Raw genomic sequence first — 57,671 nt, 5'->3', positions numbered from 1 at the left:
TCTGCCTTCTGCTATATACTCCAGATAGCAAATTAACTGGACTAAAATACAGATATGCATAGGGTGATATTATGACAATTTTAACCCAAGAAGAAATTAGATTAGCAGAAGCCCTAACTCACAAAGCTCATTGGCGCAGATGGGGGCCATATTTAAGCGATCGCCAATGGGGAACGGTGCGCGAAGATTACAGTCACAACGGTACAGCCTGGGACTATTTTACCCACGATCAGGCTCGTTCTCGCGCCTACCGTTGGGGTGAAGATGGCATTGCTGGCATTTCTGATAATCATCAACGACTTTGTTTTGCGATCGCACTTTGGAATGGCGAAGATTCTATTCTCAAAGAAAGATTTTTTGGTCTAACTGGTAGCGAAGGAAATCATGGGGAAGATGTTAAAGAATATTATTTTTATCTAGACAATACTCCTACCCATTCTTATATGAAAGCGCTTTACAAATATCCCCATAAAGCCTTTCCTTACTCCCAATTGGTTGCAAAAAATCAACACAGAAATCGCCAAGAACCAGAATTTGAATTACTAGATACAGGTATATTTGATGAAAATCGTTACTTTGATGTCTTTATCGAATATGCCAAAAATGATCCTGAAGATATTCTCATCCAAATAAAAGTAATCAACCGAGGATCGGAAGCAAAAACCCTACACCTATTACCTACTCTCTGGTTTCGTAACACTTGGTGTTGGAATGGAGATACTAACAAACCGACTTTAAAACAAAGCGAATCTGGTAATGGCTTTAATTTAATTGAGGCGTTTCATCCAACTTTAGGTAAAAGATGGCTGTATTGTCAAGAAGCAAACGAAATTCTCTTTACAGAAAATGAAACAAATTATCAGCGATTGTTTGGCTATTCTAATTCGTCTGCCTATGTCAAAGATGGCATTAATGATTACATTGTTCAGGGTAAAAAAGAGGCAATAAACCCAAATAAAGTTGGTACTAAAGCATCTGTCGATTATTTGTTGACAGTTGGTGCAGGTGAAACTAAAATCGTTAAATTGCGATTGAGTGATGTACCTAATTTAGTTGAGCCATTTGGCAAAGAATTCCATATAATCTTTTGGGAACGACAACAGGAAGCAAATAAATTTTACCAGCGCGTTACACCATTTCCTCTCAGTGAAGATATGCGAAATGTGCAACGACAAGCATTTGCTGGAATGTTGTGGAGTAAACAATATTATCACTATGTTGTAGAGGATTGGTTGAAAGGCGATCGCAATACACCAGCACCACCTCCAGAACGCCAACAAGGGAGAAATCGGGAATGGTTTCATCTCTACAATAAAGATATTCTTTCTATGCCCGATAAGTGGGAATATCCTTGGTTTGCAGCTTGGGATTTGGCATTTCATACTATTCCTTTGGCAATGATTGACCCTGATTTTGCTAAGTATCAGTTGGATGTTTTAACACGGGAATGGTACATGCATCCTAACGGGCAAATTCCTGCTTATGAATGGGCTTTTGGTGATGTGAATCCACCTGTTCACGCTTGGGCAACTTGGCGAATTTACAAGATTGAGCAGAAGATTTACGGACGAACAGATAGACAGTTTTTAGAAAGGGTATTTCAGAAACTAATGCTCAATTTTACCTGGTGGGTAAATCGCAAAGATACTCAGGGTAATAACGTCTTTCAAGGTGGATTTCTCGGTTTAGATAATATTGGCGTATTTGACCGCAGTGCAGCTTTACCTACTGGCGGACATATTGACCAATCTGATGGTACCAGTTGGATGGGAATGTATTGTTTAAATATGTTAGCGATCGCTTTAGAATTAGCCAAGACTAATCCTGTTTACGAAGACATTGCTACCAAGTTCTTTGAGCATTTTCTTTACATTGCCGATGCTATGAATAACATCGGCGAAATAGAAGCCAGTTTGTGGAATGATTCCGATGGATTTTACTACGATGTGCTGCATTTACCTGAACGACAAATTACCTTAAAAGTCAGGTCAATGGTAGGTTTAATTCCTCTATTTGCCATTGAAACTATTGAACCAGAAACTTTAAAAGTGCTTCCTGGTTTTAAAAAGCGATTGGAATGGTTCATCCAAAACCGTCCTGACTTGCGGCAAAATGTGGCTTGTATGGAAACCAAAGGAGTGGGGGCGAGGAGATTACTGGCGATCGTTTCTAGAGATAAGCTCAGAAGTATTCTGCAAAAAATGCTGGATGAAAGCGAGTTTTTTGGCCCTTATGGCATTCGAGCACTTTCTCGATTTCATGCTGAAAATCCTTATATTTTTGATGTTAATGGTTCGCAATTTCGAGTCGATTATGAACCGGCTGAATCTAGTAGTGGTTTATTTGGTGGTAACTCTAACTGGCGCGGTCCCGTTTGGTTTCCGGTGAATTTCATCCTAATTGAATCTCTGCAAAAGTTTCATTATTATCTAGGAGACGATTTCAAAGTGGAATGTCCGACAGGTTCTGGTCAAATGATGACACTTTGGGAAATTGCATCAGAATTATCTCAACGATTAACCAGAATTTTCTTGCAAAATGACTCTGGTAAACGTCCTGTTTATGGTGGAATGCAAAAGTTTCAAAACGATCCACACTGGCAAAATCTAATTTTATTCTATGAGTATTTTCATGGTGATAACGGAGCCGGAATTGGCGCTAGTCATCAAACTGGCTGGACAGGTTTAGTTGCGAAATTAATCCAGCAATTTGGTGAATATGAAGCACAGCATCAAGAACTAGAAATAGAGAAGGATAAAATAAGGTAAAGACATCTAAACCCACTCCTATCTCATCCTCATTCAAAAGACTTGTTATTTGCCTTTATTCTTTCTGGTTAAATAGCAAGATTTCTTTTTAATATCTGCGTTCAATCAAGCTAGAAATATAAAAAATATAATTATAGCACAAGCCTTGGTGGTTAGGACATTAACAGATGATAAAACTTAGACACAACAAGACTTTTCACCCAATCCCCAGTCACCAGTCCCCAGTCCCTTGCTATAAATTTTGGCGTTGCATATTTGCGAGATGATTTTTCTAGTTTTGTGGGATGGCCCGAAAAGCCCGTCCTTAAAATACAAGGGACGGGCTTTTCCGCCCACCCTACAAGAATCATCCCTTGATTCAGCAACGCCAAATCCTTAAGGTAATTCTCACGCGAGACTCCTCACTAGATTTAGCAATTCTAGATTGGATGCTTCCAAGGTTGACGGGTTTGGAAATTTGTCGGCGTTTGCGAACAACAGATAGTACAGTACCAGTGATTTTGTTGACAGCAAAAGATGAAGTTAGCGATGCCTACGGCAAGCCGCAAAGCGTCTACGCGTCGCCGGATTACATGCAGGAGCCGATGATTATGTAGTTAAGCCCTTCAGCATTGAGGAACTATTAGCTAGAATTCGCGCTCATCTGCGGCGCACGCAAGAAACAGACGAAGATTTGTTGCAATTTGAAGATTTAAGCTGAAATAAGCGCACTCGTGAAGTATTTCGGGAAAAACGAAGCATTCAGTTAACAGCAAAAGAATTTGACTTATTAGAATATCTCCTTTCACATCCCCGTCAAGTATTTACTAGAGATCAAATTTTAGAGAAAGTTTGGAGTTACAATTTCATGGCTGATTCTAATATTATTGAAGTATATATTCGTTATTTGCGACTCAAGTTAGAAGAAAATAATGAAAGACGTTTGATTCATACAGTCCGTGGTGTAGGCTATGCACTACGGGAGTAATCGTAATGACTTGGTGATTTCAAGAAAAGCAACATATTCAAAATCAAAGAGAATTATGAAGAAAAAATGGGCTGTTAAACGACTGACAGTAAATCTCACAACCGAGGAAATGAAGAAACTTGAACAATACTGTACTCTTACAGGAAGACCAGCAACAGATGTAATTCGAGAATTACTCCGAAGTCTTGAGGTTGACAATGCTGAAAACTCTGAGATGGGAACAGCAGACTCAAAAATCACTGTTGGCAGTTCGTCAAAATCACACTAACTATCGACTCGAATATAGCGTTTCTTAATCAGAATCAGCTACAGCTTAACCTCACCCCCAACCTCTTGATAAAAAGAGGGGTTGGGGGTGAGGTTTTGATATGTACTTTATGCACCTGGGAACTTCTATATCCCGCCAAATTAAGGCCTTTACGCCTTTTGCCTTTCCTATGTTTTAACAAGCATCGATTATGGGCATCATAATCCCAGTCCGAATACATCAGCTAGCAGCCAGAAAACTATTTGGCAGCAAATTTTGCATTTACAAATATAGTATCAACCGATGGTATCTAGTTTTAGACCTTATCTCTTTGTTTCTCGATATAGTTTGTACGCTGTATTTCTTTTGGGATGCCTACAGATTCAATTGGGAGTAATCTGTAGCTTAGGTATTTGGATATTATCAGAAGCTAAATTACAAGCAGCCCAAGCACATCAGACCTGGAAATCACCTTTAGGATTGACTGAGCAAGTCACCACAGTAAATCCTGAGTCAGCAGAGCAATACTCAAAACCACTCCCCTATCGATTACAACTAACACCTATTTTGCTGGCGGCACCGGAAAACTTCAATCCTGATTTGCGATTACCACCATCGCTACCCGAAGCACCACAGCAGAATTCTAGTCCGCCACCACTACCCGAAGCACCACAGCAGAATTCTAGTCCGCCAACAACTGCCACCGAAGCAAAAACGCCGGATGCAGTTTTGGAAAGTATTGATACGGACTATCACTATGAGACAGACAACTTTGGCCAAACAAATTTTTTCCTCGAACCAACAGCTCAGTTTCGATTGAGAAATGGCAATAAAATATTTTTCAAGACAGGTTTTAACTTCTTTGAGCAACGCGGTGTTGAATCAATTACCAATTTTCCTTTGCAAGTTGGATGGCAAGGAAAAATTGGACAAGTGACTCTACTAACAGCAGCTGGAGTCGATGTGTTCAATCGTTTACCCACAGCTATCAATCTCAATGTTAAAGTGGATGCTCCCATTTCGCCGCCGCGAGTTTCGTCATCAGGTCGATTGCTATCGGTAGTAATAATATCAGGTAATTTAGAACAAGGGCCTTATAAATCTAATGCTCGAACTTTAGACAATCAAATTACTGCTTGGCGATTTGGGCCTGATTTATACTGGCAGATTGACCGTAATACCAGCTTATTTTCGTCATTGCGTTTGGGTAATTACAACGATGGTAATTCCGATGTGCAGTCCTTTAGTAGGTTAGAGCGCAAATTCGGACAATTTTCTTTGGCAGCTAACTTATTCACTTGGAGTTACGATCGCGATTTAGAACGCACAAGCGGTTATTTTTCTCCACCAGATTTTCTAGTTTACAACGGTGAGGTAGCTTGGGAGGGAAATATTGCACAATTCTTACGCTGTCGCCTTGCTGCCAACTTAGGACGGCAGCGACTTAAAGGAGAATTTGACAACGCCAATACCTATCAAACGCGCTGTACGGTAAAACTGTCGCCAAGTATAGAAGCAGACTTGGGCTATAGCTTTAGTAATGTCCGCAATCAAGAAACTGGTGGAAGCGCCTACGGTGGTAATTCCTTCACAGGACAGTTGCGGGTCAAGTTTTAACAAAAAAGAATTCAAAAGTCAGAATTCAGAATTCAGGAGCAAAGCCAAAGACGCTTTGCCAAGGCGTCAGAATTCAGAATGAATATAGAATCAAGCGCGCTATATATTTTTGATTTTTTGAAAATTATCAACTTTGACTATCAAAGGATTCTTAATTTTAACTTCTAAGTTCTAACTCCTGGATTCTGAATTCTGTTTTATAAATCCAAAATGGTATAAGGCTGGAGAATGAAAGCACCATTACCTGATAACGAAACACAGCGAATCGAATCTCTTTTGCAGTATAAAATACTCGACACTCCTTCGGAAGCAGCCTTTGACGACCTCACCCGTTTAGCCTCATATATTTGTGGAACTCCCATTGCCTTAATCAGCTTAATTGATACTAATCGTCAGTGGTTCAAGTCAAAAGTCGGTTTGGATACCCTACAAACACCCCGTGATTTGGCATTCTGCGCCCATGCTATTCTGCAACCTGAAGTTTTTGTTGTATCTGATGCAACAGTTGACGAAAGGTTTGCAACAAACCCCCTTGTCACCTCTGACCCGAATATTCGGTTTTATGCTGGAGTACCGCTAACTAACCCTGAAGGATATGCACTAGGAACACTTTGTGTAATCGATCGTGTACCAAGAAACCTCTCTCCAGAACAAGTTGAAGCATTACGAATTATTGGTCGCCAGGTAATTAAGCAACTAGAAATGCGCCGCAATTTAGCAAGTTTGGTATTGGCAAGTGATACACGCAAACAGTCCCAGAAGACACGCAAACAATTTTTTCAAAGGATAGCTGGAGGGTTTGGGTTAGCATCGGCAGTTTTAGTTTTGATTGGCGTGATTTCTTATCAAAACACATGTATATTGATTGATACGAATAAACAAGTACAAATAACTCAAGAGAAAATCAATCAACTAGAAGAATTACTGTCTGAGATGAAAGATGCTGAAACTGGACAACGCGGTTACATCCTCACTGGACAAGAAAGTTATCTAGAACCTTATCAAGCAGTAGTTGGAAACATCGATCGCAAAATTGTAAAACTGAAAGATTTAATTGCAGATCAACCTAACCAACAAAAGCAGTTCGCAACCCTTGAATCTCTGATAGCTGCAAAACTTGCCATACTCAAGCAGACTATATACCTACGTCAAAATCAGGGATTCGAGGCGGCGTTGCAGCTAATCCAGACAAATCAAGGAAAACATCTCATGGATGATATCCGCAAGATCGTCCATGAAATAGAAAATCAGGATAGAAGGTTGCTTCAACAGCAGTCACAAGCTGCAAAAGCCAGTGCTAACAACACGGTTTTGACACTGGCGATCGCGATTTGTTTAAGTTTTTTGATTCTGGCTATAGTCTACTACTTTATTTACCGTGAAGGAAAAGAGCGGAAATTAACAGAAGAAACACTGAATCAAGAACGCAACTTTATCTCAACAGTCCTGAATACAACCAGTGCTTTGGTAATAGTTCTTGACACAAAAGGGCAAATCGTTCGCTTCAATCAAGCTTGCGAACAAATTACTGGTTACTCATTTGATGAGGTGAAAGGAAGGCATTTCTGGAACCTGTTTCTACTTCCTGAACAGGTAGAGCCGATTAAAGCAGTTTTTGAGCAGTTGCGATCTGGTGAAGCGCCCATAGAATACGAAAACTATTGGGTAACTAAGGATGGCAGCCGGCGGCTCATTTCTTGGACTAACACTACCTTGAAAGACTATGAGGGGCACGTTGAATACATTGTTGCTACAGGTATTGACATCAGCGATGTCTTTGAAGAACTTCGCTTACGCCAACGAACTGAACAGCATCTCAAAGCAGAGTATGTTACAACCCGGATCTTAGCAGAGTCAACCACAATCAACGAAGCCATGCCCCAAATCTTGCAAGGAATTTGCGAAAGTTTGGGATGGGATTTTAGTGAATTTTGGATGGTAGATGGGCGAGCAAATCTACTGTCTTTGCTAAATTCATGGTATAAAATCTCCTTTGAGATGCAAGAGTTTGACATCCTCAGTCGGCAGATTACATTTGCACCAGGAATTGGGCTGCCTGGTCGTGTCTGGGCTAGTATTGAACCTGTTTGGATCGCTGATGTCGTTAAAGATCGGAGTTTTATCCGCTCTCAAATCGCTGCCGAAGCACAACTGCACGGAGCTTTCGGTTTTCCGATCTGTAGTGGTAAAAAAATCATCGGTGTGATTACCTGCTTTAGCCATAAAATCCAGCAAGCTGACCCAGATTTGGCAAAAGTCATGAATTTGATTGGCGAGCAAGTAGGGCAGTTTATTGAGCGCAAGCAGGCAGAAGAACAACTCCAACGTCAAAACTTGCGATCGCAACTATTTACTGAAATCACCCTCAAGATTCGTCAGTCTTTGCAAATCAAAGAAATTCTCCAAATCACTGTCACCGAGGTTCAAAAAATTCTCCATAGCGATCGAGTTTTGATTTATCAGCCTTTGGCTGATGGCTCTGGAGCTACCGTGGTTGAGGCAGTAATTTCTGGCTGGCTAGCAATTAAAGAGAAAGAGCTAGTCAATGCTTACTTTCAAGCCGAATACATCCAGCAGTACTATCTACAACAGTACCGTCAAAAACCGAATCTGGGGCTTGCTGACTTGGATATAGCTGAAGTCCAAAAAAACCATCTCGAATTACTGCAACAATTTGGAGTCCAGTGTAATTTAGTCATACCCATTCTTGTCAAAGAAGAACTCTGCGGTTTGCTGATTGTCCATCAGTGCGGCAGTTCCCGCCAATGGTCTAGCTTTGAAACTCATCTTTTACGGCAAATAGCTGACCAAGTAGGTATTGCCTTAGCCCAAGCCCAAATGTTAGATGCAGAAACTCAACAACGACGAGAACTCGAAATTGCTCGTCACCAAGCTGAATTAGCCTCCCAAACCAAAAGTGCCTTTTTGGCCAACATGAGCCATGAAATTCGGACTCCCATGAATGCTGTATTGGGGATGACAAGCTTAATGTTAGAAACTCCCCTAAATTCCGAGCAGCGGGATTTTATGGAAACAATTCGCATTAGTGGTGATGCTCTCTTAAGCCTGATCAACGAAATTTTGGATCTTTCCAAACTAGAGGCTGGGGAAATGGCACTAGAAACTCTAGATTTTGACTTATCTACCTGTGTAGAAGAAGTATTGGAATTATTGGCTCCCTCTGCCCATCATAAGGGATTAGAAATTGCAGGATTAATTTACAGCAACGTCCCCACCCACCTCCAAGGCGATGCCGGCCGCTTGCGACAAATTCTCATGAACCTGATTAGCAATGCAATCAAGTTCACCAGCAAGGGTGAGGTAGTATTACGAGCAGAATTGCGATCGCTTTCCTTGACTACAGCTACTATCTATTTTGCGATCGTAGATACCGGTCTTGGCATTACCCCTGAAGATCAATCCAAACTCTTTAAGCCATTTACCCAAGTAGATGCTTCCACCACCCGGAAATATGGCGGCACAGGTTTGGGATTAGCCATCTGCAAGCAACTGGTAAGCTTGATGGGAGGAGAAATGGGTGTAGAAAGTCGCTTGGGGAAAGGATCTAAGTTTTGGTTTGAAGTAACTCTTGCCATGCAACTTGACTCTATTTCTTTAGAAGGCGAACGCGAACTTTTGCTCAATCGCCGCTTGTTAGTGGTGGATGATAATGCTACTAATCGCAAAATCATCTACCATCAAGCTACTCGTTGGGGAATGCTGGTGGATCAAGCAGCCTCGGCTACTACTGCCCTCAAAGCTATTCAAGAAGCCGCCAAGCAAAAAAATTTCTATGACATAGCTGTGATTGATATGCAGATGCCAAAAATAGATGGCATGACTTTAGGAGAACAAATTAAAGCAAATTCAGCGATCGCTGGGCTACCTTTAATTATGCTTACCTCTACTAATCAACGCGATGAAATCCAACGAGCGCTAAAAATAGGATTTGCGGCTTATTTAGTCAAACCGATTAAGCCGTCCCGACTCCTCGATGCGATCGTGACTATTTTAGGAACGCAGCCAGAAGAGGAGACAGAAGTCATAATTCAGGAGTTAGAAGTCAGAAGTCAGGATTTAAAACTGAAAAATTCTGAAAACAACCGCAACTATTATTCTCCTAACTACCACAAATTAAGAATTCTCTTAGCTGAAGATAATTTGGTGAATCAGAAAGTTGCTTTGAAACAACTTCAAAGTCTGGGTTATAGTGCTGATGTTGCTGGTAATGGGAAAGAAGTTTTGCAACTATTAGAAAAAATTCCCTACGATTTAATTCTGATGGATTGCCAAATGCCAGTTCTCGATGGTTTAGAAACCACAAAAGAAATTCATCGTTGGCAAGAAAACAGCTTTGCTAGTGGTTATCGTCCTGTGGTAATTGCAATGACAGCTAATGCCATGAGACAAGACCAACAAATGTGTCTAGATGCCGGAATGGATGACTATTTGAGCAAGCCAGTAATCAAAGAAAAATTGGCGGCAGCACTAGAGCGTTGGGGAAATGTGATATTCGAGGCAAAAGAAACAACTGCTACAGAGCAAACAGTTTCTACAACAGATGTCGGTGCAGTTAACCTCCCAATTGATTGGGAACGCTTACACCAACTATCGGAAAACAACCCAGAATTTGAATTGGAACTACTGCAAATATTTGTTGAGGATATTCAACCTCGTCTAGAGTTAATTAAAATAGCGATCGCAGCTCATGACTTTGAGCAAATAATACTTCAAGGTCATCAAATTAAAGGTTCTAGTGCCAATATGGGAGTTACAACCATGCATCTGGCAGCCGAAAAACTAGAACAACTAGCTTATAACCAAGAGCGTCGAGGTTCTAGTAACTTAATCGTAGAGTTAGAAGACTTTATTAAACGCATCCAAGATTTTTTAAATTGTCAAGATAGTAAAGCCACAACCTGAAATAATAATATTTATTAATAAATTCACTGGCTCAACACTTATTTTACATTTCTCATTACTAATTTCCTATTTTTCAGATATAAATTGTCACCGATTGGGAATAATAACAAAGTATATTCGGTGAGTTAGCTGCATCATAAGCTAATAATTTTTAGCCTAAATGTCAGTTAAATACATCATCTATTATTTCCAAATTGATTCCCCAAAAGTGAGGTTTTCCTAATGAGTCAAATGAATAGAGACGATGTACGAGAAAGACTTGGTAATATCGATCAGATCCGCGATATTATTCTTGGAACCCAGCTAAGAGAGTACGAAAATCGATTTAGCAAGCTGGAGTCAGATGTATCTCTCCTGCAACAACAGACACGATTGCATGTTGAGCAACTCAAGTCCAACTTTTCAGCCGAACTAAAAGCGGGATTTGAGTCGCTGGATAAAAAGCTGAAATCACTGAACCTCGCAACTCAAGAAGAAACTCTTGACTTACGGCAACAGGTTGATAGACTTAATAAAAAGTTCTCTAGCAGCGTTCAGTCGCTTGATGAAACCTTAGATAGCCAAACTACCTCGATTCGAGATGAAATCTTTCAAACTAAAGTCCAATTACAAGATGATGTTACGGCATTACGGGATCTGATTTTAGAAGAAATAGATCGGCGCTTCTCACAGCTGACAGACACGAAAGTTTCTAAAGACGATATGGCTGAAACTTTGTTTGCCTTGGGAATGCGTCTGAAAGAAACTGAATTTATTCCTAAATTGCGAGAAGCAGCCAATGAACGCAGCGATGAATATACTGCTGTACCGCTTTTAGAAACTACAAAGTTATCAAAAGTAAGTGTTAACTCACTCTAACAGTACAGCAGAATTAAATTCATAATCAAGTCAGAAAGTAAAGAGATATGAAGGAGATAATGACTCCAAACTCATAACCTCTAACTCACAACCTCTAACTCAGCACTCTAAAAAGGATAACTCAGGTGGAAAATTCGGTTTCTCAATCTGTTGAGTTGAAGTCAGAAACAGCTATGCAGCTTGACAATTTGCTGCATTTGCTTATCGATCTCAAAATTATCGAATCCCCTGAGCAATCTCCTTTATTACCATCAGAAACTGATAAGAGTAATGAGTATATTCCAGAAGAAATTGAATTACTGCAACTTCCTCCAGTGACATTAGAAGTATGTGAAGCTTATTTAGAATCGGATTTTAATTTTCCTCAAGATATATCTAATTACTCACAAACTACTCAAGAAGAATTAGAAGAATCTATTGGAATATTTACAGAATTTGAGGAAAAATTAGACAACTCAGAAGATGCATTGCAAAAATTACGGGAGATATTAGTCGGATATGAGCTAACAGAAATAAACAATATTACAGATAATTTGGAACAAAAATTAACAAAAATAGAGCATCAAATTTACGATCCTAAAGAGTTAATAAATCTACTACTACCGTGGATTTCTGAACTTTTAAGGCTGAAGATTACAGAGTCAAGAGAGGAAATTGTCCAAATAATTGCTCCGATCATTGATGAGACTATCCGCAGTCGCACTGAACAAAATAAAATTAGTATGAGTACAGCGATCGCACCTGTAATTCCTCTAGCTATTTCTCAGCAAATTATTATAGCTCCAGAAGAAGTTTCAGATGCGATCGCTCCGGCAATGGGACGAGCCATAAAAAAGCAAATTGAAATTGAGCAGAATATTGTGGTGGATGCACTCTACCCAGTTATTGGTAGTACCATAGCCAAATATATGGCAGAGACAATCCGTGCCATTAACCGACAAGTTGAAGAAACCCTCAGCGTTGAAGGTATTAAACGTAAAATTCGTGCCAAGCTACAGGGAGTTTCAGAAGCAGAATTAATTCTTAAAGAAGCTCTGCCATTTACAATTCAAGCCATTTTCTTGATTCATAAAACATCTGGTTTAGTTATCTCAGATATTCAGCACTCTCATGTAGAGCAGCTAGAGGCTGAAATGGTAGCAGGAATGCTGACAGCAATTCGTAGCTTTGCCAATGATTGTATCAATCAATCTGGAAGCATAACAGAATTAGATGCAATTGAATATGGAACATCTAAAATAATTTTAGAAGTTGCCGGATACTGTTATTTAGCGATTGTTGTGCGAGGAGAACCAAGCAAAAATTTTATTTGGAAAATGCGGCAAACATTCAGCAAAATTATAAAAATACATGGTAATATAATTGAAAAGTTTGACGGCGATCCAGATTTAATTCCTATTGAAATTCATACACTTCTAGAAGAGCTAAAGAATTCAGATATTCCGGATAAAAAGAAAGCGAAAATCTCGCCACTACAGATATTAGTCTTAACATTTATCGGTACCATTTTAATTCCTTGGGGTATTTGGCAATACCGTAGTGGAGTTATACATACCATTGAAAATCAAGCTTCGTTGGCTCTAACTTCTGTTCCAGAACTAGCCGTATATCGGCTCACTGTACAAGTAGAACACGACAAAATAAAACTAACAGGACGATTACCTAATCAACTTCTTCGCCAGAAAGCCGAGCAAACTGTCAAAATCACTTCTCCTAATTGGTTGATTGACAATCAAATTTTATTAGTAGAAGTACCAGCAGATCCCGTATTAGCTGCTGCTGAAGTCAAACGAGTTACAGCAGTTTTAAATCAGACTAACGATATAGCAATTTCCGCTCAATATATCGCTGGTAAAGTAGCTGTTGAAGGAACTGTCAGCCAAATTGTAGATGCTCAGATTATTGCAAATGCATTTGCACAAATTCCCGGCGTCAAATCTGTGTCTAGTGCGGTGCGAGTAGAACCCCCACAGATTGAAGTTCGATTTTACTTTCAACCCAACTCAGCTAATTTAATGAGAACAGATTTAGCGTACAAGGTTCAACAGGTCAAGTTTTTCCTCGAACAGCACCCAAATAAGCATTTAAAAATCATTGGTTATAGTGACCGTACTGGCGCGAACAAATCTCAAAAATTGGCACTGGCGCGAGCAAAGGCTGTACAACAAGCACTGATTAAATTAGACATCAAGCCATCTCGTCTACAGGTCATTGGTAGGACAAATTTACCACCAGGAATTGATGAAACTCAACCTTTGTGGTTAAGTCGTTGTGTCGCTCTAGAAGCGATAAACAAGCAATTTTAAGTTTATAGTAGTTATGATTTTGATAAAACATTCTCTACTTTCCTTAAACTATGTCTACAATCTCTAAAAAAATATGCTTATTTGGTGATTTTGGTGTTGGGAAAACTAGTCTGATTCGCCAATTTGTAGAGTGTCAGTTTAGTGATGAATATCTTTCAACTGTAGGAGTAAAAATTTCTCGGAAATTGGTTACTATTTCAAAACAAGAGCTACTTTTTGAACCAAACTTACAGTTAATAATTTGGGATATTGAAGGTAGTAATAAGTTTAAAGCAGTTGCTAAAAATTATTTTCAAGGTTCTAAAGGTGCTGTGATAGTCGGTGATGTGACACAAGCAGAAACCCTCAATCATATCCAAGAGCATATTCAAACTTTTTTAGCTGTTAATCCTAACAGCTATATTGTTGTTGCACTGAACAAATCAGATATGATTGCAGCCGAATATTTAGAAAAAATTCGGGAAATGCATCAATTTACTAATCAAGCTAATATATTAGACACTTATGTAACCTCAGCTAAAACTGGTAATAATGTTGATAAAATATTTCAAGCTTTAGCCACTCGTTTAATTTAATTAAGATGAATTCATTTTTTACAAACCTATTAGCTGTATGTGGCATTGAATATTTGATAATTGATGAAAACTTAAAAATTCTAGAGATGTCTTTGGGATTAAATCATTTTGCCGAGCTTCCTAATGAAGTAAAGCTAGGTCAGGATGTTCGGATTGTGTTTCCAGAATTAGAGGGACTGGAAGATGTTTTTGATGCAATTCTCCAGGGAAAACAAGATAATTTTGAATTAAAAGGAATTATGCGATCGCAAGATACGCTTTCTCCTTTATATATTGACATTTGTATTACTAATAATCTCCAAGAAGACCATTCTAGGAATCGACTAACCATTGTTGTCGAAAATGCGACAGAACGGATGGTGCTTGAGCAATCTTTATTTCAAGGTGCAAATGAAGCAAATCTTTTATTACGTAACTTAAAGGCTTCTAAACAATACATTGACCAAATTGTGACATCAATGGCGGATGCTTTGTTAGTGACAACGCTATCAGGCGAGATCAAAAAAATGAATTATGCCGCACAAATATTATTGCAATACAACGAAATAGAACTCATCGGTCAACCGATTGCAAAAGTTATTGAAGAAGCCAATAAATATCCATTGATAATTGATGATATTGATATATCCCACAGTCAAGACATAAATTTTTTAGTAAAAGAAGTAGAAACCGTTTGTTATACCAAAAGTGGTAAAACAATTCCTATAGCTTTTTCATCCTCAATTGTCAAGACACAAATTGAACATTTTCAAGGTTATGTTTACATTTTGCGAGATATGACTGAACGAAAGCAGGCAGAACTTGCTAAACAGGAATTCTTAGCAATGATTAGCCATGAAGTTCGGACTCCCATCGCATCGGTAATTGGTATGGCCGGTTTGTTGCAATATACTGAATTGACTGCTGAACAGCAAGATTTTGTTGAAACCATTTACACCAGTGGAAATTCCTTACTCAAAATTATTAACGATTTCCTTGACTTCTCCAAAATCCAATCGGGTAACTTAGAACTCGAAGAGGAACCTTTTGCTTTGCGAAATTGCATTTATGAGGCTCTTTATCTGCTTGCACCTACAGCTAGAGAAAAAGGTTTAAAACTCACATTTTTAGATAGTCCTCAACTTCCTACTATGATTGTGGGAGATATCACCAGACTGCGCCAAGTCTTGATTAATTTAATCAGTAATGCGATTAAATTTACCGAAACTGGAAGTATAGAAGTTTCAGTTATAATCCGCAGGAATAGCGATATTAATCATTCTTCTACTGCAAATCCTGACGAAATTCAGTTTAGTATTAAAGATACAGGCATTGGAATTCCACGCGATCGCCTAGAGCGTTTATTTAAAGCTTTCAGTCAAGTTAATTCCTCCATTACTCGACAGTATGGCGGTACTGGCTTAGGTCTTGCTATCTGTAAGCAACTGTGCGAGTTAATGGGTGGCAGAATTTGGGTTGAAAGTGAGATGAATGCAGGTAGTACATTTTACTTTACGATTGCCGCTTCTGTGATTTCAGAGGAGTCAGCAGCAGCCAGTGTGGTCTTTTCCCAACAGGAGATACCAAAAGCAATCGAGTCTTTACAAGTGGAGCAACTGGCGTTTAGAAGTCATGAGTTATTCAGCGTCCCCGCGTCTTCTTCCCCGTCTCCTGACTTACATAAATTAAGAATTCTTTTAACTGAAGATAATCTGGTCAATCAGAAAATAGCCTTGAAGCAACTCAAAAGTCTCGGCTACAGTGCTGATATTGCTAATAATGGAAAAGAAGCGTTGCAACTATTAGAAAAGATTCCTTATGATTTAATTCTGATGGATTATCAAATGCCGATTCTCGACGGTTTAGAAACCACAAAACAAATTCATCGTTGGCAAGAAAGCAGCTTTGCTAGTGGTCGTCGTCCTGTAGTAATTGCAATGACAGCTAATGCAATGAAACAAGACAAACAAATGTGTTTAGATGCTGGAATGGACGACTATCTGAGCAAACCGGTGATGAAAGAAACTTTGGCCGCGACACTAGAGTATTGGGGAAATGTAATATTCAAGGCAAAAGAAACAGTTGCCACAAAGCAGACAGTTTCGACAACAAATGTTGGTTCAGTTGAACTCCCAATTGATTGGGAACGCTTGCATCAACTTTCAGAAAATAACCCAGAATTTGAATTTGAACTACTACAAATATTTGTTGAAGATATTCAACCTCGTCTAGAAGTCATAAAAATAGCGATCGCAGATTGTGACTTTGAGCAAATAGCGCTCCAAGTTCATCAAATTAAAGGTTCTAGTGCCAATATGGGAGTTACAACTATGTATCTGGCAGCAGAAAAACTAGAACAATTAGCGATCGACCAAGAGCGTCGAGGTACTATTAACTTAATTGTAGAGTTAGAAGATTTTATTAAACGCATCCAAGAGTTTTTAATCATCAGTCAGTAGTCACGATCTTCTTACTGCAATCATAGGCATTTTTTGTAAGATTTACTAATAAATAAACAGTAACGATTATCTACTGTCGGCTCATAACTCAATTTATCGGCAATGGCGGACATAATTTTTAAACCCCGGCCGCGCTCTCGATTGTTATCCTCAAATTCAGATGTTTGGCGCAATTGCTGTTGTAGGTCAAATGGTTCACCTTGAGACCAGATGCGAATTTCTATGTATTCATCTAACCGCACAGCTTCCATCTCAATTGGAGTTTCAATAGGTAAGTTTTTGTGAGCATGTTCGACAATGTTAGTAAAGCCTTCCATCATCAGCGTTTGACATTGCCACCAAATTTCTTGATCGGGAATAGGTGGTTGATTCATCTGCTCGAACCAAGACAAAACTTGAGGTGAAACTGTCAAATCTGTGTTGACTTGGAGATAAATTTTATTATTCACTTCTTAACTAATAAAATATCGTGGAATCATCATATTCGTTAATTAGTTTATTTAATTTGAGTATTTTTACTATACATTAAAAACTAAATTGCATATAACTTAAATTAAAGCAACTATTTATCAATCATTTTACTTAGTAAACTGTAATTTATGTTTAAAATTCTAGTTATTGATGATGACCCGACAGTACGAGCAGTACTGAAAAGCACACTCCAAAGGCAGGGTTATGAGACTACTGTAGCTAGCAATGGTGAAGAAGGAATTATCCAAGCACAACTGCTACATCCTGCCCTGATTATCTGTGATTGGATGATGTCACAGGTAGATGGGTTAGAAGTGTGTCGTCGAATTAGAACAGATCCAGAATTGGCAACTACTTTTTTTATTCTATTGACAGCTAGGGGAGCAGCTCGAGGAGAGGAAGAAGATAGAGTTAGAGGACTTGATGCGGGAGCGGATGAGTTTATCTCCAAACCAATAGAGATGAATGAATTGAAAGCACGGGTAAGAGCAGGACTAAGGTTACACCAGCTAAATCAGGATTTGCAAAGTCAAAAGCAAGCTTTGGAGACACTCAATCAGGATTTGCAAACTCAAAAGCAAATTTTGGAAGCCGAATTGGCTGAGGCCGCTGATTATGTGCGATCGCTTTTACCCTCACCGCTTGTAGGAGCAGTAACTACAGAAAATCTGTTTATTCCCTCAGCGCAGCTAGGGGGTGATTGCTTCGACCATTATTGGATTGACGAGGATCATTTGGCAATTTATTTGTTAGATGTATCTGGTCATGGGGTGGGTTCAGCCCTCCTATCGGTATCCGTACAGAATGTTTTGCGATCGCAATCTCTACCAAACACTAACTTTTGTCAACCAAGCGAAGTCCTAAAAGCTCTCAATCATGCCTTCCAAATGAGTAAGCACGGTGATAAATACTTTACAATCTGGTATGGAGTTTATCACCGTCTTAAACGTCAACTCATTTATGCCAACGCCGGACATCCACCAGCTTTACTGTTATCTAATACCTCCACAAACAATATCGAAGTTAAACAGCTAACTTCTTTAGATTTACCAATTGGCTTTTTGCCTGAAGTCAAATTTGAGGATGCTGTTTTTCAGGTTGAAGAAAACAGCACTTTATACATTTTTAGTGATGGTGCTTATGAAATTAATCAGTCAGATGGTAAAATTTGGGGGATCGATGCATTCATTGACTTACTAACCAAATATAGTCAGAATACCTGTAATCTCAATCAACTCTTAGCAAAAATTCTCACCTTAAAAAATCAAGACAATCTTGATGATGACTTATCTTTAGTCAAAGTTAACTTTGGTTAGAATAGTCAGTTATGCATACTTACATTTGAATTGTTTAACAGCTTATTGTGTTGCTAATACTTGACGATAAAAGTCATCTTTGTCAGCAAAGGTTTGAAAAATTCTGTCCATTTTAGTTAGTTCAAACAACATTCTAACTTGATCGCTGATTGAACAAACAAACAGTTTAGCTTTAGCAGTTCGTACCATTTGCATTGCTGATACTAAGGCACCTAAACCAGAGCTATCAATAAACTTTACTTCTTTCATATCAATTAACAAAATGTCAGCGCCATTTGCCAGCATACTGCTAACTTCACGACGTAATTCATTACCTCTAATTCCATCTAAAATTCCAGATATTTCTAGTACTTTTACGCTCAAATTCATGGTTTTATTCCCCCATTATGGTAGTTATATTTTGGCATTGAATTAAGGTAAACCGCAATAGAGAAACTGTGTAATTAGCTTGGTTTTACTACTGGTTGATGACTATTATTTGCGATTGCCATAAAAAAGCTAGCATCAACCCATTGCCGAGAAATTTCAAAAGCTTCAAAATAGCCATCTTTTTGACCTAACTCACGTGCCCAGAAGCGAGAGAGAACAAGTATGGCATCAAGTTGCATAAATGCTTTATTTAACTCTGATTCATAACAACCGATCGCTGCAACTTTTTCCTCAATTACAGAGGTGATATCTACAAAAAAGTTGGGTTCAAAACCACGCAAAAAAACAGGTGGTGCTGAATACCACAAGGGTATATTTTTGCGGGTAGCAACATTAGAAACTGCGATCGCACACACTTCATGATCTCTATGTCCATATTTTTCAGGTTGTGGTGCGTGAGTAATAATCAGATCCGGTTGCCAACGCCCAAGAGCTTCTTCAGTAACTTTAATCACTGCTTGTGTGGAGAAATTGCACTCCTCAAGTGTATGAAACTCATAAGTTGCACCGATGATTTTACCAGCCGCATCCGCTTCTTGATAACGTGTACCCTTAACAGGCGAACTAGAAAGACCGCCATCAGTCAAAATTAAGCAACGAACATTCCATCCTGCCTTAGACATCAGACTGAGAGTACCAGCAGCAGGTAGAACTTCATCATCAGCATGAGCATAAATTGTTAAGACAGTTCGCTGACCAAAGTTTTTTAAGTCTGAATGAGTGTTCATAGCTGTTTTTTTCTAGGCTGGATTTATAAGTCATACCAATTTAAAAAAAGAATGCAACAGATACATACTCCCAAACCCTTGTTATATCTGGTTTTCTTAATTTTGAATTTTGAATTTTGAATTGATATCAGTAGTCATCTTCCTTCTGCTCACTCCTCTTATACCAATTTGAAAATGATTGCGACAGATGGAAAACTGAAACACTTATCCAATGGAGATTTCACAATCCAAAATCTAAAATCTAAAATCAAAAATGGTATTACTTACCTTTTAAACCTCTTTTGGAGGCTGCCAAACAGATGCGCGGATGATCGCCCACAAAAGTAATAAATTATAAATAGCCCATGCACCATTAAGCAGGTGAACATCAGGATTATTTAAATGGCCAATAGCGAATTGGGAAAGGCTCCATAACATCCCTAAGATGGTAAGGATAAAAACAACCAACTGCGGCCAAACAAGCCGGAGATAAATCCCGGATTGCCGCTGCTTAGGTGTGACTTGGAAATTGAGTTTTTGCCCTGTGAACACACTCCATACAGCTTGAATTAATAAGGGAAATAAAGCGATCGCATATTGTTCAGAACGCCATACTTCTCTAGCTGGAATGCCCCAAGTAGCTGTAAGAAAAGTCAGACGGTTAATAATAAAAGCTGGGAAAAAGTGTATGGCAAAGTCAGACCCGTAGCTTCTAACTGGAACAATGTCCGTAAAAAAATAGATAATTGGACAAGAAATAAAAACCAGAGTTGCAAAACCAGAGAAATAACTATACATCGTCTTGAAATATTGCAACCTTTGCCAAAACGTTAGCCCTGATTTTGTCAGTGGATTTTCCCTCACTAGCACTTGGATAGTTCCTTGTGCCCAGCGTAACCGCTGTTTTAGAGTAGAACTGAGATCGTCTGGTGCTAAACCTTCTGCCAAAAGTTCATTATGGTAAATAGATTTCCAGCCAGCACTATGCAGACGCATGGCTGTATTCATATCTTCCGTAATGCTATTACTCGATACCCCACCAACTAAATCAAATTCATCTAAACGTTTTTCATCTTTAGCAAAATCATCAGCAAAATTTTGCAGTCCTACACTAACTAATGCCTCACGTCTGAGAATCGCATTTGTACCCGTATAAAACGCAGCATTCATGCCATCTTTACCTTGTTGAAGTGGCCCATAAAATAAATTTGCTCGATGTCCAAAAGGATCGCCTGGAGGAATATTGTAAAAATCCTGGCGGGTCTGTACAAAAGCAATTTGATTCTGGTCGTATTTTCCGTTTAAAAGATTATAGGTATAGAAATAAGGCAGAACTCGCTTGAGAAAATTTCGCTTGGGAATGTGGTCAGCATCTAGAGTAACAATAAAATTTCCTGACGTTTCTCCAGAAAAAATTGCATAATTGATGTTGCCAGCTTTGGCATGATGTGCAACACCAGGCGTCTTCGGACGAGCAATGTAACGAAAACGAGCCAGATCAACTAGTTCTAGTTCTTTTTTGTGAATAGCTTCTTCTAAAGCTTTCCGTTCTATAATGAGGCGATCGCGTAGCGTCTTTGTCGGATAATCGCTAATACTGGGATGAGTCGGAGGTAACCAAAGAATCAGCGATCGCAAACTTTGCACAAATCCAACCGCAGGCTGATTTACCACTGATTCTGATGATGTTTGCAGCCATTTTTCGGCAGCTTGAGTATTAGGTGTCAGATTTTCCAGTTGCTTCAAACGCTCTAACAATCCAGCATGTTCTGCATCAATCCGTTCCGCTTCTAGCTGTAATTGTGGGGACTGCAAATCTTCAATACACAATCTTTCTGTCATCGCTCGCATCTCAGCCGAATTCCCATCATCCAGCACATAAACGCGTAACTTGATGGGCGGATAATCCATTGCTAAGGCAGCTTTGGCAGTTTCTTCGACAATTTTCGACGGCTCATTGTAACAGGTTACAAATACATCCACTGTTGGCCAGTCGGCTCTGGGTATAGGTGGGGTCATCTGGTCGAGAGACTTAATTTGTCTGACTAAAGGTCGCCACAACCCAATTACAAACATGACGCCACCGAAATAACTGTAAATCTCGGCTATCAGTAAAGGAATAGAAATCCAGAGGGCATCAAAATTGATCGAATGGGTGACGCGCCATTGCAAATACCAGATACCAAAAATTAAATTGATTTCTGCTAAATAACGAAATAACAGCGTTCTTTTTTTGAGTAATGAGCGGCTGTTACCAGGAAAGTTTGTTAGAGAAACTGAAGCCATCTTAGTACCAATAATTAATGTATCTGCATCCTCATCAAAATAAGTATTCCCTAGTTAAATTTGTAACTAACAAATTTTTCTCGATCGATCCAAAATTGGCGTTGCTGATTTGAGTTATGAATCTGGATGTAGAGACATAGCACTGCTACATCTCTACAAGGATTTTGGATTACTAGGACTTATACAAAACTACAGACTGTAGGGGCAATTTGATGAATTGCTCTTACCTGAAAATCAGGGTTTTGGTTGTGTTATTTTGTGCCAGTTACTAGATGAGTCTTTTCACTATCTGAAACCCAGTAACTTCCAGAACTATCAGAAGTTAACTTAGTTTGTTGTGTGGCGCTGTTTGGTAGACCTCGCCCAGAATTTCCCTTAGCAACTGTCTGCCACCAAAGGGAGTTCATAGTAGTAATCGGACGAATTAAGGGTTGTCGATTTGTCACATTGTATAGTAGGGATTGCAAAATCATACTGTTGGTGCTGCTGGTGAAACCAACTGCTGTTTTGCCGGTGGTTTCGTAGAAGCCCTCATAAAATCCAATTAATGGATTATATAAGTCAGTCGTTCCTTCTTGTAACTGTTGACTATACTTATTGTCTGGAAGCAGGGCATTATAGGCAAAAGCTACTGCTGTACTTACCAATCGCCCCTTTGGTACTGGTTGACCATCATCTCCTAAAGCTACCCAAGACTCGCCTTGTCCAGTAATTGTACTGTGGACAGTGTAAGGTTTACGATCGATTAAGGTGGTGGCTGAAGCTGTGAGCGTGCCGGTGCGGCGGTAACGTTCAGCTTGTGCTTGAAAAATTGGTTCAAAGAGCGATCGCATTTTTGGATCTAATCCAAACTCCAATCCATAGAGTACAAAAGGATTGCTAACTGTGTATTGGTTAACTTTAGAATTAGTATCTGTGCGATGGCGTTGAATTGGGACTTTCAATCCTTCCACTGAGGCAGTTTGATATTTACCCCCAACAGCAGAACGATCGAGATTGAACCCCCATAATTGAAAAGCACGAGCGGCATATTCCTCATAACCCAAGCGGATTTCTGGGTTAACGCGGGTGAGATATCGCCCATCTTGCTCTTTGGTAACGGTGGCACTGGAGAGAATACCTTCACGCACCACACGCAAGTATGACCAATCCAGGACAATTTTATCTACAGCAGCCGTGTATTCTGGATGACAGCTTTTTAAGTTGTACAGCGCTGCCAGCATTCTACCCAAATCTAAAGCTGACCAACCGTTGCCTTCGGGAACTGGATTACCACCATAATCGATTGGTTGGAGCGATCGCGTATCATAACTCCGACTTGGCAATTCCCCAGCAAATAACGGTAACTTTGTCAAAGCTCCTAAAAGATGGCGGGTGCGCTGGTCAAATTCTTTCGGGGTAATTGTATCGAGCGATCGCGCTGCATGGAGTGCTGCCAGATAATCTCCCAATCCCCAGAGGGTTGCACCTTTGAAATCACTGCGATCGTCTATCAGCCCACTCTTAGCGTGATAATTCGCTTGGAAGTATCGCCAAGCCGCCTCTGCATAGCGCCGTTCAACAGGCGTTAACGATCGCTCTAGTTTCAGCTTAGATGATGACTGGGGACTATCCACTGGTGGAATAGGTGCAACAGCTACTTCTGTAGGTTTAGAAGTTGCGATCGGAGTCGTAACAGTAGAATTTGGTTGATTTGCAGGTGTTGTACCAGAGGCATTTTCACTAGGTTTGCCAGTAGAATTCGGTTGATTTGAGGATGTTGCAGAAGAAGCATTCTCACTAGGCTTGCTAGTAGACACACTCGCAGAAGCCGAAGCAATTAAAGGGTGATTTCCCTTAGCCTTGTAGTATAAAATCTCCAAAATTAACCCATTCGTATTACCTGTTAAAGCTTTGTTGGGTTGTTTTGATTCTTCATAGATGCCAGCATAGTAACCGCTATCATCAGGACTGCGAAGATCCTTGACTGCATCAAAAACTTTTTGGGCATAAGCATTATCTGGAAATAGATAGCGCCAGCCAAAAGCAGCTTTTGTACTAAGGCTGCGAAACTGTGGATAAGGTTGATTGGTATCGGTAATAGTTGCCCAGTTTGTACCGTTGGCGTAAACGGTATTGTAGAGAAAATAAGGTGCTTGGTCGATATTATCTTCTGTTACCGCAGTTAACTGACCTGTGGTATCAAAACGCCGTTTTTGCACATCTAAAACCCTAGCAGCAAAATCAGCTAATTCACCTTGCAAGCCAAATTCAATCCCATCAAGGATATAAGACTCACTCACAACATAATTATTAGCGTTGGTGGTTTGAAAGTCACGCGTATCAACGGGAATTTGCACACCATTAACTTCGACCAATTTAAACGGTTCTAAAGCAATAGCTTTGGGTGCTGAGAAACCCCAAAGTTGATAACCCCTAGCGGCGTATTCTTCGTAGCCGAGTCGTCCCTCTTGCACTAGTAAGGTTTTGTTGTCAGGGAGAACAGTCGCGCCATAAAGTTGTTCATCTTTGAGCGATCGCGCCACCTGCCACTTCGCTATAATTCCTTTGAGCCAGTCATTATATTGCGGATGGCAGGTACGGATGACATCAAACGCAGCCAATATTCGCCCAACATCCAAAGCAGACCAGCCAAGACCACGCTCTACTGGATTGTTACCATAATCAACCATCTGTGCGGTGGCTGCGTTATAGACTTTATTGGGCAAAGCATCTTCAAATAACTTTAGACTGCTAAGAGTCGTCAAAAACTTATTGAGGCGAGAATCAAAGTCTGCTTGATCGGTAAGATTCAACCATCGTGCAGCATTCAATGCCATCAGGTAGTTACCCATATCCCAGAGTGTACCTGAAGGATAACCCCCAGTAGAATTGGTAAATCCCGTTGCTGGCTGATAATTTTTGACAAAATACTGCCAAGCTCCACGAGCATAAGTTTGTTCTTCAGATGTGAGCGGGGTTGTAATATTGCTACAGCTATTGGAATTTTGAGATAAGACTGGTGTCGGGATGTAAAACAAAAATTGCAGAAATGTTCCAATTAGGAACAATGCAATCCATCTCAACAGCTTTTGTTGAGGGAGTTTGTATAGCATAATTCAAAGAAATAGTTAGGATTTAGCAACGTCATAGCACATCTGTACAGCTATATTCATAAATAGAGATGTATTGAATGAGTCAAGTAGCGCTAGTAAATGATATTCGGAAAAAATCTGGAAATCAGGGTGAATTATACGGAAATTTTCTATACTGTTTCCTTAAATGGGGACTATATACGGAAGAAGTTTGTATTTTTCCCAAAAAGAGATTTTATAGAGAAAATTTATTTCTATATATACATTACAAAAAATTACAGTTGCGTAAGTCCTGTTTAATTAACTATTTCAAATATTTCTACCGCAGAGATGCCACCTCTGCTACCCAAGGTGAATATTGTAGATATCCCAGTAGCTATCCATTATTCGGTAAGCACCATCGATGAGTTGTTATATCAAGTCCTGTAGAAAATCAAAATAGGGGAAAATGGAAGCTAAGATACTCAAAATTAATTTTGAGACTAAACCGTTTAGTTTAAAATAGTGATTAGTAAATTTTTGACTTACTTGTAACTAATAATTTCTTGAGAAGTTACGATGAAATCACAATCGAATTTTAGTTAAAATATTTCCTTCCCAGGCAAATAAAACCATTAAACAGCAATGCCTCTTCCGTCGAATTTTACCAATTTATAGTAAATCTCACTTATCAAATCCCATGCCACATCGTCATTATCCTCCCGCTTACTTACGATATCTTAAAGCCAGGTTATGGAATTTAGGGCGGCCTGGTTTTTGGGGAACTGCGATTTTTTTATCTGTAGTTGGGCTAGCAACCTGGGAATACTGGTCAAATCCAGATATTTTCGTTTATAAGCAAAAAAAACCAGTCGTTTTACAAAAGTCTGCTGATTCTTCCCTGTCAGAAGAAAACAAAGCTATTGCAGCAGATATTGATAACCTGCCAGCTTTATTTAATGACTTTGAGCAAGGAACTGTCTCATCAACGGCAAATGCGCCTGAACAACAGGCTGAGGCGAAAAAGAGCAAAGGCTTATTAGATGATGTAATTAACAAACAAAAGTCTGCTAATAATACCAAATTAAATCCTGGTTTAGGTGTTAACGGCGACACCTCCCCAGCCGCAAAAAATCCCTTTGTCCAACAAACAGACAATTTATTGCGTACTGGAACAGTTGATAGTAGTAACCCGTTTCTAGGTCTTAAAACTTTTAATACGGCATCTGAACCAACAGGGGGAGACCAAACATCTTCTAGCTTGGGTGTTGGATTCACTAATCAAGCCAATAAAAATCAAAATTCTCTCTCTATCGACCCTCTGCAAGCAGCGCTTAATCAATCGACAAACCAGAAATTGTCTAGCTTCAGTAGTAACACTGCAACTCAGACAAATGCTGTAGGGCAAGTTTCCGCTCCAGGAACAACCTTAATACCACCTAGCAATAGCTTAACCAGTCAGAATTCTCTACCAAACACTGGGTTAACTACTGGGACAGGTAACACATCAACGGGTACGAACTTACCACAAAATCCCTACAATACCTACACTAATTTAAATAACGGTCAAGTAGTGCCTAATAATGGGTTAAGTACGGGTACGAACTTACCGCAAAATCCCTACAATACCTACACTAATTTAAATAACGGTCAAGTAGTCCCTAATGTAGCACCAAGTAATACTGTACCTTACTCTAGCCAAAGTCCGAGTCAAAGTGTTGTCCCACCCACAAACCCTGTAGGTTATGGGAATTATGGCTTGCAGCAACCGACCCAAATACCACAAACTAATTATGGGAATAATGTGTTGCAACAACCAACTCAACTACCACAGTCTAATTATGGGAATTATGGCTTGCAACAACCGACCCAAATACCACAAACTAATTATGGGAATAATGTGTTGCAGCAACCAACACAGTCTAATTCCGTATATCTTCTTCGCCAACTTCGAGACAAGTATAAAAATCCGGGTCAAAACTGATTTTAAGTACGTTGGCTAGAAAAAGTCTAGCTAAGGTGATTGTGGGCTATTTGGAATCATCGGAACTTCTGGTGTTTCGGGTTGTTGCTGTTGTCGTTGCAAATATTTACTCAATACATAAGCCATATCCCCACGGGTTACGGGTTTTAATGGGGAAATATTGCCTTGAGCATCTGTATTCAGAAATCCCTCAGTCGCTACTGTCGCGATCGCTTTTCTTGCCCAAGTTGGGATAGACTTTTCATCTGGATGTGAAGCCAGAATCTCATTTACAGCAGCATCAGGAAATTGAAATACACCATAAGCCTGGGCGAAAATAGCCAGAGCTTCTGCCCTTGTCACTTTTTGGTTAGGAAAGAATTCATTACCCCGATAACCTTTCATGATGTCAGTTTTTAGGACTGTCTGTATATCATTAAATGCCCAATAAGAACGAGGAACATCTGGAATAGTTAAATTTTCTTTGGTAACAGCTTCTCTTTTATCTAGGCGAAATGCTTTGACCATAATCGAGGCTAATTCTGCCCGACTCACTAACCTTTCGGGATAAAATTTGCCATCGGGAAAGTTTGTCATCCATTTAACAGCAGTTACCTGTTGAATGGAATCAGCTGGTATTTCAGAAGTAGATTCTGGTACTTGAGCAATTGCTGGCAAGCTTTGTAGGAGTGCCATTAAAGAGAGAGTAATTGAAAGCTGACGGATCATAATAACCACTTGTAGCTGCAAACGTGAATTGAAAAAACTACGTTACTGAGGTGAACGTAAAACTTAATCTCAGTTAATTAATGACGAATTTCGGCTAGGCGATGTTGCATAGCTACGTAATACGCCAGCTGGTTTTGATCGTCAAAAGAGTGGAAATCAGCAAAAACTTGTTTTTTACCTTTGATGTTTTGGCGTTATCCGCCCACTACTATGGACTATAGTCAGTTTTTCAGGAGTTTTGGGAATGACAACAACAGATCCCGTCAAGTTAATGAAGCAAGAAGTTGGCAAAGCCGCCGCCGCCCTGGTCAAATCGGGTTCCATTGTCGGGTTGGGTACGGGGTCAACTACAGCATATACGATTCAGTTTTTAGGCGATCGCCTCAAGTCGGGCGAACTCAAAGATATCATTGGTATACCTACCTCGTTTCAGTCAGAAGTGCTGGCGAAGCAGTACGGTGTCCCTCTCGCCACCTTGGATGCTATTGACCGCATCGATATTGCCATTGATGGTGCAGATGAAGTCGATCCGCAAAAGAATTTGATTAAAGGCGGTGGTGCAGCACATACCCGCGAAAAAGTTGTAGATTACCTGGCAGAACAGTTCATCGTCGTGGTAGACAGTGGCAAGTTAGTAGACCGCTTAGGTTCTAGTTTTGCTGTGCCCGTGGAAGTGATTCCAATGGCAATTACTCCTGTAACCAATGCCATCAAAAAACTCGGTGGTAAACCAGAACTCCGCATGGGTGTAAAAAAAGCTGGGCCAGTAATCACCGATCAAGGAAACTTTGTCTTAGATGTCAGATTTGACTCTATCGAAGATCCAGCCGGACTAGAAAAGACATTGAATAACATTCCCGGCGTTCTGGAAAATGGTATCTTTGTTAACTGTGTCGATTTAGTTTTAATTGGCGAAGTGAAAGATGGTCAGCCATTAGTGCGGCAACTGTAAGAATTTTGGATTTTAGATGTCTCTAAAATCCAAAATTAAGCAATAGACATCTGGTGAAATTAATTATGCGTTATCCAGAACCCTTGTAGAGACGTAGCACTGCTATGTCTCTTTTTTACTACAGGCTAGAACTGAGTGCTAGACAATGACATTAGTACCGACTACCAGATTTGTAGCTGTGAAATTACTTAAATTTGCTAAGGTGTAAGGCGAATTATTACTAGAGACTTGAACTAGCGTAGAAGTATCCGATTGCACAAATTTTAGGTAGCTATCTAAGATGGGATTGCTGCCACTGTAGCCTAGACTCTTAAGTAGGTCAGTCAGGACTAATTTATCCTCGCTCTGATTAAAGTCAGTGATAGCTTCACCATAATAAGTCAAGGTTTTGTACACGAACTGGTCATGACCGCTACCACCAGTCAAGATATCGTTATCTTCAAAAGGATTTTTTCTTTCGACAAAGAAGATGTCATCACCAGCACCGCCGATGACGCTATCCTTACCAGCACCACCAATCAGGGTATCATTACCAGTACCACCAAGTAGGGTATCATTACCAGCACCACCGCGGAGTAGGTCGTTCCCACTCTTACCATCTATGCGGTCATCACCCCCTAGACCATTAATGACATCTGCTGAGTTATCATAACCATTGACATTGTTATTTAGGTCATTGAGAAAGGTGACTGTGTTTTTGTTGAAGATGGTGCTTTGCGTGGAATTGGCATCGAAGACATCAAAGCTGTCACTAATACTGCTTTGCCCATCAAACAGGATATTGCCCAGCGTTGATAAGTTGTCTAGCTTTTCTAGCGGAAAGTTTTCCAGGATAACTTTATCATCAGCCACCCCTTCAAAAGTGATTTCTAGATTGCTACCATTCTGGGTGAGTAGAAGATTTCGGGCTGTCAATCCAGCACCTTGGAATTTGAGGGTATCCAATTCAGTAGCGATCGCTGCCGAGGGATTAGAGCCTTTACCTACGCCAGTGAAATCAGTGATGATATCAACACCATCACCTAAATTGTAAACAAATTTATCTTTGCCACCGCCACCAGTTAGGATGTCGTTGCCTTGATTACCTGTGATGGTATCGTTCCCGGCTTTAGCGTTAATGATGTTATTGTAGTTGTCGCCCACTAGATTATCAGCGCCATTGGCTCCATTTAGCCCGTTGAACTCTAAGGCACCAATATCAACTGTACCCTCAGATATTCTGTCAAATCCAGCGCCGCGTTGGTCGGTGGTGATACCTGTTGGAATTAGAGCATTACTACCTGCATTAATGGCAGGACTATCTCCAATCAAGGCATTAGTAAAGGTTGCACCACCGTTATTTTGCAGCGGACTGAGTTTGGGATCGATGGGGTTGGCGCTGGTGCCGACGAGTGTGCTGGTAGTAAAGCCAGTACTACCAGTGCGATCGCCAATCAGGTTATTGCCGAGGTCAGTGAAAGTACCGAAAACGTCGCCCTGTAAGCCGAAGTTGCCTGCAATGATAGTATTCCCAACAATCACAGTGCCATCAGAGTCATTGAAAACACTTCTACCTTTCCCACCAAAAACATCATAAAAACCATCAACATCAAAATTACTATATGATTGGATGTAATTCTTGGTAATAGTGCTGTTGGTGAGGGTAAGAGTGCCTTTGTTAAAGATGGCGTTGCCATCTTTGTAGGAGCTATTGCTAGAGACAGTACTGTTGTTAAAGTTGAAGATCCCTTGGTTATAGATGCCGCCGCCATTGGTTGCACGACTGTTAGAGACTGTGCTGTTAGTGATGGTGACGTTGCCTGTGTTAAATATGCCACCACCGTAGCTATCTATTAAATAACTGCCAGGCCCTCCACGGGTATAATTAGCTACGGTATTCAGGTCATTGTTAGAGACTGTGCTGTTAGTGATGGTGACGTTGCCTGTGTTAAATATACCGCCACCGTAATTATTTGCTCTATTCCCAGAAACAGTGCTTCCCGTTAGGTTAAGGTTGCCTGTGTTAAAGATACCACCACCAAACGACAATCCCCTATTATCAGCGACAGTGGTGTTAATCAGGTTAAGGCTGCCTCTGTTAAAGATACCGCCTACCAACCCAGCATTATTAGAGATAGTGCTGTTGGTCAAACTGAGGGTGGCATTGCGATTGAGCAAAATACTACCGGCGGCATTACTAGCGTTAGTAATTTTCAAGCCATCAATGCTAGCATCTGTCGCTGTTCCTGATATCTCAAATACGCCTGATGAATTATTGCCGCTCACAGTCAGGCTAGATGCCCCAGTCCCTAAGATGGTAACATCATCAGCGATCGTCAATTTCCCAGAGGTGAGAGTAATGATATCTGGAATGGTATCAGCGAACACACCTGCAAAGGTAATAGTATCTGCCCCAACAGTACTATTGGCATTGAGAATAGCCTGTCGCAACGAACCTGTTCCAGAATCGTTGGTATTAGTTACTACTGTGTCAGTATTAACAGGTGGCGTGATACTGGACTGGACTTCATAAGCACCAATATCAACTACACCCCCGGATATCCGACCAAATCCAGCGCCTCTTTGGTCAGTAATAAGACTACCAGAAACTAAGGTATTATTACCTGCGTTAATGGCGGGACTACCTGTAAGTAAAGCATGAGTAAAGGTTGCACCGCCGTTATTTTGCAGGGAACCAAGTTTTGGGTCAATGGGGGTGGCGCTAGTACCAACTAAGGTGCTGGTGGTAAAACTAGTGCTACCAGTATTATTGCCAATCAGGTTATTGCCAGAGTCCGTGAAAATGCCAGCTACATCGGGGTTGATATTGCCGAAGGTGGATTTGTCGAAGTTGCCTGCAACGATCGTGTTCGCAACAGTGATAGTCCCAGCACTGTTGAAAACGCCGCCACTGTCGCCAGTACCATCGCCATTAGAGTCAGCTGTGTTATTGGTAACTGTGGTATTGAGTAAGTTGAGGGTATTATCGTTATAAATACCGCCACCGTCGGAAGTCGCTGTATTACCAGATACAGTACTGTTATTCAAGATAGCTGAACTTGAGGCCCCACCATATGGATCGTCATCGATGCCTAAGTTAGAGATGCCGCTTCCTGTATTTCCAGAGACACTACTATTGGTAAGCCTAAGAAAGCTGCCTAAGTTAGATATACCCCCTTCCGTATTACCAGAAACACTGCTATTGGTCAGGTCGAGGATACCAGAGTCATAGCTTCCATAGCCGATTAAAGCGGCATTATTATAGATACCGAATCTAGTATTACTAGAAACACTGCTATTCGTTAGACTGACTCTACCACCTCCATTAGAGATGCCGTCTCCCGTATTTCCAGAGATACTGCTGTTAGTTAAGTTAAGAATGCCATAACTGGCATCGATAATGTCAGTTGAGCCGAGAAAACCACTTATGGCATTGCTAACATTAATGCCGCTTCCAGTATTGCTAGAAACACTGCTATTTGTTACGGTGACGATGCCAGAGCTATTGATGCCGCCTCCAACATTTCCAGAGACAATACTGTTAGTGAGGTTGAGGATGCCAAAGCTATTAACAAAAATACCGCCACCAAGGGTATCATTACCATTAGCAACAGTCAAACCATCAATGCTAACATCTGTTCCTAATCCCGATATCTCAAACACTCCAGAAGCATTATTTGCACTCACAGTAAGCTTAGATGCTCCAGTTCCCAAGATAGTGATATTATCGGTAATGGTCAGTTGCCCAGAGGTGAGGCTGATTACATCTGGAGTGTCATCGGTGAACACGCCTTCAAAAGCGATCGCATCATCCTCAGTAGAAGCATTCGCTAATTTAATTGCCTCCCGCAGGGTGGTAATGCCGTTATTCGCATCGCCATCATCTACGTCTTGGGTACTATTCACCGTAAACGTTGCTAGTACTCCTGCGTAAGCTTCTCGCGTCGTTTCTGCAAACGCCAGATTTACTTCCATATCAGCAGTGCGAACTTCTAACTCCCAGTTACCGCCTAATGCTGTATTACCGATTCTCTGACGCGAAGCAGCAATATTTGCCCCTGTGAGTTGGTGCAGTTTTTCTACAAATTCTTCCCCCGCATCACCCAAAGCTACATTGCAACCATAGATGAGTAAGTTAATAGGGTTATCGGCTTTGCCAGAGGTGGAAAATATCTTCTGCCATTGTTGGAGTTGCTGGCTGTATTCGTCGAGGGTATCAATTCCTAAATGGGTATTTCCCAATTGTAAGCAACCTGGGACACCGTGGCACACAATATGAATGTTAGCTAAATTCGACCCATGTCTAACGATAAGTCGCTGCGCGTCTGCCCAACTCGTCAGAATTTTCGTAATTTGTTCAACACCGTTCTGTGTCGAGTCAAGCACGAACACTTGGCTATTGGGAAGCACGCCACTGACTAAATGACTATAGTCTTCAACCGCCGTATCGATGAAGACCAAACTATGGGTAATGGAAAGTGGGGAATTTTCTGAGAAGTGTGAGGTATGTAGCTTTGCCATTTTGTTACTTCCAGCTAAGGTAATGAGAAAAACTCAAACCGACTTCAGCCTTGTAATTACAGGGTTTTCACACAACTACTGAGAGTAAAAAACTAGATTTTACTAATTATTTTCCCTTTTTTTGCCATCATCTGGCAAGTTGCCGCTTTTGTAAAGCAATAAAAGTATGTAATTTTACCGGGTTCCCCGACTCGCATCTAGTAGATATATCAAAAATCAGTTTTTATGCTGGTTTATCCTAAAAACCTCGATTTTTTGCCCTCTAAACGCGGTTTTTCAAGTTTTGTTGAGATCGTGCCAGATATAGGACTCATATTTGATTTTTGCGAGGCTAGGTACAACTTTATTCCTTCTTCCCAGTCCCCAATCTCCATTACCCCTTATCCCCAGAGGAGGCCCCACCATCCCCAGTCCCTTACCTCTACGAGTGATTCTCCAAATCAAATCGGATTGCTATATTTATCTGAAAAGAACTTTTATCAAATCCCAAAAATCGCTTTAGCCCGTCTTCCGCTTTAAGCTTGCCGCACTCCCGCGCTATCATCTGAGAAAGATAAAACTGTTGCGATCGTGGGGAGGTCTTTCTCACTTCAGAAATTCCAACAACTAAATCATCCCGTAAAATAGACAGGCAAGAACCCTGCCCGATAAAAATATGGGAAAATTTTTGGGAAATCTTTCAAGACTCAGGACTCGCTACTTATCTGCTTAGTCAGGACTCAGGACTTTTTATGTTAGCAGGCACAATTTTGCAGGATGGAAAATATACCCTAATTCAAGAAATAGGGCGGGGTGGCTTTGGCATTACCTTTAAAGCTACGCATCACTACTTGGGTCAGGAGGTGGTGATGAAAACCATCAATGAACGGCTGCGACAACATCCTGATTTTGCCAAATTCGAGCGCCAATTCCAAGATGAAGCCAGACGATTAGCTACGTGTATTCACCCAAATATAGTCCGAGTTAGTGACTTTTTTGTGGAAGCTGGACTGCCTTACATGGTGATGGAATACATTCCTGGTGAAACCTTGGGAGACGCATTTGTATTACCAGGAATAACTTTGCCTGAAGCCACAGCAATTCATTACATCCGACAAATTGGGGCAGCGTTGCAGGTAGTACACAACAACGGCTTGTTACACCGCGATGTCAAACCAGATAATATTATTCTTCGTCAAGGAACGCAGGAAGTAATACTAATTGATTTTGGCATTGCCAGGGAATTTAATGGCGGTGTCAGACAGACTCACACAGGTTTGGTTTCTGAAGGTTATTCTCCGATTGAGCAGTATATGACGCAAGCGGCGCGCACACCCGCTACGGATGTTTATGGTTTAGCAGCGACTTTGTATGCACTGTTGACAGCCCAAGTTCCCATGCCAGCATTATTGCGCAATCGCGAACAAATGCCTTCCCCCCGCGAATTACAACCACATTTGAGTGCTGCTGTCAACCAAGCGGTAATGCGCGGTATGGCGGTAGAGTCTCGTTTTCGGCCAGCGACAGTTGCTGAGTGGCTGCAATTGCTACCTGGAAATGGGGTGAATGGAACACCGCAAGTTTTACCCACTTACGCAGTGCCAACTGTCAATTTATCTGCGCAGCAAGCAGCAACTTTAATTGGGAAAACAGCCCAAAATTCTATTCATAGACCATCTGTGCTGGCGCAACCCAACCCAGGTATAGCTAAGGGAACTCTACTGGCTAAAAAGCTGGGATCATCTAAAGTATTTATTGGTATGGGTGTAGCCTTAGTTGCTGCTACAGCAGGTTTTGGGATCGCGAGTTTATTACCCAAATCTCAGCAGCAACCGACTGCCAAGCCACTTGTTGAAAAGCCAACTCAAGAATCAGGTGCGAAAGCACCTAATGTTGATAGTACATCTTCACCCAGAAGTGAAGAGACTAACACCACTTCAAGAAGCGAAAAAGCACCCGTCTCTAATTCCAAACAGCGTCGCCGCAATCGTCGTTCTTCCCAAGAAGAATCTACCAGCAGTCCTGCAAGAGAATCGCAACGCGGTGATTCCGAACAATCCACACCTTCACCTAGCGTTTCCCCCACACCCTCCTTAGTGGAGAAACTACGGGCAATCCGCTCATCTCGAAAAGCTTCCCCCTCCCCCGCACCATTGCCATTTCCACAAAATAACTTACCCGCTTCTAGTCAAAAACCTGCCTCCCCTCAACCCGTAAGTCCATCAAAACCTCTACTGATATCACCACCAGCACCAACAGAATCCAAACAATCAGATCCTTCTGCTGTGGTAGTACCAACACTGGAAAAGCAAAATTCACCGACTAATAGTCAACCCCAGAATATTCAGAAGTTCGAGGAAAAGCCACAAGATGACAATAACTAGTCAATTTTGGATTTTGGTGAAGCAGTGCGGTGAGTCCAGCACAGCGCTGACTCCTATTAACTAATTACGAATTACGAATTACGAATTAGTAATTATTTTAGGAAGGATCAAGCCTATTCTGTACAACAACTTCCCCCTTCTGATTAATCTTCACCGGATTCTTAGGAAAAGCTTGATTATTCAAATAACGCATAAGTTTTACAGTTTGAAAACTCCGATCGATATGAGGAATTCCTTGCCGATCCATCCGAACGGGAATAATTTTACTTGATACCAAATTTCCTACTGAATTGAGTTTGACTTCTAAAATCATGGAGTCACCTGTTTGGGCATTTGTAGATAAAGTCCGATATCCCAAAAAGTTTCCTAAAGAATAGGCAATGATTTTTCCCTGATAAATTTCCATCGCTCTGGGAACGTGAGGGCCATGTCCTAGAACTAAGTCTGCTCCGGCATCAATCATGTTTCGAGCAAACGCGATCGCATTACCTCGATTTTCTCCATAAAAAAACTCTGTTTGATTCTTAACGTGTAGTGCCCCCGTTCCTTCCGCTCCAGCGTGCATCGATACTACTACAATATTGGCTTTATTTTTGGCTTCTGCCACGAGTGCTTTAGCTGCTCCTAAATTATGGATGGAATTATACATTTCATAAGGAGAAAATCCGATCATTGCCACAGGGATATTGTTAGCTTCTAAATAAAGAATTTGATTTTTATGACCTAATGTTGCAATGCCCACAGCCTGAAGATTTTTCATTGTATCTTTGAACCCTACCGGGCCAAAGTCCATAGCATGGTTATTTGCCACATTGAACACATTAAAACCAGCCTCAGCAAAAAGTTGGGCGTATGCAGGCGGAGAGCGAAAAGCAAAGACTTGTCCTCGACTAATATCTTTGGCAGTATAGGGATAATTAGTTAAACTACTTTCAAAATTCCCAAACAAGATATCAGATCCTTGCAAGTGAGTTCTCACTGACTTTGGTAATAATTGATCTCGAAAACGGGGTAATCTATAGTTAGGGAAATTAGTGCCGGGAATAATATCTCCAACGGCTTTGATAGTAATAGTATTTGAAAAGGTTTGTTGTTGTGTTTTTGATGGGGTAAGTTTAGGAATAGCTAATGGAAACTGCGTAGTCTTAGTCGGCATAGTAGCAGCGTTTAATCGCTGTGATTGACCAAGCCGTATAATGACTCCTATACTAATACCCAGATATAAAGAAATGCCGATCAGACTAAATGAGAATACTCGCCCCAAGCTGCGATCTACCACCGTTCACTCCTCATACGATGGCATTAGTTTATCCCAAAAATATGTGTTATTAGCGGTGTATATTGTAGTGTTTTTGGCAAATATTTGACTGCGTAAATATTGAGCGATAATGCTATCTAACTTGCAAATAAACAGACAAATTGTTCAAGACCCTTGTTAAAGATAGGCAAATTTCAGCCACATTGTAGTAAATTTTCAGTAATCTTTTGAACGGAGAGGGGGGGATTCGAACCCCCGTTGGGTTTCCCCAAAACGCATTTCGAGTGCGTCACCATGAACCGCTCGGACACCTCTCCAACTATTTATTCAGACATTTGAGTATTTATTTTACATTCAAATGCTGTAAATTTAGGGAAATCTTGCTGGATTCCCTATACTACTATAGCATTATCGCTTTTTTTGCGTAATGCAATTCTCTAGGAATGCCAATACTACTAAAGCCCACAACATTTTCCATCATGACGGTTGGTGAAATTACTTGACGAGTTAATGAGACGCAGAAATTTATATAAAGCTGTGAAAAAACGTTTCTTATGCCAGGACGAGGGGTGCAAGAAAGCGTTACACAGGAGTACAAGCTTATTTCAATCAGGAGAGCTTGGGTGCCTAATTTCGATTAAGTAATGCAGAAATACCCAATTTACTTACTTAGTAGGCATAGAGACTTCCCAAATTCCTTGATTTCCGCCATATTCTAGAACATAAATCTTATTGCTAATAATCTCAGCATCAATGGGATTACTAAAACCTTTGACAAGGCGTGTAGCGTTAAGTTTATAGTTGGTATTTCCTACTTTAGTTAAATTTAAATGCAGTAGGTCTTGGCTGGCATCTTTAAAAGGGCCTATTAGTGTTTCGCCAGTGGGATCGCCTGCTGTCCAACTCAACATAAATCCATCTCTATTGAATTCTGGACTCATTACTCCTTGCGTATCAAAAACTAAGCCTAAAGGAGAACGGTGTGTTGTAAAAGTGCTCAAAGTTTGCCCAAGAACACTGGCATCTTTGATTTTTCCATCTACAGGATCGCGGTAATTATCAGCGTCCGGGCCAAGATTAGGAATTGGTTCAATTAAATTTTCAGTAGGCCGAATAGGAAAGGTGGGATCGTTACGATAGTAGCCCTTTTGGATGGCGTTAAATTGAGGGCTTAATAATCGGTCAGTGGCAGGATTATAATTGGGAAATTGTTGTGGATTATCTTTCCCACCAATACGCCAAGGAAAGCCGTAATTACCACCTAAACGCAGCCAATTTAATTCTTCTGACATGTCGCGATCTGGGCCATTTTCTGTGCCAAATAAATCCCCATTGGGCGCAAAAGCCATATCGAAAGTATTACGTATTCCTTCTGCAAAAATATAACCAGCTGTCTTTAAAGTTGCTCGATTGTTTGCCAGAAAGAGATTGTTACCATTACTAGGAAGACGGAATATACAGGCAGTTAATCCGACTTCGCGAGTATTGGGATATAGGCCATCAACAGACTGAATCTCACCATGATCGGTACGAGAACCGCTATTCACATAGATAAAGTTACCATCCAGGCTAACAACTACGCCGTTGAACCGATGGTCATAAGCTGTTTTGCTTTTGGGATAGGCTTCACTCTTAGCTAAGATAGACCAGATACGCTGTTTTGTACTCGAATTAATTACACCTTTAACAATAATTGCTTGAGTTTGGTTATTCACAAGGTCTGCATTGCCAACTAAATAAATTGTGCCGTTAGGGCCAATGGCCATACCTTGAGTTTCACTTAAATTATGATTACTAGAGTTGTAAACAAGAGTTTTAGTAGAGGACGCTAAATTGACTTGATAAATCTCACCATTTCGTTTGAGGTAATAAAGAGTATTGTTTCGTGGGTCTTTTACAATTCGCACAGAAGGAGAGACTGATAATGTATTAATAATATTGCGAACCTTGATATCAGAACGCAAGCTTTGAGGAATAGCATTTATTCCAATAGTGCTATGATTTAATAAAACTATTGTAAAGAATAATGTTATTGTAAATAACAGCGTTTTAACAGCAATTTGATTGAATAATCTGCGTTTAAGTTGCTTAAATGATTTCATGTTATTCATAATTTGTTTGATAAAACGGTTAGTTAATTTTGTTGCGACATCCCTCTTTATGAGTAGAAAGCTTTTGGAATTTTAGCTTGGGTTTTAGGAAACCATAGTGCTGAAACATTTAAACCTTTATGGGACATTTTTTGTAGTTGGCAGTGCTATTTTTATGTGATGGATAGAAAGTTTACCCCCGTTTTATTAACCTAGAAGATCGTATCGTCAGTAAAACATATATTACTAGAGTAAGTAGGTAGGCACGAATTAATCTAACTATGTAATAAAATGTCAAAAACAGGGTGTAGAGAAGGTAGGAAAGACGGCATTGATAGGGGCTTGTACACCCACCAATGCAATCGTGAGTGCAAAACGGGGCTTGAACGAAGAAGGTTGTTGGGGCTGTCATGCAACCTACACCCCACACCCCAATACCTGCAACCCCGCTCCAACAGGGCTTGGTAAAACCGTCAAAGTCCTTGTGATTGCTTTGTTACACTCCGTTTCACTCGCAATGACATACTTATAAATTTTACGACCTATTTACTTAGAAGTTAAAAATACACGTTGACGTGATTATCTTGCACGCCTATATCAAAAAACATTATGCTATTCTAAATCAGTAGATGTGCTTAAACATTCAAACCGATTGTTACTTTATTATTTCCAGTATAGAGAAATACCTGTATTTAGCTAATTCATCCCGCATTTATGCAACGCCAAACTTTTCAACAAAATATTTCGGATTTTTTGATAACTTACTGTATTCTGGGATATTCTACCTTGTGGAAAGCCAAATAATGACTATGAATATGCAACGACTCATCAAAAAAAGTTCTAACCTAATTCGCAAGATAACAGAAGTAACTCCACCATCGACTGAACCCATTGAGATGCTTGAGAGTCAAGATATTCCTGAATCGGTGGTTGAACCAAATCCACCTGTGTACATTGAAGCATCCGAATCGGACTACATCTGGGAAAACTATCGCCCTTTACGCTCCCTTGGTAACTCTGGCTGGCAACCGTCTGATGTGTGGCGCGAGTTGAGGGTTGATAATTTCTGTGGGTGAGTAATATGAATACAGAGAGCCATTCGATTCATGGCTGAATAAAATTATACGTTTGTGTAAGTTCTGCTGAAATGTAATTTCTCAGCTACAGCAATAAAGTAGCGCAGATTTCGTAGTATCATATTTTTGATACTTTATACGTCTCAATTTTAAACAAATATATATTGGACATCTCAAAAAAGGCTACATATCATACTCGTACAGAGATTTGATTGAGGCCTGAGCAATGAGTGAAAAAACAACGTCAGAGAATTTAAGAAGTAAAGCTGTTACACAAGGAGTACAGCGATCGCCAAATCGCGCTATGCTGCGTGCAGTAGGTTTTCAAGATGAAGACTTTAAGAAAGCAATTGTCGGTGTGGCTAATGCCTACAGCACCATCACTCCCTGTAACATGGGAATTAATCAACTAGCACTCATAGCTGAAGCTGGAATTAAACTAGCCGGGGCAATGCCGCAAATGTTCGGCACAATTACCATTAGTGATGGGATTTCGATGGGAACTGAGGGAATGAAATATTCCCTAGTGTCACGAGAAGTAATTGCTGACTCCATTGAAACCGTTTGTAATGGTCAAAGTATGGATGGCGTTATTGCCATCGGTGGCTGTGATAAAAATATGCCAGGGGCAATGATTGCGATCGCACGGATGAATATCCCGGCTATCTTTGTTTATGGTGGGACAATTAAACCCGGACACTACAACGGCCGCGACTTGACTATTGTGAGTTCCTTTGAGGCTGTGGGTGAATACAGTGCTGGTAAAATTGACGACACCGAACTCATGGAAGTAGAACGCCGCGCTTGTCCTGGTGCTGGTTCTTGCGGTGGGATGTTCACAGCCAATACTATGTCCTCGGCTTTTGAAGCGATGGGTATGAGTTTACCCTATTCTTCCACAATGGCGGCGGAAGATGACGAAAAAGCCGACAGCACTGAAGAATCAGCCAAGGTATTAGTAGAAGCAATTCGCAATCAACTTTTACCCCGACAAATTATCACGCGCAAATCTATAGAAAATGCGATTTCTGTAATTATGGCTGTGGGTGGTTCAACTAACGCCGTGTTACATTTTCTGGCGATCGCTCGTGCGGCTGGTGTAGAACTTAATCTAGATGATTTTGAAATTATCCGCGATCGTGTACCTGTTTTATGCGATTTAAAACCCAGTGGTAGATATGTTGCCACAGACTTACATCAAGCTGGTGGTATTCCTCAAGTGATGAAAATGCTATTGGTACATGGATTACTTCACGGCGACTGTATCACCATCACAGGTAAAACCATCGCCGAAATTTTAGCAGATGTCCCCGATGAACCACCAAGCAATCAAGATGTAATTCGTCCTTGGAATCACCCGATGTATGCCCAAGGTCACTTAGCCATCCTGAAAGGAAATCTCGCTACAGAGGGAGCAGTAGCAAAAATTACCGGGGTGAAAAATCCCAGCATTACCGGTTCTGCAAGAGTTTTTGATTCCGAGGAAGAATGCTTAGATGCCATCCTTGCAAGTAAGATTAAAGCTGGTGATGTAATTATAGTCCGCTACGAAGGCCCGATTGGCGGCCCTGGGATGCGGGAAATGTTAGCACCCACCTCAGCAATTATTGGTGCAGGTTTAGGCGATGCAGTGGCGTTAATTACTGATGGACGCTTTTCAGGTGGTACTTATGGGATGGTAGTCGGACACGTTGCTCCCGAAGCCGCCGTTGGTGGTGCGATCGCTCTGGTCGAAGAAGGTGATAGCATCACTATCGATGCTAATTCTCGCTTGTTACAAATCAACATTTCTGATGCAGAATTAGTCCGTCGCCGCGCCAAATGGCAACCCCGTCCACCCCGTTATACAAAAGGCATCTTAGCAAAATATGCCAAGTTAGTTTCCTCTAGTAGTGTTGGTGCTGTCACAGACTTGGATTTATTTCATGAGTAGGGAGTAAGGTTAGAGACGCGAGATATCGCGTCTCTCTACAAGAGTATGGAAAGACAATTTTCTGGCATTGGCTGTGAAACTTACTTATGTTTTAAAGTAGAAAATAGTTGAGTGAAAGTGTTTGTTACTACCAATGAAAGTTTTAGGGTCAGTCTTGCCAATCCTGTTGTTGTTATGCAGTCCTGCTATAGCAGTTGAGCTTAAAGGACAAAATATTGACGGTCAAAAGCTACCTGCTACAGCTTATTATTATGCAACTGGTGGGGTCTACAAAGTTCAGGTGCGCTTTCACAACAAACGAGCCACAATTTACTTTGACGACGGCAACCAAACAACTATACAGCTGAACCAGCAAGCGATCGCAGACTCAAAGAATATTGAAGGTTTTGGAAAACTAGGACAATATCCTCTAAATAGAATATTCAGTGTGGGGTTGGTGTATGACAATAATTGGCTCGGTAGCAATGATAGTCAATTCCAACTGTCCAATCCGCTAGACGGGTTGTGGAAAATTAGTTTGGAGTGAATACTCATCCGACTTTAAAACATTTCTTACTTCTGACAGGGCAACTCAACAATATGTCCTCTGCTAGATTCGGAGTAACTACTTAATTAATAAAGTAACATATATAGAAATCATATTTTGATTTATGAAAAAGGCTACGATATAATACGGAGAGATATATCTGTCTAATAGCGAACAATGATAAAGTCAGTAACTAGAAGCTGCAATCACTCCATTTCAAGGGCTACTTATACTAAGCGGTTTTGCCTACATATTGCTATAACTATATAACCCTAGCAGTTGTGCGATCGCGTCTTGTAGATGCTAGTTTATCATTATTTGCTGTTAGACACATAAATGAAAGTTGGCATTCAAAATACAGTAGAAATTCTAGAGCAAGTTCACCAATTAGAGTCCACACTAGGTCTTAAAAATGAAGCCTGCCGTTCTAAATTTTTGATTCATCCTGACTTCACGTCAAAAGTTTTTTTGTTTTTGCATGGTTTTACAGCAGGCCCTTACCAGTTCGAGCCGCTTGGTAAAGCTTTCTTTAACCAGGGATATAACGTTCTGATTCCTTTACAACCCGGTCATGGACGCTCAGGTGACTGGAAGTCTCAAAATCCTCCACCCCTGCCAACAGATATTGAGATTTATCAACAATTTGTCATCAAATGGTTGCAGATTGCCAAAACGCTAGGGCAACAAGTTGTAATTGGTGGATTATCAACAGGTGGAACTTTAGCTGCTTGGTTAGCTTTAGAGCATCCTCAAGAGATTGAGCGCACTTTATTGTTTACGCCTTTTTTAGGTAGCCGCTATTTACTATTCGATCAACTGATCAAAATTCTGCCGATTTACTTTGAATGGTTCAACAAAGATGCACCTGGGAATTTTGGTTATAAAGGTTTTCGTCTGAAGGCCTTACGGATATTTTTAGAATTGGGATATCAGGTTTTAGACAAAGCTCAAAGCTGTGTTTCTGCCCCAATCTTAATGGTATGTAGTGAGGCAGATAGTGCTGTTAGTCGCTCGAAACAGCAAGATTTTTTCCGAAGAGTACTTAGACAGCAACCGAAATCCTGGTATTACTGTTTCGATGATTCGCTTCACATTGAACACCGAATGATGACAAAATTGGAAGACAATGATTATGAAGAATTGGTAATTACCCTTGCTAAAGCATTTGTTGAAAGTAATTTAACTTGGATAGAGTTTCAGGAAATGGCAAAGCGGATAGCGCAGGGACAAGGTTGTGACCAAATCATGCGAGAACTCAACTTTGACGAACAAGTTTTTCCACAGCTATCTGCAATGATGACTCAAGGTTTCGGCTGTGAGCATCTTAAATGTATCAATCCAGATTTCTAATGAGCATCTCAATTTTGTAAAAAATGGAGAGGTTAAAAAGTATTTGCAATTTAAAAGTATAGTTCAAGTTTCGATAGGTTCAGTTAATAGCTATTAGTGTAGATAATTGGTTTTTAAAGACGCGATGAATCGCGTCTCTACAAATGATCTATTTGTCGCATTCTTTTTTTAATGGGTATTAATTTTGAGTCTGAGCCAGAATCGGCAAGGTAATTACAAATTCTGTTCCAACGCCCACGGTAGAATTTACAACCAGGGAACCGCCATGTTTTTCTACAACAATAGACTGAGCGATCGCTAATCCTAATCCCGTTCCTTTACCAACACCTTTCGTAGTAAATAAGTGGTCAAATACTTTTTGTTTGACTGCTTCACTCATGCCTTGACCATTATCAGCAATCCTCACTTCAATTTGTTTATTTATTAAAGAGGTGGTAATTTTAATCCGATTGGGATTGGCTTGAATTTCTTCAAAACTCTTACCTGTATTTGATTCATCCAATGCATCAATAGCATTTGCTAAGATGTTCATAAATACTTGGTTTAATTGTCCAGGAAAGCATTCAATTTGGGGTAATTTTCCGTACTCATTAATTACTTTAATAGCTGGACGTTCTTCGTTAGCTTTCAGGCGATGTTTGAGAATTAAAATCGTACTATCAATACCTTCATGAATGTTAAACGGTACTTTGTAATCTCTATCGGCACGGGAGAAAGTACGCAGACTGGTGCTAATGTTCTTGAGCCTGTCACACGCCATTGTCATCGAATCAATCATCTTGAGCAAATCTTCTAAGGTATATTCCAAATCGATTTCTTCAGCATGAATTAAAATTTCATCTCCGGGAGTAGGAAACTTTTGTTCATATAATTTCAAGTGTTCGATAACATCAATAAATGTTGGTTTAGCTTGTTGGAGACTGGCAGCAATAAAACCAAGAGGATTATTCATTTCATGAGCGACACCAGCAACTAAGTTACCCAATGCAGACATTTTTTCACTTTGGACGATTTGTAATTGAGCTTGTTGCAAATCTTGTAAAGCTTGCCCAGCTTGCTGATAAAGCCGAGCGTTTTCTAAAGCAATTGCTGCTTGGGAAGAAAGTAGGTTAATCACCTGTAAGCGGTTACTAGTAAATACTCCTTGATTCAATTGATTTTCTAGGTAGAGAATCCCCACCAAATGACCTTGGTTAATAATGGGCGTGCATAATACGCTTTGAGGTTGATGTAGGAGCAGATATTCTCCAATTACACCAGGAATACTCGTTTCACAATTGTCTATGATCACAGTTTCTTGAGTATTTTTAACGTAATTGATCAGTTTTCTCGGAATATATTGACAAGCATCTATTAGTTGTGAATCAAGAATAGTTTTGACATCAGTCTGTGAATTTAACTGTTCATCGATAAAAGTAATTGCCCGCACTTGCCAAGTATCCTCTTGAGGAAGAATTAATACAGATGTTTTCGCACCAGAATTTTCTAAGATAATGCGAGTGAGACTGCTGATAAGTGCGTCTAATTCGATACAACTGGAGATAGTTTGAGCTGCTTTGAGAATGCAGGTTAAATCTAGAGCATCAGAAATATTAGTGCTGCTGGTAGTGTAAGAAGTAGATGTACGAGCAATGCTGGCTATGGTTTCTAAGGGATTTAAGTTAAATTCTTGCTGTTGCAAAATAGGTTTGAGTAATTTGGGATAGCTTTTTTCCAAGTCATCAGTTTTGGCTTTTGCTCCCCAACGGGCATAACTGTAATATGCTTGTTGCAGATATCCTTCTGCGGCTTTTTCTTTACCCCATTCTAGGTAAAATTTGGCAGCAAGTTCGTTAGCGATCGCGGCTTCCTGAACATAGCCATTAGCGATCGCTTCTTGGATCGCTATTTCATAATAATCTGCGGCTTGTATGCGATCGCCAGTTACACGAGCTTGTTCAGCTAAAATTAAATTGTACTTGTGCTGATAATTTACGGGTGCATGAGCCGCCCATTCTTGCATTTTTGACTGGTTTTCGGCTACTTTCTGCAGATAAAGCTGTTGCTGTGCTTCATTTACCTGAGAACAAAGAGCTAACAAACTCAAAGATTGATAGAAATTCCGCAAAGGAACAATTAATAAACCTGCTGCTCCCTGCTCATACTGCTCAAATTTTTGGGAATATTCCCAAGCAGATTCATACTCTCCAAAAAGATAAGCTAAAAGCGTTTTTGCTAGATAGACATAACAAATACCATTAATATTGTTTGTTTCAATTAAAGTCGGTAACATTTCAACTTCGTGAAAGTGCTTACCAATTAAACAACAGGGATTAGCCGCTTCTCCTTGTAAATTTAGCACCGTCTGTCGCCAGATATTTCCCCAAACCAGAGATACCTCTTGTTTAATTTGCTGCATGAGATCGCAATATTTATCTGCCTCCAGCACGGCATTTTCTAGGTTTTCTCCGCTCCAAAAGAGAAATTGACAATAGCAATTGGCACAATAGCCTACATATTCTAAATTTCCGGTTTCTAATCCACTTTGCAATCCCTCCAAAAATAGATTCAATGTGGATTTAATTGAATCTTTCCAATGTTTAATAAATAGACTAAAGGTTAAGTAAACTCTACTTTTAAGTTCTTTTGTTTGAAATTTTTCTAAAAGTTTTACTGCTAGTTTACCAAACTGATATCCATCTTCAATTGCACCAATACTGCACAAAAATAATCCATAGAGACTATAAGCAACAGCTGCCTGTGGTGAGTTGCCATGCTGTATACAAATCTCAATCATTGTAAAAATTTTGAGTGGCAATAACATCGGTTTGGCTATATAAACTGGAGCAAACAAACCTGATAATATGCGGAGCGCAACTAATTTTTGGGGATCAATGATTTCTGGCATATCTGCCAATGCTGCAATCGATTGATGAAGCAACATTTGTTGTAACTGGTTATATTCATCAAAAATCATTTGAGTGTTACTGTCTTCAGGTAACGTCAAATCTAGTAATTGCAGTGCTTCTCTACCTGTGGCTATTGCTTCAATAAATTTATTTTGCGCCGTATAAGATTGGATTTGAATCTCATAGGTACGAACTTTTTCCAATGGAGATTTAGCGTTTTTGAGGATAATCTCTACTAATGATTTTGATGACTCAAAGTTTGTATTCAGATATTCTGCCTCAGCCGCAGATTCGTAAACAGCAAGAGCTAAATCGTAGCTGCTTTGCCAAGCATTTATCGGTAATAGAAGCATTGCCACTTTTAAATACTCAACTGCTGTTGCATAAGCTGTCGAGTTTTTGGCTTTATAACCCGCTATCAAATTTAACCGGGATAAATGTTCTCGTTCGTCAGCTTCTTTTAATAATTCCAGTCCGTAATTAAATTGATTAACGATCGCAAAAATTCCTGACTCTTGCTGCTCTTTAGGTGTATTCTGCAACAACAATTGCCCAATTTGCAAGTGTGTTGACTGTTTTTGTGCTTCTGGAATGAGTGAATAGGCTGCTTGCTGGACGCGATCGTGTAAAAATTTATATACAACCATCTCAGAATGTTCTTGAGTAGCTGCTTGATTTTCGGAATCAACAAAAAACTTATAAACCTCACTTTGCGGCAAAATCAACCCTTCTTGCAAAGCCTTCCATAAGCAATCTGCGGTTTCTAGCTCCGATTGTTTAGAAACAATCGCTAATGTTTTTAAATCGAATTGATTCCCAATACAAGCGGCTAGTTTCAATTGTTGTTGAGTTGATTCTGGTAATCTTCGTAATTGGAAAACCATAAAATCAACAACATTATCTGCTAGAGTTTGCTGATTTATTTGAGAAATGTCGCATTGCCAACATCCCTCTACAGAATTAAATTGAATCAGTCGATCTTGATGTAATGATTTCAGGATTTGAGTTGCAAAAAATGGATTTCCTTGAGCTTTACGATAAATCAATTGTGAAAGAGATAATGCCACATTTTCTGCACAATTTAACGTATCGGCTACAAGTTGGTTCAATTGTAATTGGTTGAGCGGTTTCAGGTTAAGACTATTTACCTTGACACCTATTTTGCGAATTTCATCCAACATTACCATCAATGGATGTGCTGGAAATACTTCATTGTCTCTATAAGCACCAATTAACAATAAATATCCCTGATTAGCTTCATTCATTAATAATTGCATCAGTTTCAATGAAGCTGAATCTACCCACTGCAAGTCATCTAAGAATATGACTAAAGGATGTTCTTTAGTTGTAAATACTTGGAGAAATTTCTGAAATAATAAATTAAATCGGTTTTGTGCTGCGTTACCTGATAATTCTGGTGCAGGTGGTTGTTTGCCAATAATTTTTTCTAATTCGGGAATGACTTCAATAATTACCTGTCCGTCTTCACCTAATGCTTGAATAATTTGATTTTGCCATTTGTTTATTTGGACATCACTTTCTGCTAGTAATTGCTCCATGAAGTTACGAAAAGCTTGGACAAATGCAGAAAAAGGAATATTCCGATTAAATTGGTCAAATTTGCCTTTGATAAAATAACCGTGTTGACGAACAATAGGTTTATGCACTTCGTTAACAACGGCAGTTTTACCAATCCCCGAAAACCCAGCTACTAGCGTTATTTCTGTTGCACCCAGGCTGACATTTTCAAATGCTTCTAGCAGAGTTTCTACTTCTGCTTCTCGTCCATAGAGTTTATCAGGGATAATAAATCTGTCGCACACATCCCTTTGGGCAATTGGGAAACTTTCAATTTTACCTATTGTTTTCAGTTGAGCTAAACAATTTTCTAAATCATGCTTCAATCCTAATACACTTTGATAGCGGTCTTCAGCATTTTTTGCCATTAATTTGCTGACGATATCCGAAATTACCGCCGGAATTTGTAAGTTAATTACATCTATTGATGAGGCTACCTTAGCAATATGAGAATGTACCAATTCCATTGGATCGTTTGATTGAAAAGGTAACTCACCTGTGAGTAATTCGTAAAAAGTTACACCAAGTGAATAAAAGTCAGTCCGGTAGTCAATTCCCCGATTCATTCTCCCTGTTTGTTCTGGAGAAATATAAGCTAGTGTTCCTTCTAATACATTGGGGCTGATTAGCATTTGCGTTTCCCTTGGTAATAGAGAAGCAATACTAAAGTCGATTAATTTAACTTGTTTGGAATGAGGATTAATTAAAATATTGCTCGGTTTGATATCTTTATGAATGATGCGCTGACTATAAAGTATCTCTAAGGTATTACACAGTGCGATCGCTATTTGTAAAAATTCTTGTAAAAACCTGATATCTCGCGTTTGATCACGAGCAAAATAATCTTTTAGAGAAATGCCACCAAAATCTTCCATCACCAACGCATAGGCATTTTGATACGCCTCTAGGCTGTAGGTTTGAACGATTAAAGATGAGTTTATATTTTTGGCAATGGTGTACTGATTGCGAAACTGCACTAGTTCGTTGAAGGATGGATATGGATTTTTCAGCAGTTTGATCGCTACAGGTAATGAGTCACTTTCTCGATACCCTCGGTAAACTACAGTTCTCGAACCATTGTAGATTTCTTCAATGATTTGGTATCCAGAAATATTAACATTAGTGCTAAACATACTGTTAAATCCGAGTAATTTATAAGTTAATTATTCCCAAATTAATAACGGCAGTTTAGTGTTAATTAGTAAAGATTACTATGGCTTTACTTTCGAGACTATTTATGAAGATAAACTTTAAATTTGATGGTACATTACAGGCTGATTTAGCTTTAAAGCATCCAATGCAGAGATAGAATATCTCACACAAAGCGTCAAGCTTATCAGTAGGAAACTAGGAACCTGCAAAGCCTAAAGTAAAAATTTTTTAACTCCAAAATATACTTGTAAGGGCTGGGTAAAGATTAAAAGGGAAGAGGTTATACCATTTTAGATTTTGAATTTTAGATTTTGGATTGGGAATTGCCTTGGTGCGTCTGGCTTGGTGTGAATCCATCTGTCGCAAGCAATCATTTTTCAAAATGGTATTAAAAACCTTTCACCTTTTCCCTCTAAACTTTAAAGAACCAAGTTAACAACAGCAAACTACTAGTACCTGCTGGGATTTTTAGTTAGGTTTCGTAGTCTGACTAAAGACAATTATCTACTCGAATAGGAGAGATTATTATTGATTGACAGTAGCGAAAGTTTGTTATTTTGCCGACTGTGATTGATAAGGTTATATTGAAACCATTCCTCAACTACGGTTTTCTGGAATTACCGCATAAGCATCAATTTCAAACAACATACCGTCAAGTGCAAGTCTAGGAACGGGAATAAGAGTGTTTGCTGGTGGTTTGTTCCCCCATAAATTTATAATTTCACGTCCTAACGGAATCAATTTACTTTGGTTGTGATCCACTATAAGAACAGTAGTTTTTGCGACATCTTGTGGTTGTGCCCCAACGGCTGCTAAGGCATAACGGAGGTTTTTAAAAGCCTGTATTAACTGCTTTTCAAATTCATTTGAGACAAGATTCCCTTGTAAATCAGAACCAAATTGACCAGAAATATAGACGGTTCTTGCCCTTGATGGTGTCACAGCTATATGGCTATAGCCATTTTGGGGTGCATTATATAACGTTGGTGGGTTCACCAATTTCAACTCTTTGTTGTCTTTAGCACTCACTTCCTTTTGTGTTCCCACCATCAAGGCGGTAGTTATTCCACTACCTCCAAGCCACAAAAGTGCATTTCGTCGCGAGAAGTTTGCTACTAACGAATTTACAGCACTGGTAATACGTTTAGTCATTAAAGCTCCTTAAATGTGAGTTCTCTATTTTTGCTCATACTTAGTTCTATTATCTATCCAGTTGGAGTAAAAAACACTACCTATCAAAGTTAATTCAGGATAATCACGTAACGAATACCTCCGAATAGCTTTCAGTTCGTTTAACTTTAGATATGGATACAGTTAATAGTTATACTAAATCAGGTTGTTAACCCTCAAAAAGTGTATTAGGCGATCGCAGCGCATGTTATATTTCGTAAACAGGTTGTGTCGGTTAGTAATTGCCATCTCAATACTGCACGCTTTGTGGATTTTTAACTCAGAATTGGATTTGGGGAAAAGGTTACTGGGTTTAGGTTAAAGGTTTTTTCTTTCCCCTTTCCCCCGCCCCTTATCCCCTTCAGGGGCCCCACCTTCCAATACGGTTCGGTTAAAGAAGAAAGGAAAAAGGGGAAAGGTTTTGAATACATCCTTTACCCTTTACCCCTTGCCCTTTCCCCAGACCACAAGGAAAGTGAAAAATGCTTATCCGAACCGTATTGCCCCACCTTCCCCTTTTCCCCAAAACCAGGCAAGTGGTACGGCTGCGCTCAGGAACTACCCGTCGTAGACATCGCCATACCTAGCGGTAAAAATCTGCGCAAGTTTCTTTTGCAGCCCTCAATATTATGTCTGCTTGATTACTTATTAAACTATTGAAATTTTATATAAGGATATCTAAGTTTCCCGGCTTAGATATCCACTAGCAACATAACCTACATTTAATAGATTGTTAGTTCTATTGTAATTACTATTTTTTGTTTTGAAATGGTTCTTGGGACAGTTATAAATTCATCCTTAAGTTGGATGTCAAAATTAGATATATATTTTATAGCCATACACTTGGCAAATTTAATTAATATTTTTATTGGATAATACAATGCTACTTGTAAATAATACCTTTTTAATAAGTTATTAGATAAATTTTCTGAGTTTTACCTGAAGCTTTTATATTAAGACTAACTTCTCAAGCTGATTAGCGATCGCAAGCATAAACATCAGCTATGTGCAGGTGCGTTAGCACAGTGTAACGCACCCTACTTTCTAAGACAAGTTATTAATATTAGACTTTTCTAAACTTGCTACTAATCTCACTCCAAATTCTTCTTCAAACACTCCTTTTTTATAATCTAAGCTCCAAAGTTCTAAAGCACAATCATCATCTGATTGAGATGGAAAAATTAGCAGATTGACCTGCTTAAGTTGTGGATAATACTCACATTGCACTTGAGCAACTGCACCAATTTGTCGTCTATCTAATGCTACTGCCAATCTTAAAATCGCACTTAATTGACTAACAATTTGTCGTTGTTGTTTGGTCAGCAAACTCTGGTAGTTTTCATGTTTTTTCTTGGGCGGCGATTTGCGATGATAACGCGCTAAATTGGCAATAATTTCAATCTCAGTTTCTGTATAACCGAGTAATTCTCCATTGCGAATTAAATAGTAAGAGTGCTTGTGGTGAGACGAATGGCTGATATAATGACCGCAATTGTGTAATATTGCCGCTGCCCACAGCATTTGTCGTTCATCAGTTCCCCAATGATGTAGAGTACCTTGAGTTTGGTCAAATAAACTCTCGGCAAATTTTGCCACGCGATCGCTGTATTCTAAATTGATATGGTATTTATCTGCAAGTTTGAGGACATTCCGTTCCCGAATTGAACTTTGATAGCGTAGCTTATCTTCAATTAAACCGTGGGTTAGCATCCAGTCTACAATTACGCCTTCCCTCAGAGAACGCTCACAAACTGTTATCGATTCACTACCCAAAAGGGTCATTGCTTCTTGTAATATGACTGCGCCAGCGAGGATAACTTCAGGGCGCTTCTCTGGCATACCAGGAATTTCAGCCCTTTCGGAATTACTCAGTTTCCGCAAGCGATTTACCAACTCTTGCAAGTCTTGATGACTAAATTGGTAGCCATTGAGAGTGGAAGGAATGACACCCGACTTTTCCCGTGCATGAATCATCGCCAGGGTTTCAATTGTGCCCGCCGTACCCACCAAACGCGGAGATTCCCCAGACTCTAGGTTTGCTAAGATTTCTTCTACAGAACGTTCCAACATCCCGCGTGCATAAGCTTGCAGATATTGGAACTCAGTGGTGCTGATCGGGTCAGTAGTGATTAACTCGCTAGTTAGTCGCACTGCACCAACTTTGGTACTGGTGAGAATGCGGGCTTGCTGACTATCGCCTAAAATTAATTCTGTGGAACCACCGCCAATATCAATAATCATGTGGGGCTGGTTGTTAAATTCCATTCCCGACAGCACGCCAAGATAAATTCGCCGCGCTTCTTCTTGACCAGAAATCAAGTTAACGCTTAAACCCAACTCCGTTTCTATTGTGTGCAAAAAAGCTTTACCATTGGGCGCTTCTCGCACAGCACTAGTTGCTACAGCGATGATTGTTTCAGCGTTGATAGTTTTAGCAACTTCTTGAAAGCGTCTTAAAGCAGCGATCGCCTTTTCAATTATCTCTGGCTTGAGTTCTCCAGTGGTAAGATTGCGATCGCCAAGCCTTACGGTTTCCTTTTCTTTAGCAATAATGCTGAAAGCTGGTAGTGTAGGGTCAATCTTGACTACTACCATGTGTAGAGAATTTGTTCCCAAATCAATGGCAGCAATAATCCGATGTTGCTTAGATGGTTGAGTAGGACTACTCTCCCAGCTAGAAACTAAATCCAGCATCTAGTTTTCTCTCTTTATTAAGAAATGATGGCAAACGGTAATACGTCGGGGTAGCTAGCACTGATATTTATGACAACACACTTGCTCAGATTGAGTGCTGTTAGCGGTAGCAGAGCGTTGAGCCAGTGCTGAATATTGAGTAAATTAAAAAATACTCAGCATTCGCAACTCAGCTCGAACGAGGGTAACTGAGCTATGTATATTCACCCTACTATTTATAACCTGAGTGACTATTTAAAGATATTTAAAGTTGCCACTTTGGGTTATGTTTTTACAAATAACAAATAACGTTATTCTATAGATGTAAAGAAGTGTGAATTAAAAAATAGGGCATAGGGAATAGGGAATAGGGAATGGGGCATAGGGAATAGGAGTAAAAAAGCAAGGGGAGAAATAACTAATCCCCAATCCCCAATCCCCAATCCCCAATCCCCAATCCCCAATCCCCAATCCCCAATCCCCAATCCCCAATCCCCAATGCCCCATCAATGAATCCTATGCTAACGACACCAGAACACCCCCAGTCACCAATTTGGCTTGTAATTATCCGGCTTTTACGCTGGCATAAACCAGAAGGGCGGTTAATTTTAATGATTCCTGCCCTTTGGGCTGTGTTTTTAGCAGCTTCAGGAAAACCGCCTTTACCTCTGGTTGGTGTGATTATATTGGGTACTCTGGCCACGAGTGCAACTGGGTGTGTTGTCAATGATTTGTGGGATCGAAATATCGATCCAGAAGTAGAGAGAACACGCGATCGCCCCCTTGCTTCTCGCGCCTTATCTGTGAAAGTTGGAATTATAGTTGCGATCGTCTCTTTAGCGTGTGCAGCAGTCTTGGCCTTTTATCTTAACCCCTTGAGTTTCTGGTTATGCGTGGCAGCAGTGCCTGTAATTTTGCTTTATCCAGGTGCAAAGCGGGTGTTTCCCATACCGCAACTGGTGCTTTCCATTGCTTGGGGTTTTGGGGTCTTTATTAGTTGGAGTGCAGTCACGCAAAATCTTTCTCAACCAACTTGGTTACTTTGGGGCGCAACTGTACTGTGGACGTTAGGATTTGATACAGTTTACGCCATGAGCGATAAAGAAGACGATCGCCGCATTGGTGTTAATTCTAGCGCCCTATTTTTTGGTAATTATGCCCCTCTAGCCATTGGAATTTTCTTTGCTGGCACAATCTTGTTGTTGTCTTGGTTAGGCCTAGTTATACATCTGCACTTAGCCTTCTGGATTAGCCTTGCAATTGCTACTATCGGATGGGTTTGGCAGTCTCTGCGATTAAGAAAGGAAAACTTACCTAATTCTGCTTATGGTAAGATGTTTCAGCAAAACGTGTGGATTGGTTTTATTTTACTTGCTGGAATGATTGCTGGATCTTTTTAAGAATTCAGGAGGCAAGAGGCAGAAAGCATTTTGAATTCAGGAGGCAGGAGATAGGAGGCAGAAGGCAGGAGGAACCCACGTTTTAAAACATGGGATTGAAGCAAGGACGCTTTGTATCTAGTGGCACTTTTCTTCGATACAATTCCTTTTTTAAACTGGGCAATAACCCAGAACTAAAGTTTTTATTAATACTTATTTCCTTCTGCCTCCTGCCCTCTGCCTCCTGCCTTTGAAGAAAATGCAGAAGTTTACAATCAAATACCTAAACTTCCGTTTAATGATGTAGCTTGAGTTTGTCAAGCAAAATTTTAAATCTTGTAGGGTGCGTCATTTGAGGGAGAATGGAAAATTTGATGGTTATAAAACTTGTATCTTGCTTGGATTTATAAAATTCACTAGAAAATATAAGTTACATTATAGCCTCCTCCTCGCTTGCAACGAGTGCGTTGGAGATGGGATTCTTACTGATTATGCGTTGAAAATTTGCCATGCTATTTGATGCATTTAAAAATCGTAAATCTCCTAAAATCGAATTCATCAAAACTAACCCAAGCTGGCGCGTAGCGTGGGGAATAGTTGATGCAAATTATGAAGATATAGCTTGGCGAGATGAAAAAATTTCTGTAATTTTACCACGCACAACTTCGGAATTGCCGGCGGAGAAATTAGCAATCAGTTCTAGAGGACGATTTGTTGCTGTTGGTGATGTTTGGTTAACTAACCGAGTGCAATTGCTGCAAAAGTTAGGAATTGAACCAGATAGCTTTCAAGGAAGTTCTCTGCAACTGGTGGCCAATCTTTGGGAACGATGGGGTAATGAAAGTCTTAGCCAACTTGTGGGGATGTTTGCGTTGGTGGTTTGGGATAGAGAGAAACAGGTGTTGAGATTGATTCGCGATCGCATCGGTGTGCGTACTCTCTATTACACTACTACTGGTTCAGTTCGTTGGATTGCGCCTCAACTGAGAACTTTAGCACCTCATCGTTCATCCGATTTAGATTTGGTGGCGTTGCGAGATTATCTTTGTTGTGCTTTTGTTCCTGGCGAACGAACCCTTTGGGAACAGGTGCAAGAACTGCGACCTGGAACTGTTTTAGAATTTCCCGACTACGACGAAAGTTAGTAACTTGACTCAAGCTGCTCTTTTGCAAGGCCGTTCTCCTCTGTTTGACCAACGAATAGTAGAGTTAAGCATGGAGATACCTCCAGAGTATAAGCTTTCTGGAGTAGAAGAAAAAGCAGTTTTAAAGCAAGCAATTACCTACGGTACATCTTTGGCGACCGCAGATATCTTACCAGACACAATTATTCATCGTCCCAAAAGTGGGATGATGGTACCAGTGCAGTTAGGATTTCGGAAATATTGGCAGCAAGAAGCCAGAGATTTATTGCTCAATCGAAATGCATGTATTACTCCTTACTTAAACCAATTGCCAATTCGTAATTGGTTAAACTATCAAGGAGATACTTGGAGTCGTTATGGAGTAAAGCTGTGGTTGCTTGCTAGTTTAGAAGTTTGGTTACAAGTAAATCAAAAAGCACAGTAATGAAAGCAACAAAAAGATAGGTTATGACTAAGTTGGGTTATGCTTTCGCTATCAGTGCTGAGTAATAAGTGAGAAGTACTCACTACTGATGAAAATTTTGAATCTTACAGCTATTTTCAGGTAAATAGAACGTGAGTTCGACAGACCTCTCCCGGACAGCCTCCCTCTCCTAAAAGGCGAGAGAGGAGTAACGAGAAAAGAAAAGTTTTTGTTCCCCTCTCCTAGTAGGAGAGGGGCTGGGGGAGAGGTCAAAATAGCACTCGTCGAACTCACCTTAAATAGACCACGCAGTAGGGGCGCAAGGTCTTGCACCTCTACAACAGGTGTGGTTCAAATACATGATTTCTGCTGTAACTCATCCCCTGGCTTTTCATAAAAAGCTGTAGGGAAATCGAAGTCATTGTCATTAGTACCAATGACAAATGACCAAAGACAAATGACTCTTGTTATATGAATATTTCCTGACTTATGTCAGCATTTTTTGTTTTAAAAACCACTGAAAAAACGCATTTTCAAGTGATTGTCGATTTTCTGTTAATTTATTTTTGATTATTTACTGAGCTAACCTCCGTTTGCGGTGTACTCTCAATATACGGTAACTACTAATACTTCTCGGTTTTTGGCGAAAAAAGAAAGGGGGAAGGGGAAAGAAAAAACCTTTAACCCAAACCCAGTAAACTTTTGCCAAAACCAGATTCCGAATTAAAAATGCACAAAACCAGAAGTATTACGGTAACTAACACACTCAACCTTTGAGATCAATTACACCCAGAGGTGAATACCATGAACAATTATGCTCAACAACAGGAATTTATTTTAAGTCAAATCACAAATAAATATTTTCAGCGCCGAGATTTCAGCGGATGTGACTTGAGGAGAATCGACCTGAAAGGAATTAATTTAAGTGGTATTAACTTTATCGGAGCGGATTTGCGTGATGCAAATTTGTCTGGCTGTATTCTAACTCGTGCTAATTTAAGTGGCGCAAATTTGATGCAAGCTAGCTTACGTGAAGCTAATTTGTATGAAGCGTCTTTATGTGAAGCCAATTTAACTAATGCTGATTTAACAAGAGCAAATTTGTGTGGAACATTCTTATGGCGAGTGAAATTCATAGGTAGTAATCTTTGGGGTGCTTCTTTATGTGATGTAGATTTGAGAGAAGCAGACTTAAGTGAAGCCAAATTAATTGAAGCATCGTTGATTGAAGCTAACTTAAGTTTTGCAAATCTCACACGAGCCAAGTTATGTGGAGCAATATTACTAGAAGCTAATTTGACTGAGGCTAACTTAACCAGTACAGACTTGACATGGGCAAATTTAACCAAAGCAAACTTGAGTAAAGCAAACCTTTGGAAGACAAATTTGATTTATGCGAAGTTGCGAGATACTATTATGCCTGATGGTACAATTGAGCAACCTCATACCAAATTAATATGAAGCTGCATAGAATAGAGCTTCCAAGATAAAGTTATAAGAAGAGACAGAAATTACCTGCTCAAATGTGAGTTGGTCGAAGATTTCTTGGATGCGCTCGCGTAAAGCTTGTAAAGAAGAGAAA

At 40.0% G+C, this 57,671-nt stretch carries 32 protein-coding genes, 1 tRNA gene and 3 pseudogenes; 23 read left to right on the top strand and 13 right to left on the bottom strand.

The features are described from left to right. Positions 1 to 71 precede the first annotated feature (71 nt). The 9 genes and pseudogenes from RMY32_RS19705 (at position 72) to RMY32_RS19665 (ending at position 16,699) form a co-directional block, all read left to right on the top strand. Positions 72 to 2,768 carry an MGH1-like glycoside hydrolase domain-containing protein gene (locus tag RMY32_RS19705; RefSeq protein WP_322712196.1) on the top strand — a complete coding sequence of 899 codons (2,697 nt, stop codon included), beginning with the start codon at positions 72 to 74 and terminating at the stop codon, positions 2,766 to 2,768. A gap of 386 nt (positions 2,769 to 3,154) precedes the next feature. Continuing rightward, positions 3,155 to 3,735: pseudogene (locus RMY32_RS19700) on the top strand (winged helix-turn-helix domain-containing protein); the annotation flags it as partial. Between the two features lie 55 nt (positions 3,736 to 3,790). Continuing rightward, the gene (locus RMY32_RS19695) at positions 3,791 to 4,003 is read left to right on the top strand and encodes a CopG family transcriptional regulator (RefSeq protein WP_094351406.1); all 213 of its coding nucleotides are present in this window, start codon (positions 3,791 to 3,793) and stop codon (positions 4,001 to 4,003) included. 282 nt (positions 4,004 to 4,285) lie between these two features. Further along, positions 4,286 to 5,599 (top strand): hypothetical protein, encoded by a 1,314-nt coding sequence (locus RMY32_RS19690; protein WP_322712195.1) that lies wholly within the window; start codon positions 4,286 to 4,288, stop codon positions 5,597 to 5,599. 228 nt (positions 5,600 to 5,827) lie between these two features. Beyond that, positions 5,828 to 10,522, top strand: a complete 4,695-nt coding sequence (locus tag RMY32_RS19685) for a response regulator (RefSeq protein WP_322712194.1) — start codon at positions 5,828 to 5,830, stop codon at positions 10,520 to 10,522. 231 nt (positions 10,523 to 10,753) lie between these two features. Next, positions 10,754 to 11,380 (top strand): hypothetical protein, encoded by a 627-nt coding sequence (locus RMY32_RS19680; protein ID WP_409883485.1) that lies wholly within the window; start codon positions 10,754 to 10,756, stop codon positions 11,378 to 11,380. A 125-nt stretch (positions 11,381 to 11,505) separates the two neighbouring features. Next, the gene (locus RMY32_RS19675; RefSeq protein ID WP_322712192.1) at positions 11,506 to 13,686 is read left to right on the top strand and encodes an OmpA family protein; all 2,181 of its coding nucleotides are present in this window, start codon (positions 11,506 to 11,508) and stop codon (positions 13,684 to 13,686) included. A gap of 50 nt (positions 13,687 to 13,736) precedes the next feature. Then, a complete protein-coding gene (locus RMY32_RS19670; RefSeq protein WP_322712191.1) occupies positions 13,737 to 14,261 on the top strand; it encodes a Rab family GTPase in 525 nt (174 codons plus the stop codon). A 5-nt stretch (positions 14,262 to 14,266) separates the two neighbouring features. Next, positions 14,267 to 16,699: an ATP-binding protein gene (locus tag RMY32_RS19665; protein ID WP_322712190.1), complete on the top strand. Its 2,433-nt coding sequence runs from the start codon at positions 14,267 to 14,269 to the stop codon at positions 16,697 to 16,699. A 20-nt stretch (positions 16,700 to 16,719) separates the two neighbouring features. Here RMY32_RS19665 and RMY32_RS19660 read toward each other — a convergent pair whose 3' ends face one another. After that, on the bottom strand, positions 16,720 to 17,148 hold the full coding sequence (locus RMY32_RS19660) for an anti-sigma regulatory factor (protein ID WP_322712189.1): 429 nt from the start codon (positions 17,146 to 17,148) through the stop codon (positions 16,720 to 16,722). 150 nt (positions 17,149 to 17,298) lie between these two features. Here RMY32_RS19660 and RMY32_RS19655 point away from each other — a divergent pair, with 150 nt between their 5' ends. Next, on the top strand, positions 17,299 to 18,486 hold the full coding sequence (locus tag RMY32_RS19655; RefSeq protein ID WP_322704041.1) for a SpoIIE family protein phosphatase: 1,188 nt from the start codon (positions 17,299 to 17,301) through the stop codon (positions 18,484 to 18,486). 42 nt (positions 18,487 to 18,528) lie between these two features. Here the strand turns inward: RMY32_RS19655 and RMY32_RS19650 are convergent, their stop codons facing one another. The 4 genes from RMY32_RS19650 to RMY32_RS19635 form a co-directional block, all read right to left on the bottom strand. Then, the gene (locus RMY32_RS19650; protein ID WP_322704042.1) at positions 18,529 to 18,855 is read right to left on the bottom strand and encodes an STAS domain-containing protein; all 327 of its coding nucleotides are present in this window, start codon (positions 18,853 to 18,855) and stop codon (positions 18,529 to 18,531) included. A gap of 74 nt (positions 18,856 to 18,929) precedes the next feature. Next, positions 18,930 to 19,643 (bottom strand): PIG-L deacetylase family protein, encoded by a 714-nt coding sequence (locus RMY32_RS19645; RefSeq protein WP_322704043.1) that lies wholly within the window; start codon positions 19,641 to 19,643, stop codon positions 18,930 to 18,932. A 270-nt stretch (positions 19,644 to 19,913) separates the two neighbouring features. Continuing rightward, positions 19,914 to 21,908 (bottom strand): glycosyltransferase, encoded by a 1,995-nt coding sequence (locus tag RMY32_RS19640; protein WP_322712188.1) that lies wholly within the window; start codon positions 21,906 to 21,908, stop codon positions 19,914 to 19,916. Positions 21,909 to 22,159: 251 nt separating this feature from the next. After that, entirely contained in the window at positions 22,160 to 25,003 is a 2,844-nt protein-coding gene (locus tag RMY32_RS19635) for a DUF3131 domain-containing protein (RefSeq protein WP_322712187.1), read from the bottom strand. A gap of 658 nt (positions 25,004 to 25,661) precedes the next feature. On the opposite strand from RMY32_RS19635, the gene RMY32_RS19630 reads away from it, so the two are divergent. Next, positions 25,662 to 26,945, top strand: coding sequence for a hypothetical protein (locus RMY32_RS19630; protein ID WP_322712186.1), 1,284 nt, complete (start codon positions 25,662 to 25,664; stop codon positions 26,943 to 26,945). A gap of 30 nt (positions 26,946 to 26,975) precedes the next feature. Here RMY32_RS19630 and RMY32_RS19625 read toward each other — a convergent pair whose 3' ends face one another. Beyond that, entirely contained in the window at positions 26,976 to 27,653 is a 678-nt protein-coding gene (locus tag RMY32_RS19625; RefSeq protein WP_322672417.1) for an S-layer homology domain-containing protein, read from the bottom strand. 244 nt (positions 27,654 to 27,897) lie between these two features. Here RMY32_RS19625 and rpiA point away from each other — a divergent pair, with 244 nt between their 5' ends. Next, positions 27,898 to 28,605 (top strand): ribose-5-phosphate isomerase RpiA, encoded by a 708-nt coding sequence (gene rpiA / locus RMY32_RS19620; RefSeq protein WP_322712185.1) that lies wholly within the window; start codon positions 27,898 to 27,900, stop codon positions 28,603 to 28,605. Positions 28,606 to 28,743: 138 nt separating this feature from the next. On the opposite strand, the gene RMY32_RS19615 is transcribed toward rpiA, so the two are convergent. Beyond that, on the bottom strand, positions 28,744 to 33,105 hold the full coding sequence (locus RMY32_RS19615; protein ID WP_322712184.1) for a DUF4347 domain-containing protein: 4,362 nt from the start codon (positions 33,103 to 33,105) through the stop codon (positions 28,744 to 28,746). Between the two features lie 731 nt (positions 33,106 to 33,836). Here RMY32_RS19615 and RMY32_RS19610 point away from each other — a divergent pair. Further along, positions 33,837 to 35,468: a serine/threonine protein kinase gene (locus tag RMY32_RS19610; protein ID WP_322712183.1), complete on the top strand. Its 1,632-nt coding sequence runs from the start codon at positions 33,837 to 33,839 to the stop codon at positions 35,466 to 35,468. Between the two features lie 97 nt (positions 35,469 to 35,565). Here the strand turns inward: RMY32_RS19610 and RMY32_RS19605 are convergent, their stop codons facing one another. The 3 genes from RMY32_RS19605 to RMY32_RS19595 all read right to left on the bottom strand — a co-directional run bounded on the left by RMY32_RS19605 (position 35,566) and on the right by RMY32_RS19595 (position 38,837). Continuing rightward, complete coding sequence (locus tag RMY32_RS19605; protein ID WP_322712182.1) at positions 35,566 to 36,747, bottom strand: CapA family protein; 1,182 nt, start codon at positions 36,745 to 36,747, stop codon at positions 35,566 to 35,568. Between the two features lie 211 nt (positions 36,748 to 36,958). Then, positions 36,959 to 37,043 (bottom strand) — tRNA-Ser (locus RMY32_RS19600). A 348-nt stretch (positions 37,044 to 37,391) separates the two neighbouring features. Continuing rightward, positions 37,392 to 38,837 (bottom strand): PQQ-dependent sugar dehydrogenase, encoded by a 1,446-nt coding sequence (locus tag RMY32_RS19595; protein WP_322712181.1) that lies wholly within the window; start codon positions 38,835 to 38,837, stop codon positions 37,392 to 37,394. A gap of 66 nt (positions 38,838 to 38,903) precedes the next feature. Between RMY32_RS19595 and RMY32_RS19590 the strand changes: the two are divergent. The 6 genes and pseudogenes from RMY32_RS19590 to RMY32_RS19565 all read left to right on the top strand — a co-directional run. After that, positions 38,904 to 39,070: pseudogene (locus RMY32_RS19590) on the top strand (IS1 family transposase); the annotation flags it as partial. 320 nt (positions 39,071 to 39,390) lie between these two features. Further along, positions 39,391 to 39,516 (top strand): annotated as a pseudogene (locus RMY32_RS19585) (IS1 family transposase); the annotation flags it as partial. 103 nt (positions 39,517 to 39,619) lie between these two features. Next, positions 39,620 to 39,892, top strand: coding sequence for a hypothetical protein (locus tag RMY32_RS19580; RefSeq protein ID WP_322712180.1), 273 nt, complete (start codon positions 39,620 to 39,622; stop codon positions 39,890 to 39,892). Between the two features lie 226 nt (positions 39,893 to 40,118). Further along, on the top strand, positions 40,119 to 41,825 hold the full coding sequence (ilvD, locus tag RMY32_RS19575; protein ID WP_322712179.1) for a dihydroxy-acid dehydratase: 1,707 nt from the start codon (positions 40,119 to 40,121) through the stop codon (positions 41,823 to 41,825). Positions 41,826 to 41,958: 133 nt separating this feature from the next. After that, on the top strand, positions 41,959 to 42,351 hold the full coding sequence (locus tag RMY32_RS19570; RefSeq protein WP_322712178.1) for a hypothetical protein: 393 nt from the start codon (positions 41,959 to 41,961) through the stop codon (positions 42,349 to 42,351). 336 nt (positions 42,352 to 42,687) lie between these two features. Beyond that, positions 42,688 to 43,701, top strand: a complete 1,014-nt coding sequence (locus tag RMY32_RS19565) for an alpha/beta hydrolase (RefSeq protein ID WP_322712177.1) — start codon at positions 42,688 to 42,690, stop codon at positions 43,699 to 43,701. A 178-nt stretch (positions 43,702 to 43,879) separates the two neighbouring features. On the opposite strand, the gene RMY32_RS19560 is transcribed toward RMY32_RS19565, so the two are convergent. The 3 genes from RMY32_RS19560 to RMY32_RS19550 form a co-directional block, all read right to left on the bottom strand. Further along, on the bottom strand, positions 43,880 to 49,300 hold the full coding sequence (locus tag RMY32_RS19560) for an AAA family ATPase (protein ID WP_322712176.1): 5,421 nt from the start codon (positions 49,298 to 49,300) through the stop codon (positions 43,880 to 43,882). 616 nt (positions 49,301 to 49,916) lie between these two features. Beyond that, positions 49,917 to 50,471, bottom strand: a complete 555-nt coding sequence (locus RMY32_RS19555; protein ID WP_322712175.1) for a RidA family protein — start codon at positions 50,469 to 50,471, stop codon at positions 49,917 to 49,919. Positions 50,472 to 51,533: 1,062 nt separating this feature from the next. Then, positions 51,534 to 53,183 carry a Ppx/GppA phosphatase family protein gene (locus RMY32_RS19550; protein ID WP_322712174.1) on the bottom strand — a complete coding sequence of 550 codons (1,650 nt, stop codon included), beginning with the start codon at positions 53,181 to 53,183 and terminating at the stop codon, positions 51,534 to 51,536. A 497-nt stretch (positions 53,184 to 53,680) separates the two neighbouring features. Here RMY32_RS19550 and RMY32_RS19545 point away from each other — a divergent pair, with 497 nt between their 5' ends. The 4 genes from RMY32_RS19545 (at position 53,681) to RMY32_RS19530 (ending at position 57,550) form a co-directional block, all read left to right on the top strand. Next, positions 53,681 to 54,562 carry a 4-hydroxybenzoate solanesyltransferase gene (locus tag RMY32_RS19545; RefSeq protein ID WP_322712173.1) on the top strand — a complete coding sequence of 294 codons (882 nt, stop codon included), beginning with the start codon at positions 53,681 to 53,683 and terminating at the stop codon, positions 54,560 to 54,562. Positions 54,563 to 55,050: 488 nt separating this feature from the next. Next, positions 55,051 to 55,686 carry a hypothetical protein gene (locus RMY32_RS19540; RefSeq protein ID WP_322712172.1) on the top strand — a complete coding sequence of 212 codons (636 nt, stop codon included), beginning with the start codon at positions 55,051 to 55,053 and terminating at the stop codon, positions 55,684 to 55,686. 4 nt (positions 55,687 to 55,690) lie between these two features. Continuing rightward, entirely contained in the window at positions 55,691 to 56,110 is a 420-nt protein-coding gene (locus RMY32_RS19535; protein WP_322712171.1) for an asparagine synthase-related protein, read from the top strand. A 783-nt stretch (positions 56,111 to 56,893) separates the two neighbouring features. Then, entirely contained in the window at positions 56,894 to 57,550 is a 657-nt protein-coding gene (locus tag RMY32_RS19530; RefSeq protein WP_322712170.1) for a pentapeptide repeat-containing protein, read from the top strand. Positions 57,551 to 57,671: the final 121 nt, after the last annotated feature.

The organism is Nostoc sp. ChiSLP03a (assembly GCF_034531215.2).
In the GTDB taxonomy this organism is placed as follows: Bacteria; Cyanobacteriota; Cyanobacteriia; order Cyanobacteriales; family Nostocaceae; genus Nostoc.
The sequence above is the reverse complement of the archived record's forward strand: the minus strand, read 5'-3'. Positions and strand labels throughout refer to the sequence as shown.

Excerpts from the sequence above, each read along its gene's own strand:
- RMY32_RS19690 (WP_322712195.1), top strand. The coding sequence starts at position 4,286 with ATGGTATCTAGTTTTAGACCTTATCTCTTTGTTTCTCGATATAGTTTG.
- RMY32_RS19540 (WP_322712172.1), top strand. The coding sequence starts at position 55,051 with ATGCTATTTGATGCATTTAAAAATCGTAAATCTCCTAAAATCGAATTC.
- RMY32_RS19685 (WP_322712194.1), top strand. The coding sequence starts at position 5,828 with ATGAAAGCACCATTACCTGATAACGAAACACAGCGAATCGAATCTCTT.
- RMY32_RS19670 (WP_322712191.1), top strand. The coding sequence starts at position 13,737 with ATGTCTACAATCTCTAAAAAAATATGCTTATTTGGTGATTTTGGTGTT.
- RMY32_RS19705 (WP_322712196.1), top strand. The coding sequence starts at position 72 with ATGACAATTTTAACCCAAGAAGAAATTAGATTAGCAGAAGCCCTAACT.
- RMY32_RS19555 (WP_322712175.1), bottom strand. The coding sequence starts at position 50,471 with ATGACTAAACGTATTACCAGTGCTGTAAATTCGTTAGTAGCAAACTTC.
- ilvD (WP_322712179.1), top strand. The coding sequence starts at position 40,119 with ATGAGTGAAAAAACAACGTCAGAGAATTTAAGAAGTAAAGCTGTTACA.
- RMY32_RS19545 (WP_322712173.1), top strand. The coding sequence starts at position 53,681 with ATGCTAACGACACCAGAACACCCCCAGTCACCAATTTGGCTTGTAATT.
- RMY32_RS19580 (WP_322712180.1), top strand. The coding sequence starts at position 39,620 with ATGACTATGAATATGCAACGACTCATCAAAAAAAGTTCTAACCTAATT.
- RMY32_RS19615 (WP_322712184.1), bottom strand. The coding sequence starts at position 33,105 with ATGGCAAAGCTACATACCTCACACTTCTCAGAAAATTCCCCACTTTCC.
- RMY32_RS19625 (WP_322672417.1), bottom strand. The coding sequence starts at position 27,653 with ATGATCCGTCAGCTTTCAATTACTCTCTCTTTAATGGCACTCCTACAA.
- RMY32_RS19550 (WP_322712174.1), bottom strand. The coding sequence starts at position 53,183 with ATGCTGGATTTAGTTTCTAGCTGGGAGAGTAGTCCTACTCAACCATCT.
- RMY32_RS19635 (WP_322712187.1), bottom strand. The coding sequence starts at position 25,003 with ATGCTATACAAACTCCCTCAACAAAAGCTGTTGAGATGGATTGCATTG.
- RMY32_RS19565 (WP_322712177.1), top strand. The coding sequence starts at position 42,688 with ATGAAAGTTGGCATTCAAAATACAGTAGAAATTCTAGAGCAAGTTCAC.
- RMY32_RS19560 (WP_322712176.1), bottom strand. The coding sequence starts at position 49,300 with ATGTTTAGCACTAATGTTAATATTTCTGGATACCAAATCATTGAAGAA.
- RMY32_RS19695 (WP_094351406.1), top strand. The coding sequence starts at position 3,791 with ATGAAGAAAAAATGGGCTGTTAAACGACTGACAGTAAATCTCACAACC.
- RMY32_RS19645 (WP_322704043.1), bottom strand. The coding sequence starts at position 19,643 with ATGAACACTCATTCAGACTTAAAAAACTTTGGTCAGCGAACTGTCTTA.
- RMY32_RS19610 (WP_322712183.1), top strand. The coding sequence starts at position 33,837 with ATGTTAGCAGGCACAATTTTGCAGGATGGAAAATATACCCTAATTCAA.
- RMY32_RS19665 (WP_322712190.1), top strand. The coding sequence starts at position 14,267 with ATGAATTCATTTTTTACAAACCTATTAGCTGTATGTGGCATTGAATAT.
- RMY32_RS19650 (WP_322704042.1), bottom strand. The coding sequence starts at position 18,855 with ATGAATTTGAGCGTAAAAGTACTAGAAATATCTGGAATTTTAGATGGA.
- RMY32_RS19630 (WP_322712186.1), top strand. The coding sequence starts at position 25,662 with ATGCCACATCGTCATTATCCTCCCGCTTACTTACGATATCTTAAAGCC.
- RMY32_RS19530 (WP_322712170.1), top strand. The coding sequence starts at position 56,894 with ATGAACAATTATGCTCAACAACAGGAATTTATTTTAAGTCAAATCACA.
- rpiA (WP_322712185.1), top strand. The coding sequence starts at position 27,898 with ATGACAACAACAGATCCCGTCAAGTTAATGAAGCAAGAAGTTGGCAAA.
- RMY32_RS19680 (WP_409883485.1), top strand. The coding sequence starts at position 10,754 with ATGAATAGAGACGATGTACGAGAAAGACTTGGTAATATCGATCAGATC.
- RMY32_RS19570 (WP_322712178.1), top strand. The coding sequence starts at position 41,959 with ATGAAAGTTTTAGGGTCAGTCTTGCCAATCCTGTTGTTGTTATGCAGT.
- RMY32_RS19655 (WP_322704041.1), top strand. The coding sequence starts at position 17,299 with ATGTTTAAAATTCTAGTTATTGATGATGACCCGACAGTACGAGCAGTA.
- RMY32_RS19640 (WP_322712188.1), bottom strand. The coding sequence starts at position 21,908 with ATGGCTTCAGTTTCTCTAACAAACTTTCCTGGTAACAGCCGCTCATTA.
- RMY32_RS19595 (WP_322712181.1), bottom strand. The coding sequence starts at position 38,837 with ATGAATAACATGAAATCATTTAAGCAACTTAAACGCAGATTATTCAAT.